Source organism: Streptococcus ovuberis (assembly GCF_012396585.1).
GTDB classification, from domain to species: Bacteria; Bacillota; Bacilli; order Lactobacillales; family Streptococcaceae; genus Streptococcus; species Streptococcus ovuberis.
Genome location: NZ_JAAXPR010000017.1, coordinates 1 through 47,760, shown reverse-complemented (window position 1 = coordinate 47,760; position 47,760 = coordinate 1). Strand labels below are relative to the sequence as shown.

Sequence of the window (47,760 nt, the reverse complement as noted above, 5' to 3'; positions counted from 1 at the left end):
TCGCTCTACAATAGGCTTGAACACCTTTATTGTATCGCGTTTGGAGTTTTTTGGTATAACCTGCGATGCGCACCCGCATAGCGGGTGGTTTATTGGTCACGCACCTTCGGAGCGTGACGGACTTAAAGTCACATAATAAAAAACGAACGATGACCGTTAGCCTAATGAGACTAACAGCCATTCATTCGTTTGACATTGGTTATTGGCTAGTCCAATTTTTCAATCCACTCGCCTTGTTAGCATTTTTGCATCATCAGCGTAGGGATTTTCTCACAGCTAGACCAATTAAGGCTAAGAAGGATAACAGACCTGTGATAAGGACTGCGATTCCTCTGTTATCTCCTGTATGAGGTAATGTTTTCTTGCTTTCTGTTTTAGCGACAGATTGTGTCGCCTTCGGAGTTGTATTCTGATTTGCCACTGGTTTTTTAGCTCTATCAGATTGTGCAGAATGCATCACTTCTTTGTTTTTTGGACTCAGATTCGATGGATTTGGATGTGATATTTTTTCCTTTTCTTTGACAGGAGCTTTTTTCAACGTATCTGGCTTTTTAGGAGTTGGTTTAGACTCTTGTTTTTTGACGGAAGGTTTTACGATTTGATCCCCGGATAGAGCTACGGAGATTTCTTGTCCTGGAAATGCATTAGCCAGAGCTTTGCCATTGACAAAAACATCATAGAAGAGACCGTCTATTAAACCGCTATTGAAGGTGGCACGCCCCTCTTTATCCGTTCTTGTTTCAGCAACCAAGCGACCATTTTTATCTTTTAGGGTAACTGTCTGATCAGCCAACCCTACTGCTTCTTCATCACGCACCTGAACAGTCAAGACTTGCTTGCTGTCGACTGGCTTACTTGTTCCTACCCCATCAACGATGAAAGCTCCGAAGCGTTCATCGCCATCTTGACCAGTTCGAACGGTATGCCCTTGAGACTTCCCGTCCACCAGCACGCTTAGACTTCTGAGCAAAGGCAAACCGGTTAAAACAGCGCGACCATTCTCATCTGTTTTGGCTGTAGCGACCTCATTGCCTTCGCCAGTCGTAATATCAATCAATTTCACAACACGGTTAGGCAGGGCGTTACCTAATTGGTCAACAACAGTCGCTACAAAGGTGAATTGACCAGATACAGGTGATGCATCATGCTCATGTTCATGATGGTCATGACCATCGTTAAAAGGTTTAGTCACATCAATATCCGCTACTAAAATAACGTGGTGATGATTATCATGCGGGTACATCAGAGCCTTGCCCTTAGGTGTATCCAGTACCGTAACCTTATCCAAGTCAACTCCTGCGCCTTTAGCCACATAAGCGCGTTTAGCTTCTAATTCATCAACTGGTGTAGGCGCTACAGTAGTCGGCTTAACAATCTCACTACTTTCTAAAAAGGCGACACCATCTTGTCCAGGTCGAAGTTTAGTTTTCGCTTTGCCATTAACGAAAATATCATAGAAGGTACCGTCAATGAGGGAATCAGCAAACGCCACCTGACCATTTGCTTGTGTTACCGCATGTCCGACAACTTGCCCGGTAGGATCTTTCAGCTCAACGGTTTGCCCAGCTAAACCTTCTGCTTCCTCATCTACTACCTTTATCATAATTTTTTGTGTACTGTAGTTTGGAGTGTCTATACCATCCTCAGGTAACGTAAAACGAGCCACCATCGCTTCACCAGCTACCCCACTTCTAATAGTGTAACCTTTTTCTACGCCATTCACACTAACGCTGTAGTTAGTATTGAGAGGTAGACTAGAAAATACGGCCATGCCTTTATCATCTGTTTGTGCTGAGAGGCTTTGCCCATTTCCAGTAGTTGGGGTCAGACTGACTGTCTTGTTAGCCAAAGTCTTACCATTTTCACCTAAAACGATAGCTGTAAAGCTGAAATTTCCCTGCTCAGCAGTAACTGCTGTATGTGTGTGGGCAAAAACCCTAGGCTCTGTATCAGCCCCTACTAAAGTCACTGTTGCTAAGGCTGCAACTGTCAATAATCTAATTCTGTTAGAGGTTGTCATTCTAAAAAAATCCTTTCTGAATTTAGTTAACTAGTTAAGCTATTTTACCACTAATTAATTAACTGGTCAAGTATTTTTTTGAAAAATTTTCTTGAAACCATTTGTCTAGACGATTTGATCTAATCACAAAACACAAAAAGAGTAGACTAAAAATCACTCATCAGCATCCGATTTTATAGTCCCACTCCGCCCCTAACAATGACCGAAGGGGCTGTTGAAGAATGAAAATTGAAGTGAGTCTTTGACACTAAAATACCTAATGCCCTTGTTCAGTGGAAGCTCTAGAACGGGTTAAACCAATAAGAATTGACGCCAACCACTGCATCTTGGGTAACTGACAATTATAAAACGAAGAGACTAGGATGTTTGTCCCAGCCTCCTGATTTACACGAAAATGATTTCTTTATTGATTGACAGCTCTAACCCCTTCAGCATTCACTTCCTCTAGCAGCTCTGCTATGCTTTTAAGAAAAATAGGATGTTGAATAGTTGGAGCGATATCCGCCAAGGGAACAAGGACAAAGGCACGCTCCTGCATCAGAGGATGTGGGAGCGTCAAATTTTCCTCCTGCACCACGTCTTGACCATAGAGCAAGATATCAATATCAACCGTTCGAGGTCCCCAATGTTCATGGCGTTCCCGGCCCAGCGATAATTCCAAAGCCTGGGTATGATGCAACAAGTCCTGCGGTGAAAGATCTGTGTCAATGGCTAGGCAAAGATTGAGAAAGTCTGCCTGATCTGTTTTCCCCCAAGCGTTGGTTTCATATATAGGCGAAATGGCTAGCAATTGAGTGGCTGGTAACTGTTTGAGCCCTTGAACTGCCTGGTCTAAATAACTGGCTCGGTTGCCCATATTGCTACCTAAACTTAAGAATACCTGACTCATCTGTGACGCTCCAAGGTGATTCCGACATGTGCATAGTGACCAGAGATCGGCGGATTTTCCTTTTTAATTGTTAGAGTGATTCCCATCACTGTTGGGTAATGGTCAAAGATATCCTTACAAATAGCACCAGCCAAGCGCTCTATTAATTGGTATTTTTCGTTTTCCACCCGTTCTTTTATGGTTTCAAAGACCATGCCATAGTGAACCGTATCAGATAACTGATCCGATAGACTAGCAGTCAGTAAGTCAACTTCTAGCTCGCAATCCACTACAAAAATCTGTCCCAGCACTTGCTCCTCGGCAAGGGCACCATGATAACCATAAAATCGACAGTCTTTTAAAAAAATCTTATCCATCTTCACCTCAACTGTTCTAAGATATTGGCCACATCACGATTGGCTGCAACATTGTGAACTCGGACCATCTGACACCCTTTAGCCATAGCATAAGCGGATAGGGTTGCCGTTGCCTGATCACGGTCTAAAGGACTACTTCCTCCACCTAGTAAATGGTCAACCACCCGCTTCCTAGAAATCCCAAATAACACAGGATACCCTAGCTTGCAAACTTGATCCAATCCTTTAAGGAGATCAATGTTGTGCTGAGGATTCTTAGCAAAGCCAAAGCCTGGGTCCAACCAAATCTTATCCGCCTTAACTCCCGCATCTAAAGCGGCCTGAGCACGCGCTGATAGAAAATCACACACTTCTACTGTAATATCTTCATAGATTTCTTCCGTCTGATTATGCATGAGGATAATGGGGACATCGTATGTTGCTGCTAAATGCAACATTTGTCCATCGTAGAGTCCTGCCCAGACATCGTTGATGATATCTGCTCCCGCCTCTAGAGCAGCCCGCACCGTTTCTGTCTTGTAGCTATCGATTGACACTAAGCAGTCAAAACGTTCCTTGATAGCCTTAATAATAGGTACGACACGAGCAATCTCTTCCTCAACGGAGACAAAGGTAGCACCAGGTCTTGTAGATTCTCCGCCAACATCAATGACAAGTGCCCCCTCTGTCAGCATTTGCTCAACCTGCGCCAGGGCCTTATCCAGTTCGACATAGTTTCCTCCGTCTGAGAAAGAATCTGGTGTCACATTCAGGATTCCCATAATACTTACCCGATTTGCTAGTTCGTGAATTCGAATGCCCATACTACCCCCTTTGAATCATGTCTAAAATTTCCCGTCTTTGGTTGACATCTTCCTTAAAAATGCCTTTGGCCACAGTAGTGACCGTCTTTGCTCCAGGTTTTTTGATACCTCGCATGGTCATGCACAGGTGCTCTGCTTCTACCATCACAAAGACCCCTTCAGGAGCCAAGGCTTCTTCCAAGGCTGTCGCAACTTGAGCTGTTAAACGTTCCTGTAGCTGAGGGCGTTTGCTAGCAACTTCAACAGCTCTGGCTAATTTGCTAAGCCCAGTCACCCGCCCCTTGCTTGGCAGATAAGCAACATGGGCTACGCCATAAAAGGGAACCAGATGATGTTCGCACATGGAATAAAACGGGATATCTTTAACCAAGACCACTTCTTCATGGCCTTCTGAAAAAACAGCGGTGAATTCATCCTTAGGGTCCTTATCCAGACCAGTCCACATCTCTTGATACATTTTGGCAACCCGTTTAGGAGTATCTAGGAGTCCCTCGCGATCAGGATTTTCACCTAAAGCTTGTAAAAGCTGGCGGACTGCAGCTTCAACTTGTTCTGTCTTTGTCATATTTTCCTCAAATTTTTTCTGAATAGTGTTTTTTCATTAAATCTCTACGGACCTGCGAGATAAAGTATAAAGAGCCTGTCACCACATAAAAGATACCTGACGATGCGGGCTCAATCTGCGCCAGCCATTGCCTAAAATCACCTACTCTTGGCAGCTGCGAAGGGTAATCTGACAGATCAAGCGCTGTCGGATAATCAAAAGTCGTTACCGTTACTTTCCCGACTTCTTGTAGCTGGTCTAGCATAGACTCAATCGGTTTTCCAGCAATGGCAGCCACCAAAATAGAAATCTGCTTATCGCCATAGTGGTCTCTGAGTAAGTCACAAAGCGCTTTGACAGACTCATTATTGTGGGCTCCATCTAACATCAGATTGTCCGTTATACGTTCGGTTCGCCCGACCCAGGAACTTGTTGCCAAACCTGTCTTGATCGTTTCCGTTGTGAGTTTTGAAAAATTCTTCATCAGTAAGAGACAGGCTTTAATCGCGAGGCTAGCATTGACGATTTGATGGCGCCCAGGAAGACCAGGAACAATTCCTGACAAATGATTGCCTTCCTTATCTTTGTAATCCCCGGCCTCAAGAGAAAAATCTACACCTTCCTGATAAAGGGGGGCTCCAACAGACTGACAAACCTCTTCAAAAACAGCAGTCACATCCTGACGGTCACTGGCAAACAAAAAGGGAACAGCTGATTTGATGACTCCTGCTTTTTCACGAGCGATTGCCACATGCGTATCGCCAAGAATCGGTTGATGATCCAACCCGATAGACGGACAAATGCTCAACAGTGGCCTAAAAACGTTGGTCGAATCCAATCGCCCACCGAGACCCGCTTCAACTAAAACGACATCAACAGGTTCAAACTCCGCAAAATACAAGAACATCATGACCGTAATCACTTCAAACTCTGTCGCAGGTTCAAAACCTGTCGCCTTCGGCAGAGCTTCTACAATTGGATAGACCCGATCCACCAACTCCATCAAAGCAGACTGACTAATCATCTGGCCGTCAACAGAGATCCTCTCTCTAAACTCAACGATGTAAGGCGATGTAAAAGAGCCGACCTTATAGCCACTAGCTGTTAAGATATGCTGGAGATTAGCCACTGTAGACCCTTTGCCATTAGTCCCTACAATATGGATGCCCTTGATTTTATCTTGGGGATTGTCCAATTGTTCCAATAGCCATTCGACACGTCTGAGTCCTGGTTTGATACCAAACTTTAATTTTCCGTGGATCCAATCTAAACTCTCTTCATAACTCACAGTTTTTTTCTGTTCACTGTGTCCCATCAAACCCTCCTTATCTTATCCAGATGTTTCCCTCGTGCTAGTTCATCGATTATTTTATCCAGATAGCGGATTTTTTGCATCAAGGGATCTTCGATTGCTTCAACACGTACACCACAGATAGTTCCCTTGATCAGATTGGCCTTAGGATTAAAAGCTGGTGCCTGCTCGAAAAAATCAGCCATTGAGAGTTGTTTCTCTAATACCGTTGCTAAACTGGTTTCATCATAGCCGGTCAACCAAAAAATCAGGGCATCTACTTCTTCCTTAGACCGCCCTTTACGCTCAACCTTTTTGAGATACAAGGGATACACCCTTGCAAATGGCATCTTAAAAATCTTCATAGGGCTATTATACCATAGAGTTAAGCAAGACCCTCACTCTAAGTCACCTTCCGAGGTTACTTTTTCGGTTGAAGCGCATCCTAGTTTATTACTCCTTTTCTTGCTTCTGAATCGCTTTTACGCTAAAATAGGCTTATGATTACCAAAGAATTTGATACCATTACTGCTATTGCAACCCCTTTGGGAGAAGGGGCTATCGGCATTGTCCGTTTATCTGGAACGGAGGCTCTGGCCATTGCCAACCGTGTCTTCCAAGGAAAAAATTTAGAAGCAGTTGCCAGCCATACTCTCACCTATGGGCATATCATTGACCCTCAGACTCAAAAGATCCTAGATGAAGTCATGGTCTCGGTCATGTTGGCTCCTCGCACCTTTACTCGAGAAAATGTCGTGGAAATCAATACTCACGGCGGTATTGCTGTGACGAATGAAATCCTGCAACTCCTCCTTCGCCAAGGCGCACGCATGGCTGAACCAGGGGAGTTTACCAAACGTGCTTTCCTCAATGGCCGTGTTGACTTGACCCAAGCAGAGGCTGTTATGGACATTATCCGAGCTAAAACCGATAAAGCCATGAATGTCGCCATTAAGCAACTGGATGGTTCCCTCAAGTCTCTCATCACCAACACACGACAGGAAATCTTAAATACCTTGGCCCAGGTCGAAGTCAATATTGACTACCCCGAATACGACGATGTAGAAGAGATGACTACCCAACTCCTGAGGGAAAAGACGCAAGATTTTGCCAATCTCCTGTCCAACCTTTTGCGCACAGCCAAACGTGGCAAAATTCTCCGTGAGGGTCTGTCTACAGCCATTATAGGTCGTCCAAACGTTGGCAAGTCGAGCTTGCTCAATAATCTCCTCAGAGAAGATAAGGCCATTGTAACAGACATCGCAGGAACAACTAGAGATGTGATTGAAGAGTACGTCAATATCAAAGGTGTCCCTCTTAAGCTGATTGATACTGCGGGTATTCGAGAAACGGATGATATTGTGGAAAAAATCGGTGTTGAGCGCTCAAAAAAAGCCCTTGAGGAAGCTGATTTAGTCCTTCTGGTCCTCAACAGTGCCGAAAAACTGACCGATCAAGACCGCCAGCTCCTAAGCATCAGCCAAGACAGCAACCGCATCATCCTGCTCAACAAGACCGACCTTCCACAAGCTATTGAAATCCAAGAACTGCCAGAGAATTTCATCCCTATCTCAGTTCTCAAGAATCAAAATATTGACCAAATCGAAGATCGCATTAACCAGCTCTTCTTTGACAATGCAGGCTTAGTCGAGCAAGATGCAACCTATTTATCCAACAGTCGCCACATCTCCTTGATTGAAAAAGCCCTCGAAGCCCTCGAAGCAGTCAATACAGGGCTTGCTCTTGGCATGCCGGTCGATCTCCTTCAGGTGGATATGACCCGGTGCTGGGAAATCCTCGGTGAAATCACTGGCGAAGCTGCACCAGACGAGCTCATCACCCAACTCTTTAGCCAATTTTGTTTGGGGAAATAGAAAAAACCATTTATCTCACAAAACTAAAAACCACCTGCTTCTTTTCATCCAATAAGATCAGGTGGTTTTATTATATCAATCAAAATTTCCCATTTTTTATATTCTTTCAAAATCAAAATTAGATTGAATAAGTAATAGATGGGTCTGGCCGTTACTTACCTTGTGTATCAGCAGTATGTTTTCAGCTCACTATGACAGGTGAAAAGATAGTTTTTGCATATTTATTCGAGCCAAAGTCAGGTATCAGCTTAAATCATCTAATTTTGATTTTAATTCAGTATTACTGACACGGCATTCCCTAAATGAATCGAGCCACTACTACTTATAAACTATTGGGAATAATAATATCCCTTAAAAGCTTCTCTTCTTCCTTAATCCTGATGAACAAAACAATCGCATATAAAGGTAAAATAAGGATACAAGTCCATCTGGCATGGCATAATAGTCCCAAGCCAATCAATTCTGGGACAATATTCAAAAAATAATTAGGATGTTTGACTACTCTGAATAACCAGTGATCAACAAATCGATGATTTTTTAGAAGCATCAATTTGACTGTCCAGATATCCCCTAATAATTGCGTTACAAGATAGAGCATAAGCATAGAGAAAATGAGGAGAGCAATTCCTAACACTCCTAGAGAATCCAAATGAACGCGATAAATAATTGATTCAATCAGACATAGCACATAAAATAAGATATGTAATACAGTCAGACGCTTTGTATTTTCTACACCATATTCACACCCACCGTCAGCCAAGATGGCTCGTTCATTGCGGATAGATTTTTTGAGAAATACTAACCTAACTAGAAAAACAATCAAAAGAATTGAAACAACCATATAAACTCCTTTTTAGTTACTACTGACAGTTTACCAAAAAGGACTACGGGCTATATGAGCATCAACTAGATTTTATCTATTTTTTCCTTTGGCTAATCAAATGATTCACGCAAACCACTAGTAACGACTAGCTTGCCATCCACTGTGACGAGAATCCCTTCGATATGAGGGGCCTGTTCGATTTGTTGAAAGCCCTCCAAGCAGGATTTGCCAAAAAGCTTGGTCGTCCAAATTTCACACTCCAAGGATGAATTGGCCACAATGGTCAAACTAGCCATATCAGAAGTAATTGGATAACCTGTCTGCTTGTCAAAAATATGATGATAGCTCTTGCCTTCAATCTCCAGTTTTCGCTCATAAATTCCTGACGTCACAACTGATTGCTCTGAGATAGCAAGAATTCCTAGGTGCTTACCTCGTGACCTTTTAGGGTCTTGAATCCCGATGTACCACAATCCATTGTCTCGCCTTGGATTCTGACCTGTCACTAGAACATTGCCACCAAGGTTGATCATGGCAGAGCAGGCACCTTTTTCCACCAATTCAGCTAGAATCAAGTCTGCAAAATACCCCTTGGCCAGGGCTCCCAAATCAATTTTCATCCCAGCCTTGGCTAAAAAAACAGTCTGCTCAGCATCGTTCAAGACGATTCCTTCTGGATCTGTCAAGGCCAGCGCCCTTGCAATAGCATCTGCCTCCGGAATATTGGCATCTGAAAAGCCAATTCGCCAAGTCTGAACAACAGGTCCCAAGGCAATATTAAGGTTAGAATCAGGCAAGAGACTTTCGACCTTCCCTTTCTGAATCAAATCGTATAGAAGTTTTGGAACAGGAACAGCTCTTTGACCAGCTGCTTGATTGACCATTCCCAAATAAGAATCCGATCGATTGGCACTGAACATGAGCTCAAATGCTTCCAGCCTCTCCTGAGCGAGATCAAGCAAGGCTTCTGCTCCTTCGGCTTCAATCTGCAAATCAATCACCGTCCCCATCATCTTCCATCGTCTACTCGCTTGCATGAACTCATCCTTCTTCTCTTTAATCTATGTCTAAAAACGTTTATAGCAACATCACTCGCATAGTTAGCTTATCGGGCCTGCTCTCAGTCGTCTGGCTACTAAAGTTTTAGAAAGGGTTACAACAACCTAAGATTTTGCCATTTTATGGTGCCACCTTCGCTAAATCAAAAGCAACAACATTCACCAGAAATAACACCCAAAACACATTATCTTGCCACTCTGGGTCCTGATGGTAGTTTTGAACTACTGGAACATTTCTTTTTACCATCAAGATCACTCTTGTAACATCACTGCTTTGACCACTCTCTACCTTTTCATGGTATTATTGAACAATTAAAGTAAGCAAAACCAGACTCATGAAGCCTTGATTTTGCCTACTGTTCTTTATTTAAGAGGGGGAGAGGATTTCTAGTCCATTTGCCACTGACCAACTAAGTTTCTCCCATCTGCATTCGGTAATAAAAACCTCGTTGCATCATTAACTGGTCATGAGTCCCCCACTCGATGATTTGACCTGCCACCATGACAAGGATTATATCCGCTGTTTCAATGGTTGATAGGCGGTGGGCAATGATGAAACTCGTCCTTCCCTTCATGAGGCGTTCGAAAGCTTCTTGAACCAATAGTTCGGTTCGTGTATCAATTGATGAAGTCGCTTCGTCAAGGATCAATAGCTTAGGTGCCTTCAAGAAAACTCGGGAGATGGCTAAGAGTTGGGCCTGTCCTTGCGATAGGCTACTGCCGCCATCTGTCAGGTAAGTATCATAGCCGTTTGGAAGCTGTTGAATAAAGAAATCTGCATTCGCTTCTCGTGCAGCTTTCTCCACTTCTTTACGACTTGCCTGGGGCTTGCCATAAGCAATGTTATCATGTACGGTTGCAGCCTTAAGCCAAGTTTCTTGCAAAACCATCCCAATCTGGTCTCTAAAACTCTCCTTGCTGTAGCGATTGATAGGAATGCCATCAAGAACAATCTGACCACGGTCAAGCTCGTAAAAGCGCATCAAAAGATTAATCAAAGTAGATTTTCCAGCCCCTGTTGGACCGACGATAGCCACTTTACTGCCAGCAGGAATTTCCAGAGTGAGGTCCTTGAGTAAGATCTTATCTGGAGCATAGCCAAAGGACACTTGATCAAAGGAAAGCTGACCAGATACCTGATCTGCTCTCAGAACCTCCTGTCCGTAATCGACCGCTCTAGGACTATCAGTAATCTCAAATAAGCGTTCTGCACAAGCTAAAGCGCTCTGCCATTCTGCAAACCCCGATGAAATATCATTGAAAGGCTTACTGTACTGGTTAGCGTAGTTAAGGAAGGTTGTCAACTGCCCAACGGTAAATTGCCCTCGCATGATTCTAATAGCTCCTACAGCTGCTAAGAGAGCATAAATCAAAGCATTGATAAACCGGGTTACAGGATTGACCGTTGAAGCATAGAAAATCGCCTGCTGGCTGTTTTGGCTATAAGCCCTGTTCAGTCCTTTGAAAGCCATTATCTGCTGTTCTTGAGCACTCAGGGTCTGGATAAGGCTATGCTGAGCAATACTTTCTTCCAAAAGTTGCATCACCTCTCCCCGCGATTGGGTCTGAGCTTGGTACAGCTTATAGCTCCGCTGAGCAATAAACTTAGCGATTAACAAAGAAATCGGTGTTAAAACTATGACTAAAAGAACCATTAAAAGGTCTAGCCTTGCCATACTGACTACCGTCAATAAGATGGTTAATAGACCGATAAATAGCTGGTTGAAGACCATCAGAAGACCATTAGTCAACTGTTCGCTGTCTGACGTTACGCGACTGACCAAATCGCCCACCGATTGCTTGTCCAGGTAAGAAAAGGGGAGCTGATGCAAGCGACTAAGCACTTTTTGCCTCAGATCAGCAACTGCTCCATAAACCAGACGATTATAAGCTAAGGGGAGCAACCACTGAAGCAAGGTATTCGCACCGATGACCAGGGCCATTTGAGCCAGCAATCTAGCAGTCACACTCAGTGTATCTTGTAAGAGAACACTGTCTAAGAAGCGACCGATCAAGACAGGTAAATAAACCGTCAACCCAACTTGCACGAGGGTACCTATGAGGACAAGTCCCAAGATTACCTTATTCCTAATCAGCAAGTTCAGCAGACGCGGCAAAACGGGCAAAGATTTTTGATTCGGACTCATCGGCTACCTCCTTGCTCTTTATGCTGAGACAGATGGATGCTCCGGTAAATCGTAGCGTCAGCCATCAAATGCTCATGATCCCCCAAAGCGACCTGTCGTCCTTTTTCCAAAACCAAGATAGCATCCGCGGCCTGAAGACTTCGCGTCCGTTGCGATACTAGAATTAGGGTTTGTAAACCGGTGCTTTGCTTCAAGGCAGCAAGCAATCTTGCCTCCGTCAAGTAATCTAAGGCAGACGTCGCATCATCTAAAATCAGAAAAGGCGCTTGCCTTAATAAAGCTCTAGCGATAGTCAAGCGTTGACGCTGGCCTCCTGAAAAATTTCGCCCAAAAGCTGAAACTTCTGCCTCTAAACCACCCTCTTTTTCATGAACAAAATCACTTGCCTGCGCGATCTCTAAGGCCTGCCACAAGTCGCTATCGGAATACTTCTCTGGTGATAGACCCATTAAAAGGTTTTCACGGATGGTCCCTTTAAACAATTGAGCTTTTTGAGGAACCACAGCTACCCAATTACGCCAAGTCTGTAAATCTGGAACAGGCTGCCCCTTATAAGTCAGACTGAATTTTCCCTGACTAGGACTTCTTAAGCCAGACAACAGCTGCACAAGCGTCGTCTTACCCGATCCTGTCCCACCGATAATCCCTAAGAATCCCCCTTGTTCTAAATCAACGGAGATACCTTCAAGGGCTGGTGCTGCTGCTCCTGGATAGGTAAACCCAACTTCCTTGAGCATCAATGCCTGGTGCTCAGGTAAGCTTTCTAAAGCTAAAGGAGCTGATAGATCCTCCTCTTCAGCCTCAAAAACAGCTTTAACACGCCTAGCAGAAATGTAAGATTGATTAAGATTGGTGACTAAGGTGGCTGCCTTTAGCAATTCGGTGAGGATTTGTAAAAGATAATTGACCAGAGCAATTAGCATCCCTTGGCTAAGAAGACTATGACGAACCAACTGATTGCCCTGCCACATAAGCCCTAAAAGGCTGAGATTGACGATCAGATAGGTCAAGGGAGCCAAAGCCGCTGACCACGCGCCTAAAGTTAATTGGCGATTCGTATAAAGCTGGTTTTCCTTGGTAAAAGCTTCTTCTTCCCTCTGCCTTTGCCCAAAGGCACGTACCACTCTCATCCCTGACACTTGCTCCCTGGTCAAGAAGACTAAACTTTCCATGGTCTGTCGTGTCCTTTGGTAAAGAGGAGCGGTTACACGACTAATGGCAAAAACAATACCAATCAGCAGTATAACCATTCCTAAAAACCATCCTGACACTTTGGGACTAATACGAACAGCCATCAGGATGGCTCCAACAACAATAATCGGAGCCCTCAAAAAAAGACGCAAGAAAAGATTGATCCCTGTCTGAATTTGAAAGGTATCAGCAGATAGACGTGTCAGAAGAGATGATTCTCCCAGCCGATCCTTTTCCGACTGTGGTAAGCGTAAGACTTTAGCAAAAAGAGCATCTGTCAAAGCATTGGTATAGCCGACAGCTGCTTTAGCTGAGACATATTGAGCCACGATGGCTATAAGCGCTCCGATACCAGCCAATAGAAACAGGTAAAAAACAAGAAGAACCAAGCCACTTTGGTCCTCCTTGGGGATGATCTGGTCTATTAGACTGGCCATGATCAAAGGCACAACTAACTCAAAACCTGCTTCAAGTAATTTGAAGAGTGGTCCCAAAAATGCCTCTTTCACATACCCTTTAAAATAGATTCCCAGTTCTTTCATCTATTCAGCATCCAAAGCTTGAGTTGCTGTGATGATAGTCAATTTATAGACATCATCAGCATTACAGCCACGCGAAAGGTCGTTAACAGGCTTATTGAGCCCTTGAAGGATCGGACCAACAGCTGAGTAGCCACCCAACCGTTCCGCAATCTTGTAACCGATATTACCAGATTGAATTTCTGGGAAAATAAAGACAGTTGCCTTACCGGCCACATTGCTGTTAGGTGCCTTGATTTCAGCAACAGCTGGATCAATCGCAGAGTCAAATTGCAACTCACCATCTAAGGCAATATCCGGACGTAAAGTTTTGGCGATAGTCGTCGCTTCTGCCACACGATCTACGTCTGGACTGCTACCACTTCCCTTAGTTGAGAAACTCAGCATCGCCACACGCGGATCAATGCCAAACAACTTGGCCGTATTGGCTGTTTCGATGGCAATTTCTGCCAAAGTCTGAGCATCTGGATCGATATTAATCGCGCAGTCACCGAACATTAAACGCGAGTGATCGGATTCCCTTACCATCAAGAAAGCACCTGATGTGCGTGAAACGCCTGGTTTTGTTTTAATAATTTGAAGAGCTGGACGTACAGTATCTGCTGTAGAATGAATGGCACCAGAAACCATCCCTTGAGCATAGCCCATATAGACTAGCATTACCCCAAAATAGTTAACATCTTTGAGTAACTCACGCGCCTGTGCTTCGTCAACCTTACCTTGACGACGAGCGACCAAGGCAGCTACCATTTCTTCCATGTCATACTCTTTGGGATCAATGATTTCAAACCCTGAAGTAACACCTTCGATTTCTAGGTAGGCTGAAATTTTGTTAACATTCCCTAGAATAACTGGGACAACTAATTTTTCCTTAACCAAGTTCTTGACCGCTTGAAGAATACGGGGCTCTTCCCCTTCTGGAAAGACAATTTTGACCTCTTTATTCACCAAACGGGACTTCATATTGTTAAAGATTTGCATGAGAAACTCCTTTTCATTTTCTTAGAACCTCTATTCAGAGACCAACTAGTGGGTGAGTGACAAAAAAGACAACTCAAAAACTAGAATAGAGCTTGAGTACAGGCTCTTAATATATCTATTATACTCCATTTTCTTCCAAATGTGTTAAAACAGCTCGAAAATCTTGTGGGAGTGAGCTCTTTAAACTGATTTGCTCACCAGTGAACGGATGAAAAAAACGCAAGTAATGACAGTGGAGCGCTTGACGATAGATCCCATCCTCTAAACTACCACCGTAGAGGTCATCTCCTAAAAGTGGCAATCCCAAGTGGCTAAAATGAACTCGGATCTGGTGCGTACGTCCTGTCAGCAGACGAATATCCACCAGATGAATTCCTCCTTCATAGGAAGTTAAGCGCTCATATGCAGTGTGGGCGTATTTTCCAGTTGGGTGGACACATCGGGTGATAATAGAAGCCTCATCACGGGCGATTGGCGCAATGATATCTCCCTTATCCTCCAAGTTGGTCTCGCCTTTTACTAAGGCTAGGTAACGCTTTTCAATCTGCTTTTTTTGGAGTTGTTTATCGAGTCGTGCATGTGCATAGCCATGTTTGGCAAAGAGCATCAAGCCACTCGTGTCCTTATCTAGGCGCGTGACGATATGGACCTGTTTATTTTCATAATTTTGTTTCACATAATAGGCTTTAACAAAGTTAGCGATAGTGTTAGAGTGTAGAATACTCGGTATAGAAGCCACGCCAGCTGGCTTATCAATAACCATAAAATGCTCATCCTCATAAACAATCTGCAGGGGTTTTTCTACCGCCTGCAGATTTTCAAAAGCCTCTTCTGCCGGAATATCAATGGTCACTCTGTCTCCAATATCAAGGAGATAAATGGCGTTTTGAGGGAGATCATTGACCAGAATATTCCCACCAGCAAACTTAATTTTAGCAAGCAGCGCCTTAGAAATCTCTTGTTTTTTGAGAAAAGTCTTCACTTTCACCTGTTCATCTGCTATAAATTCAAATCTCATGATTCCACATCTCCAATAAAGGCATCTTTGACACGCTCCCAGAAGCTGGTATGCTTTGGTGTTGCCAGAAAATGAATCTTGGCCTGATCGATTTGAAATCCAACCGCCTCAATATTGTCAAAAACATAGGTTTTATTGTCTACAGATAGGCTGTAGCGGTCATTATGTTTTGGCAAAATGGCGATTTTGTCCTTTTTGGGAACCACAACAGAGGAGCCCAGAGTGCGATAAACTCGATTATTGAGACTGGCAATTTCTGCGAGCTGCATGGCTTCAATGGTCGGGTGAAGGACTGCTCCTCCTAAAGATTTGTTGTAAGCTGTTGAACCAGTCGGTGTAGAAATAGATAAACCGTCTCCACGGAATTGTTCAAAATGAACTTGGTTGATCATAACATCGGCCACCATTGTCTTGGAAAAACGTTTAAGAGTGGCTTCATTTAGAGCACGATAGACTAGCTTCTCTCCATTTTTTAACTGTAAAATTACCCGTAAAACAGGGTAAGAAATTTTAGCACCAGTATCCATTTTGAGGTTTTCAATCAACTCTTCAACGTCATAGTCCCGATAATCCGTATAAAACCCCAAGTGGCCTGTGTGAACACCGACAAATCGAACGGTATTCAAGAGGTGTTCGTACTTGTGAAAAGCGGAAAGGAGCATCCCATCGCCACCAATTGAGATCACAATATCAGGTTGCTTACTTGTCAGGATAAAGCCTGCCTCTTTCAAACCTTTAAATAATTGCTCATAAACGGCCTCACTTTTAGGATTACGGCTGGCCATCATGGCAATGCGTTTTCTACCTGTATACTTCGTCTGTATCATCACTATTTCCTACACCATCATGTAACGTGGGATAGACAGGATCAAAGAGCAATTGTGCTTCCTGAATATCATCACGAATTTTTCCCATTTCCTCATCCAACTGATTGGCTATACGGGCCGTTAACTCTAAGCGCTCCTTGATTTCTTGAGGAAATTCTCCACGATACTTATAATTCAAGGAATGTTCAATCGTCGCCCAAAAATTCATGGCCAAGGTCCTGATTTGAATCTCAGCTAGGATTACCTTTCTTCCAGAGATGGTCTCCACAGGATACTCCACAATGACATGGTAGCTGCGATAACCACTGGGCTTTTTGTAGTTGATATAATCACGTTCTTGGACAACGGTCATGTCCTTACGCTGACGGATCAGCTCGATCACCTCGTGCACATCATCAACAAACTGAACCATGACCCGAACGCCGGCGATATCAGGAACCTCCTTTTCCATGTCTTCCATGGCAATTCCGCGAAGTTCCATTTTTTCTAAAATACTCTCCACAGATTTGACACGACCTGTGACAAATTCAATAGGCGAGTGCTTATTTTGCTTACGGTATTGCTTACGGATACCCCGCAATTTGATTTTCAGTTCTCCGACTGCTTGAATATAAGGATCCAAAAATTCTTCCCAGTTCATCATTGTTTCCAGCCTTGTCTTTTCTTGCCTTTTAAGATAAAATATCTTCAATGTGCCTATTATAACATAAAATAAAAGGAAACGGACATGAAACAAATAGAAATAGAATACAAGACCCTTCTCAACCGTACCGAGTTTGATCAACTCACAGCTCACTTTTCTTATGTGCCTATATTTAAGCAAACGAATTACTATTTTGACACTCCCAATCGTGCCTTGCGTCAAGCAAAACTTTCTCTCAGGATTCGAACTCTAGCAGACCGAGCAGAATTGACGCTTAAGATTCCACAAGACATCGGTAATCTGGAGCACAATCTAGACCTCAGCCTTGAAGAAGCACAGGCCATGATTGCAAAGAACCGCCTAGAAATTAATCCCTTAACCCAACTGTTGATTGATCGTGGTTTTGACCTAGATGAGATAGGCTGTCTTGGCTTCCTTACAACCTACCGTAGAGAGGTTAAACTTCCTATTGGTCTTTTGGCACTTGATGAGAACCATTATGCAGAACAGATTGATTACGAGCTAGAGCTCGAGGTTACGGACCCTGAAGCAGGTCAACAAGCTTTTCAAAAATTTTTAAAAGACCAAAAAATTGCTTTTAAATACGCTCAATCTAAGGTTGTCCGTTTTCTTAAAACCTTACCATAATTTCTAAGCATTATCGTCCTCTAGATAACCAGTGAAACGGCTTTATCAGTATGCAGTTACCCTTCTTGTGAAGGTTCTCCCGACAGAACGCACACTGCCTATATGCATCAGAGTACTTAACCTATGACACTACTTCTAAATTGTTGGTTTTAAAAGCAGTTTGAGACCTGAAATTTAATCCTTTTTTTGGTAAAATGAAAGTAACTAAGTTTTAAAGGAGTCCTATTCAATGGTCAAAACCTACCATGACAAACAGGTGAAGCTTTTTGCCCTCAATTCCAATCGTGAATTGGCGGAAAAAATTTCCCAAGATACCGGTATTCCCTTGGGATCTTTAGCATCCCGTCAATTTTCAGACGGAGAAATCCAAATCAATATCGAAGAATCTGTCCGCGGAATTGATGTCTATATCATCCAGTCAACTAGTTTTCCAGTCAATAACCACTTGATGGAATTGCTGATTATGATTGATGCTTGCCGTAGAGCTTCTGCCAATTCGATTAACATTGTCATGCCTTATTTCGGCTATGCACGTCAAGACCGCATCGCCAAACAACGTGAACCCATTACAGCTAAGTTAGTCGCTAATATGCTTGTAAAGGCTGGTGTCAACAGGGTTCTGACTCTCGATCTTCACGCTTCGCAAATTCAAGGTTTCTTTGACATCCCCGTTGATAACCTCTACACCATCCCTCTCTTTGCAGAGTATTGCTTTAACTTAGGGTTGAAAGGAACTGATGTGGTGGTTGTTAGCCCCAAAAATTCTGGCATTAAGCGCGCTCGTTCGTTAGCAGAATATCTGGACTCACCTATTGCTATTATCGATCATGAAGAAGATGATTCTGGTCGTCAAAAAGGGTACATCATCGGTGATGTGGAAGGAAAAACAGCGCTTCTCATCGATGATATCCTAAACACTGGCGTTACCTTTAGTGAGGCTTCTGCTACCCTTAAGCGTGAAGGAGCTACCGATATTTATGCGTTTGCCAGTCATGGCCTTTTTGCCAGCCATGCTGCTGAAAAGCTCAATAAAGCCCCTATCAAAGAAATAATTGTAACAGACTCTGTTGCTACTAAGGAAGAAATTCCTAAAAACACCAAATACGTCACTGCTAGCCACCTGATTGCGGATGCCTTGATCCGTATCCACGAGCGCAAACCAGTCAGCCCACTTTTTGCTTTTCAAAAGTCAAAAAAAGCTAGCCACAAGGAATCCTAATGATTTATTTAGACAACGCTGCGACAACACCTCTATCACAGCTAGCCTTGGACAAACTTTACCAGGTTAGTAGAGATTATTATGGCAATCCTTCCAGTTTACACGGCCATGGACGAAAGGCAGCACAAATCCTACGTCAGGCTAGACAAGCGATTGCAAACGCCCTAAAAACAAACCCAAACCGACTTATTTTTACTTCAGGTGGAACAGAAGCGATCACTCTCGCCATCAAGGGCTATGCTCTAGCCCAACAAAAAATGGGCAAACACCTAATCACCACTACCATCGAACACCATGCCGTTCTCCATACAGTAGAGGCACTGGTCAGAGATTACGGCTTTGAGGTGACCTACCTCTCGCCTAAAAATGGACAAATTTCAGCTCAGGATGTTGAAACTGCGCTACGGCCAGATACTATCCTAGTCTCTGTTATGCATACCAATAACGAGACAGGTTATCAATTGCCCATTAAAGAGATTGCTGAATTGCTCAGGTCCCATCCTGCTCGCCTTCATGTCGATGCTGTGCAGGCAATCGGTAAAGTTCCGATCTATCCAGAAGAGGAAGGCATTGATTTTCTTTCTGCATCTGGCCACAAGTTTCATGGACCAAAAGGCGTTGGCTTTCTTTATACCAACACCAATCAGCTCAAGCCCGTATTAGTCGGTGGGAATCAAGAAGATAAACGCAGAGCCAGTACTGAAAATCTAGCCAGTATTGCTGCTATGGCGGAAGCTCTAGGAGAGAGTTTGATAGCTTGGCAGGAAAGCTTCGCCCATGTCAATCAACGAAAGCAAGATCTGCTGGCAGGCTTAGAAGCTTCCAATCTCCCCTACTACCTCAATCAACAAGAGCCTGCTTCTCCTTATATCGTCAATATCGGCTTTCCAAATCAACTCAATGAGCGTTTGCTCATGCAACTGGATTTAGCAGGTATCTCTGTTTCTAGCGGTTCTGCCTGCACAGCAGGCAATATCGAACCCAGCCATGTTCTTGAAGCTTTTTATGGAAGCTCTAGTCTTAGACTCAAAGAAAGCATTCGAGTCAGCTTCTCTTCGCATACATCTTTTGAGGATGTCCAAACATTTATCAAAACATTAACCAACCTATTAGGAGGATAATCTATGGCTTTTACAGCATCTGTTCAACTTAAAAACTGCCCCTTTAGCTACGAAATTGATCCAAAGATCAAAAAATATACCTTGCTTGATAATACCTTCCTGCAAAATAAGCTAGGCCATTTTGAACTCACCCGCTTGCTTGAAGAAATCCCTAATTCTGGTGAAGGGTTTCTCTTAAAAATCATCATCAATAAGGACTTAAACGGTTTTAAAATCAATATTACCGACAAATCTGGTTTACGGATCATTGATATTTTCAAACCTGATGCCAATCCAGTTATCCAACAGAAATTCTTTTTCCTCATGGATAGCTTAGTCGAACGTGACGTCTTCAATAAAATTGAAAGAAAGTAGGTAGAAAACATGATTACCATTACTTATCAAGATAGTTACCAACAAGAACGGACATTAGTCTACGATGACATGAATGCCTTTAGCCGTGCCTTTATGGGTTGTATTACAGTTCCTGATTACCTCCCTGTCCAAGATGTGACCATCAATGGCCAATCAATTGGTTACAAAGGAACAATCGGTGACCTTTACCGAGACATTTCTGCTATGGATTTAAAAGATTACCTATAAGTGAACTCCCCTTTCTCAGTAGCCTGTCCCAGCTTCATTTAACTCTGTATCCATTCGTTTTAAAAAGCTATAAGCAAATTTTATAGCTTTTTCAGTTTATTAAAATTGCATTTTTCACAAACATTAACTACAATAGAATCTAAGAGACTAAAGGAGAGACTAGAATGAAACTGGAAAAAGATCAAACAATCCCTCGCGCTACTGCTAAGCGCCTATCCCTTTACTATCGAATTTTTAAACGATTTAATGCAGAACAAATTGAAAAAGCATCGTCAAAACAAATTGCAGATGCTATCGGCATTGACTCCGCAACTGTTCGACGGGATTTTTCCTATTTCGGAGAACTCGGTCGACGTGGTTTCGGCTACGATGTCAAAAAATTAATGAATTTCTTTGCAGACATTCTCAATGATAATTCGATTACCAATGTCGTTTTGGTCGGAATTGGTAACATGGGCCGAGCTCTTCTCAACTACCGATTCCACGAGCGTAACAAGATGAAAATTGTACTGGCTTTCGACATTGACCAGCATCCCCTTGTAGGAACCGTATCTGAAGATGGTATACCGATCTTGCCCATTTCCCAATTAGCAGAAAAAGTTGATGAAGTGAAAGCACAAACAGCTATCTTATCTGTTCCTAGCGTTAAGGCTCAAGAAGTTGCTGACCAATTGGTTGAAGCTGGTATTAAGGGAATTCTCTCTTTCTCACCAGTGAATCTTTCTGTTCCCAAAGACGTGGTTGTTCAGTATGTTGACTTGACCAGTGAACTTCAAACCCTACTTTATTTTATGCGAGAAAATTAAGGAATAAGATATGCCTCAACCTATTATCGGGATTACAAGTAATATTGAATACAATCCAGAAGACCGCAATTTCTTTCAAGTCTATGTAGCCAAAGGCTATGTTGAAGGTGTCCAAAAGGCTGGCGGTCTCCCTTTAGTGTTGCCTATCGGTCAACCAGAGTTGGCTGCTGGCTATGCAGATACGATCGACAAATTGATTTTGACTGGCGGTCAAAATGTGATGCCTCACTTCTACGGAGAAGAAAAAATGATTGTGAGCGATGATTACAGTCTTGCTCGTGATGAATTTGAGTTAGCGCTCATCCGAGAGATGGTCAAGCGACGCAAACCTATTTTTTCCGTCTGTCGTGGCACACAACTCTTTAACGTCGCCATGGGCGGTACCCTTCATCAAGAAATCAAGGAACATTGGCAGGATTTGTCAGCTATGCACCCCACCCACAATATTTCCTTGGAGACAGAAAGTATTTTGGGAAAGATTTTTGGTCCTAAACCGGCTATCAACTCCTTCCACCGTCAAGCCATTAAGGACCTAGCTCCTAATCTAGAAGTGATTGGCTACTCTGATAAAGACGATATCATTGAAGCTGTCCAGTCTAAGGATGGCTACCCCTATTTAGGCGTTCAATGGCACCCTGAATTTATGATCGATCACCGCGAGGAAGATCTCAAACTCTTTGACTATATCGTCAACCAGCTCTAAAGCAGGTCCGTTTCCTCCCGATAGGAATAATAATTATTGGCTCCAATGATCAAATGATCCAACAAAACAAGCCCCAGCAGTTCGCTGGCTTTTTTGATATTTTTGGTAAAATGATCGTCATTGCGACTAGGCTTAGCCTTACCTGAAGGATGATTGTGAACCACAATGATGGAAGTTGCCATATACTTGATAGCATAGTGGAGGATTTCTCTTGGTTCAGCGATGGAACGCATCACTGATCCTATAAAAATCGTTTCCTGCTTGATGATTTGGTTTTGCGTATCCAGATAAATAGCAATCAGGTGCTCTTGTTTTTTGTCACAAAGCTCTGTCATCATCTTTTTAGCTAGTTTTTCACTGCTCAGGACCTGTTCCATCTGCCGATACTCTGCCTGATTAATCCGTTTCCCTAGTTCAATCATAGCCTTTATTTCAATCGCCTTCACCTTTCCGATACCGGTCAACGTTTGCAATTCCTGAACAGACAGATGACGTAATTCTGTCAAACTGCCAATGCTCCTTAATAGGTTGTTAGCGAGATGAAAAACCGAGTTACCTTTGGTTCCTGTCCTTAATAAAATGGCCAAAAGTTCTTGGTGACTCAATTGCTCAGCGCCATATTCTAACAAACGCTCCCTTGGCAGTAACGATTCTGTATCAAACGAAATACTGTACATGATATTCCTCCTACTCTTTTTAATTCGTAAGGTAGACGAAAATTAACTTGAAATTCTCCTATTACATAGACCTGATGATTGAAAAAAGCTCAAATCCAAATCCTTAGGGAAGTTGGGTTTGAGCTTTCGTTTATAGCTGAATTTGATTATAGGATTTACTAAAGGCATCAAGAATTGTCTGGTCAGCTTGTTCAAACGGCTGAGAGCTTTCAAGCGTTCCCTTAACAATCGTCCGAAACTCTGCGCCAGCATCCTCACAGGTGACTAGGGTAATTTCTGTTACACCTGGTACATCGTCAACAACATCTACGCGGTCCGGCGTCACTGTTTCAACAGTTGTTAGAACATAGGTATAAACAGTCGTCTTATCGGTTACATAAATTTTCATGCCTGGTTTGCCATTTTCCAAAGGGGAAAACAGCATCTTGCTTCCGCCTGTAATCCCAAACACATGGTGACTGGCCAAAGCGTAGTTACCTTGTCCCATCACTTGGTCTTCTTTCATGGTACCTGCCCCATAGTGGAGCACTTCATTGCTAAGTCCCTTAAAAATAGGGAGGTTCATCTCAAGTTCTGGGATAGCAATACCTCCGATAACCGGTAATTGCTGGGCAGCCCATTGGTTAGCCAAAACAGACTCCGTAGAGAGAGACTCTACCTCCTCAAAAGAGAAAGTGGTCTCAACCTTTTTATTAGTCTCAATTTGCTCTGCTGTTACTTTTTCCACCTGATATTGATTAGTCCGCCAAGCGATGATAGTATTTCGGATTGGCGTATTAAAAATCAAGGCTAATGAAACAAGGAGTAATAGAAATGTTAACAGACTATAAAGCCTATTTTTCCAGCTTTTTTTCTTTTTCTTTAAACGGTTTGAACGCATATTTTTCTCCCTATTCTTCCGACCTTACTTCCTCTACAGACTCTTCTTCAGCCACTTCTACCAAGGCAAAGGTCATAATTTTCGCTTCAGAATCTAAGCGCATGACTTTAACCCCTTGAGTAGCTCTGCCAGTTTGTGAAATATTGGCCACATTGGTCCGGATAATGACGCCTGTATCGGTAATAACCATAATGTCTTCAGTTCCGTCTACGGTCAAAAGTCCGGCTAAAGCACCATTTTTATCGGTAATATTGGCTGTTTTAATCCCTAGACCACCACGCCCTTTGGTTGGGTACTCGCTAGCTAGTGTTCGCTTACCGTAACCTTTCTCCGTCAAAATCAAGACTTCTTGAGAGTCAGTCACTGTCGTTGCTCCAACAACGATGTCCCCTGAGCGCAGTTTAACGCCGCGAACACCCGTTGCGGTACGTCCCATATTGCGGACATCTGCTGCCTTGAAACGAACAGAGTAACCCAATTTCGTACCGATAATCACATCACTCTTATCTGTTGTCAAGAAGACATTGATCAACTCATCATCTTCCTTCAGATTCAGCGCTCTGAGACCATTTTGACGAATATTGCTAAATTCAGAGACACTCGTCCGTTTAACCAGACCTTGACGTGTCGTAAAGAAAAGGTAGGCATCTGACATATCTTCCGCCTTGACATTAATCATGGTCTGGATGCTCTCGTCTTCATCAAGTTTCAGGAGATTAACAACTGGCAGTCCTTTAGCTGTCCTACCATATTCTGGAATCTCATAGCCTTTTAAGCGATACACCCGTCCTTGATTGGTAAAGAAGAAAAGCTGGTCATGCGTACTGGTCGAAACCATCTCACGCACAAAATCATCCTCTTTGACACCCGTTCCTTGAACGCCTCGTCCACCACGTTTTTGGGCCGTAAATTCATCTTGGGCCAAGCGTTTGATATAACCGCGGTTTGAGAGGGTGATAAGAACATCTGTCTCTTCAATCAAATCTTCGTCTTCCAAAGACAGGACTTCTCCGACCATCAATTCAGTGCGACGATCATCGTCATACTTGCGCTTGATCTCGTCTAGCTCATCCTTAATGATTTGAACAATCCGCTCTGGTTTAGCCAAGATATCTGCCAAATCAGCAATCAAAGCCAATAGCTCATCATATTCCGATTGAATTTTGTCGCGCTCCAAACCAGTCAAACGACGCAGACGCATGTCCAAAATGGCTTGGCTTTGGCGTTCGGAAAGACTAAAACGGCTCATCAACTCTGCCTGTGCCTGCGCATCTGTTTCCGAATTTCGGATGATGCGAATCACTTCATCAATGTGATCCAAGGCAATCAGAAGTCCTTCTAAAATATGGGCACGCGCCTCAGCTTTTTCCTTGTCAAAGCGGGTACGGCGCTCCACGACTTCCTTTTGATGGCTAATGTAAGCACTGAGAATCTGACGAATAGAAAGAATCTTAGGCACGCCATTTTCAATAGCAAGCATGTTAAAGCCGAAGTTAGTCTGCAAACTAGTCATCTTAAACAGATTGTTTAGGATGACATTAGCTGAAGCGTCACGACGGACTTCTACGACAAACCGAACGCCTTCACGGCTGGATTCATCCCGCACAGCGGTGATGCCATCAATCCGCTTCTCCTGAGCCAAACGCACAATATGCTCATGAACTTTGGTCTTATTGACCATATAAGGAAATTCTGTCACAACAATCCGCTCACGGCCGTTAGATAGTTCTTCAATCTCTGTCCGAGCTCTCAGAACAATCGAACCCTTCCCTGTCTCATAGGCTCTATGAATACCGGATTTCCCCATGACCAGAGCACCAGTGGGAAAGTCAGGACCAGGCAGCACTTCCATAATCTCACGGGTTGATGCCTCAGGACGGTCCATCAGAAGCTTGACTGCCTCGATCGTTTCCCCTAAATTGTGTGGCGGGATATTGGTAGCCATACCAACCGCAATTCCCGTTGCGCCATTGACCAAAAGGTTAGGAAAACGTGCCGGTAAAACTAGTGGCTCACGCTCGCTGGCATCGTAGTTATCTTGGAAATCAACGGTATTTTTATTAATATCACGAAGCATTTCCAGAGCAATCTTGCTCATCCGTGCTTCGGTATACCGCTGAGCAGCGGCTCCGTCACCGTCCATGGAACCAAAATTTCCATGCCCATCCACTAGCAAGTGACGATAACTCCACCACTGAGCCATCCGTACCATAGCCTCATAAATCGAGCTATCCCCATGCGGATGGTATTTACCCATAACATCACCTGTGATACGCGCCGACTTTTTATGCGGTTTGTCAGGTGTCACACCTAATTCATTCATTCCATAAAGGATGCGGCGATGAACGGGCTTCAGCCCATCACGTACATCCGGGAGAGCACGTGCAACGATAACAGACATAGCATAATCAATAAAGCTCGTCTTCATCTCACTGGTCAGGTTAACATCAACTAAATTTTTATCCTGCATCTTATTATCTCTTTTCTAGATTACACTTACCTCTTATTATACCATATTTTATGGTAAAACTCCTGCTAATCCCTTGATTTTATAAACGTTTTCATTGTTTCAAAGACATGACAAAGTAAGTGAATCATGTTACAATAGATAACAAAGGGATTTTCCCCTAATAAAATTAAGGAGATGTTTTTAACATGACAACTGTAAAACAACATAAAAAAGTCATCCTTGTTGGTGATGGTGCTGTCGGGTCATCTTATGCCTTTGCACTGGTTACTCAAGGAATCGCACAGGAGCTTGGAATCATCGATATCGCTAAAGAAAAAACTCAAGGTGATGCGGAAGATTTAAGCCATGCTCTTGCCTTCACATCGCCGAAAAAAATCTATGCCGCAGAGTATTCGGATGCCCATGATGCTGATCTTGTTGTTTTGACAGCTGGTGCACCTCAAAAACCAGGTGAAACACGTCTTGATCTTGTAGAAAAAAATCTCCGTATTAATAAAACCATTGTTGAATCAATTGTCGCTTCTGGCTTTAATGGTATTTTCCTCGTAGCTGCTAACCCAGTAGATGTACTGACCTACTCTACCTGGAAATTCTCTGGTTTCCCTAAAGAACGCGTCATCGGTTCAGGGACTTCTCTTGATTCAGCGCGCTTCCGTCAAGCCTTGGCTGAAAAAATCGGTATTGATGCACGCTCTGTCCACGCTTATATTATGGGTGAACACGGAGATTCTGAGTTTGCGGTGTGGTCACACGCTAACGTTGCAGGTGTAAAACTGTATGATTGGCTCCAGGATAACCGTGACATTGATGAGCAAGGGCTCGTTGATCTCTTCATCTCTGTCCGTGATGCTGCTTATTCAATCATTAACAAAAAAGGGGCAACCTACTATGGTATCGCAGTTGCTCTAGCTCGTATCACAAAAGCTATTTTTGAGGATGAAAACTCTGTTTTACCACTGTCAGTTTTCCAAGCTGGCCAATACGAAGGGGTAGAAGATGTCTTTATCGGTCAACCTGCTATTATCGGTGCTCACGGTATTGTTCGTCCAGTCAACATCCCACTCAGTGATGCAGAACTTCAAAAAATGCAGGCCTCTGCTAATCAGCTTAAAGCAATTATTGACGAAGCTTTTGCCAAGGAAGAATTTGCTTCTGCTTCTAAAAATTAACCTTAAAACAGCTGAGGGTACCCTCGGCTGTTTTAACATTACCCAGACTAAAATTTTGTCCTTTTTCTAAAATTATGGCATACTAGAGTTATCAAGTAAAGGAGAATCGTTATGACTACTTTTCAAACAGACATTAAAGACTTAATCGAAGTTACGATTGATCACGCTGAGAAAACAATTGTTAGCCAAGGAACAGCAACTTACTTTATTGGTCGCGAAACCTGCCCTTACTGTCGTCGTTTCGCTTCCAAACTGGCTAATGTCGTTTCTGAAACAGGAGCTACCGTTCATTTTATCAACTCTGAGAAACCGGATCAACTGACTCAATTATCAGTCTTTCGCCAGCAATATCAGATTCCAACAGTACCTGGCTTTGTCCAAATCACTCAAGGCAAAGTTTCTGTTCGTTGTGATTCAGGCATGACCGAAGAAGAGATTAAAGCTTTTATGACCGTTTAATCCCCATCCATTCGAACAACTATTTGCAAAAATCTAGAAATTTCATAAAACCGCTTAAAACCACGACTTCACAGTTTGATTTTAAGCGGTTTTTGATGTCAAATACTGCCCCAGTTTCTCACAGGCAAAAAAAGTAATCACACTTGTAAAGCCTCTTTTCTAGTCTTTGTCAAACACTATGTAAGGATTTTTAGCTCAAAATTGGATGGAATATGTTTGAAAATAACTGATTTTATTGTACTACTGGTATCTACTATGTCTGATTCAGCAAATAGTAGGTCCTGATTCACAATAAGCATGACGCGTTCACTTATGATATAACAAAAATCCCAGCCGAATGAGCTGGGATTGTTTTATTATTTTGCCAAAGCGTCTTTGGCAGCATCTGCAAGAGCTGTGAAAGCTGCTGCATCATTAACAGCTAAGTCAGCAAGCATTTTACGGTTAACTTCGATTTCAGCTTTTTTCAAGCCGTTCATCAATTTAGAGTATGACAAACCGTTAAGACGAGCTGCCGCATTGATACGAGTGATCCACAATTTGCGGAAGTCACGTTTCTTTTGACGACGGTCGCGGTAAGCATAGTAGTAAGAGTTCATTACCTGCTCTTTAGCAGTACGGAACAAGATATGCTTAGCACCATAGTAACCTTTAGCGAGTTTTAAAATACGTTTACGACGTTTACGTGATACAACGCCACCTTTAACACGAGCCATTTATAATTCCTCCGAATAATTCTTAATTTAGTCTAGCAAGATCTAGCTTATTTCAAGCCAGTCAACATTGCTTTGATACGTGAGAAGTCACCAGAATGTACCATAGAAGCTTTGCGAAGGTGACGACGTTGTTTCTTAGTCTTACCGTGGAAACGGTGAGAAGTATAAGCACGGAAGCGTTTAAGACCGCCTGAACCTGTACGTTTAAAACGTTTTGCAGATGCGCGGTGAGTTTTTTGTTTTGGCATGGTATTCTCCTTTTTCTGTCTAATAGACTTTATTTTTTATCAGCTGGGGCAAGTTGCATGAACATTTGACGTCCATCCATTTTTGGCTTTTGCTCGATGATAGCAACATCCTGTGTTGCTTCTGCAAAGTCAGCCAAAACCTTGGCACCAACTTCTTTGTGAGTAATCATCCGCCCCTTGAAACGAATCGATACTTTCACTTTATTTCCTTTTTCAAGGAATTTAACAGCATTGCGAAGTTTAGTGTCAAAGTCTCCCTTATCAATAGTTGGACTGAGACGAACTTCTTTGACTGTTACAACGCTTTGTTTTTTACGTTGCTCTTTTTGTTTTTTCTGATACTCAAATTTGAACTTGCCATAGTCCATAATTTTTGCAACAGGCGGTGTAGCTTGGGGCTGAATTAGCACCAAATCAACATTAGCTTCATCAGCGATGGCCTGTGCTTCGCTACGTGGTTTAATACCTAGCTGCTCACCTTCAAGGCCGATGAGACGAACTTCACGGACACGGATTTCATCATTGATGAATAAGTCTTGCTTTGCTATGGTTGTCACCTCTTTATTTTTTTGAGAAAACCAAAAACGAACTTGCTAACACAAGCCCGTTCTACATAATATTCCCATAGGAAACTTAACATGTAGAGCCAGACAACGTTAGTCGCAAGGCGAGAAGCTCTCACTTCTGCTTTTCTCATTACATGTTATTTTAACACAGGCAATGTCCATTGTCAAGGATTTCTGACACTTTTTCTGAAATAAATTCTACGACACCCGAAATAGCTACTCCTGTCGTGTCGAAAACAACCGCATCTTCAGCAGCCTTTAGCGGGGAAGCCTCTCGTGTACTATCTTTATAATCCCTATCTGCGATCTCTTGCTTGAGTGTTTCTAAATCTACAGGAATGCCTTTGGCCATATTTTCCTTGTAACGCCGATCTGCTCGCTCCTCAACAGAGGCGACTAGGAAAATCTTTAATTCTGCATTAGGCAGAACTACTGTTCCAATGTCACGGCCATCCATGATGATACCCCCTTCAGCAGCAATTTCTTGCTGTTGTTCCACTAACTTTTGACGAACTTCAGCAAAAGCCGATACCCAAGAGACATTATTGGTCACATCATTTTCACGGATACGGTGGGTCACATCGCGATCTTCTAGGAAAACCAGCTGGCCGCCATCCTCACTTGTTTCAAAGCGAATCTTATGTCGATCAATGCCTTCTAAAATCAGGGCAAGGTCGTTATCTGACCAGTTATTTTCCAAAGCTAATAACGTCACACAACGATACATGGCTCCTGTATCTAAATAAGTGTAGCCCAATTCTTTTGCGACTAATTTAGCAACTGTCGATTTGCCACTCGAAGCAGGGCCATCGATGGCAATTTGAATTTTTCTCATCATTTCTCCTAGTCAATCCTCACAATATCGCCTGGATTAGCATACCAAGCACCTGTCTGTAAATGCTCTGGATTCAATTCATATAGGCGTTCAATGGTAATGCCCGCACGCGCTGCAATCTGACCAGCACCTTCACCAGGCAACACTTCAAGTGTGGCACCCGTTGAGGACGATGAAGGCTCAGTTGACTCAGCAGGGATCTCTTCTGCTGGTGGTGGTGTTGCTTCTTCTGCTGCTGGTGCACTGGCTGGTGCTCCAGCTTGGTAAAAGGCTTCCTTAGCCTGTTCACTCTTACTCCCACCGATTGATAGATAAATAGAAAAACCAATGATGAAGGTTACAATAATAGCGAATGCTATCGCTAATATGGAAAAAATTAAACCAGTTCTATCCTTAGCGCGGTTTCTGCTCGAACGTTTACCTGCACCATCAAATAATTTTCTCTCCCAAGGCTTTTTACTTGCCATCTCTTCTCCTTGTAATATCTCGTAACTCGTATTAAAATAGTCTTATGAAAGTTAATATTATCCCTGAACGTTGTATTGCTTGTGGACTCTGCCAAACTTATTCACCTGTCTTTGATTACGATGACGAAGGCATCGTGCGTTTCAGTGAAACGGACGAACAATCTCAGACGTTTGCTGACGATCAAGCTGTCCTAACCGCCGTTAAAGAATGTCCTACCAAGGCCTTAGTCATTGACTAGGAACGCTTAGTTCTCTCGCTATAGTATACCTCAAAGTAATCCATTTTGATCAAATGATCCGTCAAGACCACCTCTCCTTGGAAATCTTCTACCAAGGCTAAAGCGTTGATAAAATATTTTTTAGGCCATTTACGCATATAAAAAACACGACCAGTTGGGTATTTTTCTGAAAAAAGTGTTATTGAACTGTAAGTGACCTCAATTTTAGTGATACTTGCAATAGCAATGCGACAAGATTCCAGAGGATTAGCAGAAGTAATCTTCAAATGACCGTCGGGTTCAATGACGAAATAGCGCTGCAGACCTAAAACAACGAAAACAAAAGCTAAGACTAGAATCACTAGCATTGCAATAGGAATCCTAGACCGTTCATAGAGTAGAATCAGATAAAGCAAAAAAGGCATCAATACTAAAGACCAATAGCTAATGGACCAAGCTAAATCCGGTTGCCAATGATAACGCACCTTGCCAAAAATCTTTATCATGCTTCCACCTCCGACATTTCTATTCTACCATTTTTTTGACGCATTCGGTAGATTAAGTCTGTAAAATTTTAAAGTATTTTTGTCTCTATCTCGATCAAACCGGTTTAAACCAGAAAGTGCGCCTTATGGTAAAACTAATTCTTAGACGAGGAAAATTCTCTAGGAAAAGCTTGCGACAAAGCCTATAGTGACTTTTCTTAGATAATTTACAGCAACCATTTCCTGACCTACCAATATGGACTAGATATGCGCCTGACGCTAGCCATCTTGGTAGTCGCAAAAAAACGACGAAGCATTTCTTTTTGAATGTATTTTGCACGCATATCGGTACATCTCTTCATGGCAGACCCTCAACCTAATACCATTTATCGCTTGAAGAGTCACTTATAGGCTATCAGAATCAGAAATAGACACCAACTTTCAGAGCTGCCCAAATGAACGGTTGCTTTATCCTACAAAATCCTCTCTAGGACATACAAACACTTTTAAACCCTCTTTACTCACTCGTAGAAACGAAAGCTATTCTTTTAGATGCTAGACCAAATCATTCATCAACCAAGGGATTGATTGAAAAAGTCGCGTTCGCCAAATCGAAACCGTTTTTCCAAAAAGCGACTGCATGGCTAGAAAAACGGGCTAATGCTGAGCCAAATAGCCCTTGCAACGGAGTGATGGAAAACCGTTACCTGTCCAGAGATCGGCTCAACGATTTGTTTCGCACCTATAGAGCGAAACGGACTAAAAGTTACACAATCAAACATTCCGCTAATGACCTATCAGCGGAATGTTTTTAGTTTCAGGTAAGTGAACAGAAATAACCCTTCGTAAATGATAAAAAACAAAATAAAGCAATGAAGGAAATAGGTTTCAGGTAAAATCTTGATCACGGGATCTAAGTCTGGGTGAAAGAGCCAGGTCGTATCACCAGGGAAAAGCACCTGGTGAAAAAGCACGAAAAAGCGCGAAAAACCAATCCCGCTAGCAAAAATAGCCAAAAAAATTGGGGCCAGAGCCATAACTAAAAAACCTTTGGCAAAAGCTCTTCCTGAACAGTTCTTCTTAATCACCTTTAAAAAAGGAATTGAGATAACTAGGGCTACCAAAGTCACTCCTTGTGCTAAATGAAAAAGTTTTTTCACAGCTTCAAAGTGGTATAAGCCATCCGCAGAGGATGCAAAGTCCGGCATCCTCAAGGTCCAGTTGAACGGATTGGTCAGATATGTCATCAAAATCGAAAAGTTTTTGACGATGGTCTGCGCTGATAGAGAAACAAGCTCCGTCAGCCCCAACCACTGGATCTCTAATGGATAAATCAGCCAAGCCACATAAATGGTCAAAAGGATCGACAAGCCAAGGAGAAACACTAAACCGGCAAAGAAACTTACTCTAATTTTCATCAAGAGACCACTCCGCTAAACTCTCTCTAATATGGGTCGGTTTCGGTGTCAAATGCGCAAGATCTTCCCTGTTTGTAAATCCTGTCAGAACCAATAAGCTATCAATCCCATTGTCAAGACCTGCCCGAATATCGGTCAGGTAATTATCTCCAACCACAAGAGCTTCTGATTTATCAATTCCTAAACGTTCTAACGCCTTGTCCATAATGATGGCCTGGGGCTTTCCTATAATAATCGGCTCTACACGTGTCGCTGCTTCTAAAAGCGCTATAAGAGAACCCGCACCGGGCAACAATCCTCTTTCTGTGGGAATATTGAGGTCAGGATTAGTTCCGATAAAGGTCGCACCCTTTTGAATGGCTAAGGTCGCCGTCACCAGCTTCTCATAGGTCACTTGCCAGTCTAGTCCAACTACTACATAGGCTGGGTTTTCTGTATTTTCAACATAGCCTGCTTCAGCAACTGCCGATTTCAATCCTTCTTCACCAATAACATAGACTGTCTTAGCCTTACCTAGTTCATTCATGTAGTCCACTGTTGCTAGGCTTGCCGTGTAGATTTGTGCCACATCTACCTCCAGCTCACACTGGTCGCGCAGTAGCGCCTGTACAGTCTCAGGTGTTCGAGTGGTGTTGTTGGTCACAAAGAGATGAGGAATCTCTCGCTCCTGCAACTGGCGGACAAAAGCCTCACCAGCAGGAATGCGTTCCTTCCCTCGGTAAATCGTTCCATCCAAATCAATTAAATAGCCTTTGTAGGTCATCTGCTTCTCCTTATAAGTGCTGACTAGCCCATTGATGATTTTTATAGTCAAAATAAAGCTCCGACAGCTGGTCATCCTCAAAAATCGGTAACATCTCTGCAAAACCATCTGCCAGCGAATGCTGCATCAGCTCTGAACGCTCTAGCCAGAAAACCTCTCCCTCATCAGACGAGCACAAGTCGCCTGAAAAGGTACTGGTCTTGTAAAGAAAGACAATATAGCGATACAGCCCCTCGTTATGGGTAAACTGCTTGATCCCACAAAGTTGCAAATCCGAAACCGTCAATCCCGTTTCTTCAAAGACTTCACGGATAGCGGACGACACAAAAGGCTCATTAGGCTCGATTTTTCCACCTGGAAAGACAAGACCAGGCCAATCAGGGTCTTTACGGTTTTGCACCAAGACCTTGGTACCATCTGTCACCATGCACATGTTAGTCAATACAACATTTTCCGTTTTTGGCATACAATCCTCCTCAATCAAACACTGTTTCCCAGTGTTCCGCTTGATAAGCTTCATAACAGAGGGCGATCTGCGCTGCTGTGGTCTTATTGACCGACAGATTTGGCAGGTCATCTAGGGCAAAGTAGCCGCTGGCTAGGGTCTCGCTGTTCGGCTCAAAAGCTCCTCCCAATACTCGGCAGAGGAAAAAGAGCTTGGTGACATGATGAGCTGATCGGCTGGGTTGGTGCTTGTGCTTGTCAAGCACTGCGACCAATCGGTAGGCTACCACATCTAGCCCCGCCTCTTCCTTGGCTTCCTTGACCGTGTTGTCCATGGGCGACCGATTCACATCGCACCAGCCTCCCGGCAAGCTCCATAGCCCATCTGATTCCTGCACCAGCAAGATTTTCCCCTCTTGGAAAATAGCTGCGCGGGTATCAAGCTTGGGGGTCTGGTAGCCTGTCTCGCTGGCAAAAAGATCTGTCACCACTTCCAAAGGTTGACCTGACGGTTCCACCAGCATCTCGGCTGCTATCTGACGGATTTCCTCAAACCGTTCCTTGTCAAAAGCATTAGTTGTATAAGCCAGACCGTTTTGCGCGAGCGACTGCAAACGCGTTGCCCATTCCAACCACTTATCATCCTTATGCATCACGTTTCTCCCAAGTCAAGATGGCTTGGGCATGGATTTGCCCATCTGACCAGATTTCATGTTGACTCCTTAGCCCATCTTGCTTAACACTTGACGTGATCATACCACCTGGCGAGACTTCCTTGACATATTTTAACTGAAGATGGCTGGGTCTATGTTCCAATAAAAAGGTGTAATCCAGAGCATCATACATCCACTCTAAATACTTGCTGTTGTTGACATGTCCATTCATATCAATGTCAAAATAACGAATCCGGTAATCCTTGCTGTCAGGATCTTCCAAGGTTTGGTAGCGTGGTGCCCGCTGCATCTTTTTCACTTTTTCAGACTGATATGGAGCAATCAAATCATCTGGAACAGGGCTTAACTGCCGCGTTTGAAAATCAATCAAAACAAAATAGCACAAGAGATCCATCAATAATTCACCCTTGTCATCGTAAATATAAAATTTCCGATAGCAGAAAAATTTATTATAGGACACCGCTTCTGTCACAATACAAATCGTATCATTGTACCGTGGCAGGCGGTTAATGGTCATATCGTAGTCCGTCACCACCCAAACCAAGCCATATTGTTTAAAAACATCTAAGTCACTTCGACCAATGGCCTCCGATTGTCGACCAGAAACCCCCAAGCAATAGGAAATAAACTGTGACAAGATAATCTCTTGTTTGACATCTGTCATGGCAAAAGGTACGGTAAAATTTTCTTTGTATTGCAATCCCATCTTATTCTTCCTCGTCTATGATAAAGCGTTCGGCAACGGTATCTCCTAAAAACAAACCACGTTTGGTCATGCGAATGGTATCCCCCTCTTGTTGGAGTAAACCTTCTTTGATCAAGTCAGCAACAATCTCTCCATAGCGTTTTTCAAACGAAACACCAAATTTCTCATCAAACCGCTGTATCGAGATCCCAGCTTTCTTTCGCAATCCCAAGAACATCTCTTCTTCCATCTGTTCTTTTGGTGTCAGAATTTCTTCATGCAAACGAGCATGTTGCTTCTCACGAATCGATTTGAGGTAGTGCTGAATTGGACCACGGTTGCGGTAACGCATCCCGTTGAGGTAGCCAGAAGCCCCTGCCCCCAAGCCGTAATATTCACTATTGTCCCAATACATGAGATTGTGTCGGCTTTCAAATCCAGGTTTGGTAAAATTGGAGATTTCATAATGCTCAAAGCCATTTTGTTCCAACTCTTGTAAAATATATTCAAACATTTCCGATTCGACATCTTCATTGGGCAAATGCAAGCGCCCCCGACGCTGACGATTCATGAAAACGGTGTGATTCTCTAAAATCAGACTATAAAGGCTCATATGAGGAATATCAAGTGCCAGAGCCTTGGCGACATTGTCCACTACTTGCTCCATGGTTTGTCCTGGCAAGGCATAAATCAAATCAATGGAAATATTGTAAAAACCAGCAGCCTTTAAGGCAGCAATCGTTTCATAAATTTGGCTCTCGTTATGGCTACGGCCAATTCGTTTAAGCATTTTATTATCAAAAGTCTGAACACCTAATGACACACGATTGCACTTTGATTTTTGAAGTACCGCAATCTTGTCTTCCGTCAAATCTCCCGGATTGGCTTCTATCGTAAATTCTTCCAATTGAGATAAATCAAGTTCTTTCTCCAAATTTGTCAACAGATAATCCAGTTGTTCTGCCGATAAAGCAGATGGTGTTCCTCCCCCAATGTAGAGTGTCCGAAGAGCGGGTAAATCATACCATTTCACTTCGGAGATGAGGGCTTCCAGATACTCATCGACCGGTTGGTTTTTGATAAAGACCTTGGAAAAGTCACAATAGTAACAAATCTGGGTACAAAATGGAATGTGAATATAGGCAGAAGTCGGTTTTTTTTGCATAATCTTAGTATATCACAACTTGACTATAACAATCACTAAAAGAGCCGTTCAACAGCTCTTTTCTAGTAGATATTATTTATTTCCTTAGAAAATACTCATTTTTGTCCCACATAGACCAAATACTTCATCCAAAAATAAATTGTGAATCATAATGTTAATCCAGTATAATGTTAAAAAGTCAATTCAAATCAATATTTAACCATTACACTAAAACTGCAAGCACAAGACTACTTCCCGATTTCTTAACTTTCAGAAGCTCCGGTAATGGCATCTGTTGTTTCTGATACTTGAACATCTGTTTTGCTAGAAAAAGTTTCATAATTGTCTAAAAGGTCCGCAACTAGTAGCTGTCTAGTTGTTTTCAAATACCAATCTAATTTACCATATATTCGATAGGATCTATTTGCCCCGCTCTGCAAATAACAGGGGCTAATCCTAGGATGTCTTGGGGTTGATTGAGATTTTTAAAGTTACAGCTATTCCCGATCTCGGCTAATTTCGGCGTCTTGAAACTATCTCCGATTTCTGTACTGGAGGTAATAGGAAAGTTAAGTTCACTCCTGACTGGATTTCTTTTTTCCGGAACTTGTTGCTTTGCGGTTGTCTTAGTTCTGGTAGACTATCTAAGTCAAAATAACCACTGGCTAAGATCAAGGTCTCGCTATTGACACCCCCTGTACTCATCAAGAAATAAGAGCTTGGTTACATGCTGGGCTGAATAGATGGTTAGTACCTGTGCTTGTCCAGCGTACCACTAAACGGTAGCCTCCCCTATTTAGCCCCGCCTCTTCTTTGATCTCTTTGGTGGTATTATTTATAGCAGAGTAGCCTATCCTATACCCGTCTCTTGGGTTTTCAGTCCTTTTCTTTATCCCTAAACCTTCTGTCCAACAGGTCAAACTGGTGCAATAGCATATTTTATGCTAGAATGGAGAGTATCCGAGGAGGACTTGATATGACAAACCATTTAGACGACGTTAGAAAAAACATTGACCAAATCGACCGCGACTTAGTCTCGCTACTAGAACAACGAATGACTTTTGTGCGGCAAGTCATTGCCTATAAACAACAAGAACGGTTACCGATTTTAGATCAAGAAAGAGAGCTAGCTGTTCTTGATAAGGTCGAACAATTAGTCCAGCAAGATGACTACCGAGAGACTATCATCAAGACTTTCAGTGATATCATGCGTCATTCGCGTGACTACCAAGCTCAACAATTAAGAGCCAAAGACCTTTAGCCCCTGTTAAAGTTATCTGAGTACACTCCTTCTCATTCTGAAACTACAAATTCCATCTGAATGAGTCGCTAATCTCAGACAAAAGACAAGTCCATTGAGCTAGCTTGTCTTTTTTAGCATTTACGGTCGAATCTCTATCACAACTTTTTAAAAGGGAAATCTGATTATATAACGAGATTCACTTTTTGCTTGCAATTCTTTCAAGATATGTTATAATCTCTATAGTTAACTAGTTAAGTTTTTTTAGACAAGGAGACTTCATGGCAAAGAAATCTAAAATAGCAAGATACCAAAGGCAATTACGCCTCATCGAACAGTATGCAGATTTGAGACGCGAGCTCAAGGAAAAAGGGGATTATGAAGCCCTGCGTAAACTTCCTAGAGACTCCAATCCCATTCGATTAAAAAATCGCGATCGGATTGATGGTCGGCCACATGCTTACATGCGTCAATTTGGTGTCAGCCGGATTAATTTCCGTGAATTGGCCCATAAAGGGCAATTACCTGGTGTCAAAAAAGCCAGCTGGTAAACTGCTTTCATTTTCACTCCTTAAGATAAGAGTCATTTTCAACTCTTATCTTTTTTATTTGGGCAATGGCGGTCAAAATTTAGTAGAGCAATGAGAATAGTAAAATTGTCTTCTATTTTCATCCTACTATGAGAAACTCTCGGCTACGCAACGTAGCAAGTTCTTTTACCTAGTGATAACAAACACGCATCCTATCATTTAGCGGTTTAGGTTTATGGTGATTCTATGGAAGCAGGCTGTCTTGGTGATGACGTTGCACACATCAAAGGAAATATCGTCAATCTTATTAGTTTATTTGAGCCGTGCGATAGACTAGATAGACTTACATCTCTCAAAGGAGACCGCCTAGTTTCCTTCTATTTCGTTAAACTCGCGCCAGCCTTTTGCTTGCATTGTGAGAGTAACGCCAAAAAATTCAGGTCCGCTTAAGTCATTCCATTTTTGCGATGACTAAGCCCGCCTATGCTTTTGTCAAGAGAACGGTTAAACACTACTGCTAACCTCTATTCCTCAAGTTTAGAACGCGTAAAAATAGAGGTAGTAAAAAGGGTAGTATATTTCTGAGAGAAGAAAAAAGCCCCCTTGAAAAGCCTTTAAAATCAACGTTTACGAGATGTTCTTCGGACCTGTGCTATAACCATTCGAAACAACACAACTCCTTTTGGATATCAAACAAGGTAGCGTGTTTTTAAGTCATTCAATCCAATGATTTGCACACGCCGAAAAAACTACGACGCTTTAGCAGGTTGAGTGACATTTCATAGCAATAGAAATCGAACCATACCAGTACGTCTCCCTCAAGATGAAGTGGCTATTTGAAAATTCTAACCTTATTTAAAAAATAACAAACCTTTTCCAAGGTTTGTTGCAATATCAATCTCCCCTGCCGGAATCGAACCAGCGACTAATTCTTAGGAGGAACTTGTTATATCCACTTAACTAAGGGGAGGAATACACACTCTTAGCATACTGAAATTCCTGCATTCTGTCAAGTCTGAGATAGAAAAACGACTTGAGAGAAACAAGAAAAGATTTTCCATTGTAAAATGAGTTACATGGAAAACCTTTCTGCCAGTTCCAGTTCCGACTTATTTCTATTCATCCATCATCTTAACAAAGGTTATGTCTCGTTCACTCGAGAGACTTTCGCAATACTCAAAGCCTTCAAAACATAGCTCTTTTAAGGCTTCTATATCTTGAATTTCTGCTTTGACAAGAGCGTTGAGGCACTGTCCTCTTCCTTTTTTAGAAATAGTAGAATGGGTTTTATGTTGACCATCTGTTTCTTCGACAAATTTTAGACGGACCATCCGATCCTGGATTGACCGTGAAAAGACCGTTTCAAACTCGCTAGACAAGAGTGAGATAATCAGCTCATCCTCTTGAACAGCTCGGTCAAAATGCTTACGCCAAAAAGCTTTTAGGCTAGAATCATTAACCTTAAACCCCATCAAAAAATCGAGGCGATGCGGGGCAATAGCATCAAAAACATTGATAACACCGTAAAGCGCTGAAGTGATGAAGACATGCTCCTTGAGGTAGCGCTCCTGAGCTTCAGTCAGTTTATCACGTGTCATTTGCCGATACATGAGCCCATCAAAGAGATTCCAAGCAGGATATGTTACCGCTTCTTCCTTTAACAGAGCCTGCCAGCGCTCAGCTTCCTTCTGGGCTGGCTCTAACTTAATCTTGTAATGCTTAGCCAAATCAGCAGCACTAATTTGCGCTAGCTCCTGCACAATTTTCTGAGTTTCTTGTGACCTATCGGCTGGTCTATTGCTAATTGCTTTGAGATTCATTTCTTTAGCTGTTGGAAGTAAAATTTTCATAGTCTTATTTTACCAAAATTTCAACCGTCTGTCCTGACGGATGCGCTAAGAGACGTAGGCCGTTTAGAACCACTAAAATCGTTGAACACTCGTGAAAAAGGACTCCCTGTGTCAGATCTAACAGTCCCATGAGATTTAAACTGACTAAGACGACCATTACGCCTACCGCAAAAATAATATTTTGGGTAATAATCTGCTGTAGTCTTCGACTGATTCGGTAAACCTCTAACAATTTCCCCAGATGGTTTTTTACCATAACCATATCCGCAGTTTCCATGGCTACTGGTGCACCCGACCCCATCGCCACTCCAATTGTCGCATGTGCGAGGGCTGGCGCATCATTGATTCCATCACCAATCATAGCTACGACTTGTGTCTGACTAGCATTTCGAACCTGGGTGACCTTGTCTTGGGGGAGGCAATTTGAGCGATAATGCTTGATCCCTAAATCCTTAGCAACAGTTGCTGCAACCTTGTCCTGATCACCTGTAAGCATCTGCAATTCAATCCCTTCTTGTTGAAAACCTCTCACAGCACTAATCGCTTCAGGACGCAACTGATCCGCTAAGGAAAAATAACCCAGAACCTGATGTTGATTGGCTAAGAAAACACTAGTTGTTTTTTCAGCTGCTTTCTTGAGATACTGCTTTGGATCTGCCAAATCTTCGAGCAAACTCGCCTTGACCAAGCTCAAGTTATTGTAACGTAGTCCTTGGCCAGCTAATTCTTCAACACCCTTTAAGGGGCTACTAAGAAACACACCGTCTTGATCTAGTTGTTTGGCAATCGCTTGGGAAATAGGGTGTTGAGATTGGCTCGCCATTCCCCAAACAAGCGGCAATACGTCTGAAGGGATCTGATAGTCGATGACCTCAAAATGGCCCTGCGTCAATGTGCCTGTCTTATCTGTAAAGATCACCTCTAAGTCAGCTAACAGGCTCATGACCCTCCCTCCTTTGACCAGAACCCCTAACCGCGCAGCATGGCTAATGGCGCTCAAGCTAGCTGGTGTAACAGATGCCACCAAAGCACAGGGACTAGCCACTGTCAGTAAAATCATGCCGCGATAGAAAGCTTCCTGCAAGGCCAAGCCCTGGATTCCAATCAGCCCGGCAATAAAAAGAGGGACACTCAGTAAAACAGCTGGCACAAAGTAAATTTCAAAGCGCTCCACACCTGTTTCCAAAGAAGACGGTTGGTCTTTAGCTTCTTCCACTAGTTGGATAATTTTCGAAAAGACTGTCTGGTCACTGGTCTTTGTGACCTGAATTTGGACAGGATGCCCTAAATTGATGGTTCCTGCAAAGACTTCATCTCCGACGGCTTTATCAACAGGAATAGCTTCCCCTGTCAAAGCCGTCTCACTAACGCTAGTCTCTTGCAGGCAACGCCCATCTAAAGAGAACTGCTCTCCCTTAGCAACTAAAATGCGCTCTCCAATCGCAATCTGGCTGGTAGGAACTTCTTCCAGTTGTCCATCTTCTCTAAAGCGTTTGGCCGTTATTGGCACTAGGGTTAAGAGTTGTGTCAGATTATCAGTAGATTTCGCTGTCACATAATTTTCCAAAACTTCCGCACTTGAAAAGATTAGAAGCAAGAGAGCTGCTTCTACCATTTCTCCAATGACCACCGCACCTAGAGCCGATAAAATCATGAGTAAGTCCACATTGAGTTTCTTTTCGCTCAGGGTCAATTGACAAGCCTTCAGGGTTGCAAAATAGCTCAAGAAAAAGAGAGACAAGCATAAGAAAATCAATGCTACTGCCTCAGCCATCTTCTGAACGACTAATCCTACAATTAGGAAAAGTGTTCCTAACATCAAAAACTGAGCTTGACGGTTCTTTTTGAAATAGTGTTGCATATTGCCTCCTTTCAAGCGGTAACCAAAAAGTGCGCACCTACAGACAGTTTTCTACTGTCTCACAGGTACGCACTCCGTGCTATATTCTGCTGTCTTCAGACTCGAAGACCCGGCTGCATGATCATTTATCACCGCTTGTTCATCTTTTATTTGTCTTCATTTTACCACTTTCCTTATGCTTTATCAAGGCTTATTGCTAAACTGAGAAAAGTTGCACAATTTCATTTTTCTTGCTAATGTGAGATATTTAAGCTAAAATAAAGAAAATCTGTAGAGGGACACTTAATGACCAGTAAATATAAACAGATTGTTGAAGATATCAGAGATCAGATTGCCAGCGGACAATTAGCGACCAGCGACAAACTGCCTTCCATTCGACAACTCAGTAAGCAATACGCCTGCAATACAGACACGGTTCAAAAAGCACTGATGGAATTGCGCCATCTTCATCTCATATACCCTATCGCAAAATCAGGCTACTACGTGCTGGAAACACCTGAAAAAAAGATCGAGCTTCCGCTTCCAGAATCCGACATTGCTAATCTCGCCTACGAGGATTTTAAGCTCTGTCTAAACGAAAGCCTAATTGGACGAGAAAGTTACTTGTTTAACTATTACCATCAGCAAGAGGGACTAGAAGAACTCCTTCATGAAGTCCAAAAACTGTTAATAGCTTCTGATGTCTACAGCAAAATAGACCAACTCGTTATAACGACTGGAACCCAACAAGCACTCTACATTCTCAGTCAGATGACTTTCCCAAATGGCAGAGCTGAAATCTTGTTGGAAGAACCCACCTATCCTCGGATGATTGAATTGGTCAAGCATCTCAAGCTCCCTTATCAAACCATCAAACGCGATTGGGAAGGAATAAATCTGAAAAAACTCGAACAGCTCTTTCAATCCGGTAATATCAAATGGTTTTACACCATGCCACGTCTGCATAATCCCTTGGGGCACTCCTACTCCTCATCAGAGAAAAAAGCCATTGTTTCCTTAGCGCAGCGCTATGATGTCTATCTGATAGAGGATGATTATTTAGTTGATTTTGACAGCAAGCACCAGGCACCGTTACATTATTTTGACACTAGCCAGCATGTGATCTATATCAAATCTTTTTCAGCAGCTATTTTTCCAGGTCTACGCTTAGCCACTGTTGTCCTACCACCACTGCTGCTCAAGGATTTCCTAGCACACAAGCAGGTCATGGACTACGACACAAACCTTATTTTGCAAAAGGCACTAGCACTTTACATTAAGAACGGCATGTTCTCCAAAAATGTAGCTAGCCTTAAACGGCAATTTTTAGCCAATCAAGCACAAAATCAGAAAATCCTGAATGCTAATCATTTCCAGCTTCCCTATCAACTGCTTAACCAACAGGTGATCGTAAAACTTCCTCAAACACTCTTAACCAAGCCTTTTACCAAGCAATTAGAGGGGATGGATCGCCTCGTTGCTAACCAGTTATCTCACAGAGCTAATCTGGATGTTATCCGTCTTAAAGATAAGAAGGAACTTCACCATTTTCTTACTTTGCTAGAATCCATGACCCCGTCACCCCTGAACGCTAAAGATTTTGCAGATTAAGCCTTCAACCGAATCCTTCTCTCAAAAACACAAGCTAACTCAAAAGAAAATGCTGAAAACCTGATCCAAACTGAATCAAATTTTCAGCATCTAGCTGGAACTTCTTCGTTCCAGTGTTTTAATGTGTTATCATACCAGCCTGCAATTGATACATCTTATAATAGGTCCCTTGCTTAGCCAGCAATTCTTCGTGTGTTCCACGTTCAATAATCCGTCCCTTGTCTAAGACATAGATGCAATTCGCATCTTGAATGGTAGATAGACGATGGGCAATGGCAATAGTTGTCCGCCCAAGACGCATCTTACGTAGCGAACTTTGAATAATCTCCTCTGTCTCAGAATCAATATTAGCTGTTGCCTCATCCAAAATGAGGATCTTAGGCTGGGTTGCCATAGTCCTTGCAAAGGCAATCAGCTGACGCTGACCAGATGAGTAAGTCGTTCCACGCTCGGTGACGGGATTTTCATAGCCGAGTGGCAACTGGCTGATGAAGTCATGGGCATCAACAAAACGCGCTGCGTTTTCGACCTCACTATCTTGAATATCCTGATACATCCGGATATTGGAGGCAATGGTCCCGTGATACAAGAAAGGATCTTGCAAAACTAGCCCTGTCTGTTGCCTCAATTCTTCTTCGCTATAGTGTTTGATGTTTTTTCCATCTATCCTTATCTCTCCTCGATCAAAATCATAAAAGCGCATGAAAAGATTGATGATGGAAGACTTGCCAGATCCTGTTGACCCAACGAAGGCAATGGTCTCTCCCTCTTTGACCTCAAAGGAAATATCCTTTAAAACATCCTTCTTACCGTCGTATGAAAAACTCACATGATCAAAGACAATATCCCCACGCTGAATTTGCAAGGACTGATTAGCTTGGCTCGGTTCAAACTGCTCTAAATCAATCATTTCAAACACGCGCCGTGCTGAAATCACAGAAGTCTGCAAGGTAGCATAGTTCTGAGTCACCTCAATCAACGGATCAAAGAGCTGAGATACATACTGGATAAAGGCATAAATCAAACCGGCTGAGAAGGCCGAAGTTTCCCACTTGAGGCCAAAATAAGTTAAAATAAGCGCATAAGCCAAGATTTTCAAAAGCGACATAGCTGGTCTTAGAAAGAGAGAGTTGAGATTGATTGAACGATTGGCGTAGGCCATATGTTCTTCATTGATCTCCTCAAATTCCTTAATCAAGCGACTTTCCTGACGAAAAGCTTGGATAATTCGCATGCCTTCAATTGATTCAGACAGCTTCACATTGATTTCGGATAATTTTTGCCGTGTCATGGTCACTAACTCTTCTGAGTAATGGCGATAGAGGGCTACTGATCCCCAAATAACTGGAAGAAAGAGAAGCATAAAGCAAGTTAATTGCCAAGACAGGCTAAACATCGCTGCCAAAGTTGCGACAAAGATAAAGCCAGATTTCAAAAAGCTCGAAAAGACGGTTGCGAACATATCCGCCACTGCTTGTGTGTCATTGGTCAAACGTGACACGATGGCACCGGCTGGGGTCTGGTCAAAATAAGCCATTCCCTGGCGTTGGACATTGCTAAAGGCTTCTTGACGCAGGTCACGCACCGTTGCATAGGCTACCTTGGCAAAGAGGTATTCGCCCAGGTAAGAGCTAATCGCTCGAATCAGAACCAGGCCAAACTTAGCAATCAAGACTACAATGGCAATACTCGTAAACCCATCGTGAATATGATGATCAATATAGTAACGGATCAAGAGGGTATCTGCTGTTGCTACTGCTGTCGCCAAAACAACAAAGAATAAGCCCGACATTAACCCCCACTTGTAGGTAATCGCATAAGTGAGCAGACGAGTCAAGACACCTTTGGGTTTTTGATTAGTTTTCATCAGCACCTCCTTCCAAACTCTGGGCAATTTGTTGCGACTGGTAGGTTTCATAATACCAACCTTGCTGAGCCATCAAACTTTCATGGTTCCCACGTTCTTTGATTGTCCCATTTTCCATCACAATAATCACGTCTGCATGAACCACAGCAGATAAACGATGAGCTGTAATAATAGTTGTTTTATCTGCACGCTCAGCTTTCAAATTTTCTAAAATCAAATGTTCTGTTTTAGCATCGACAGCTGACAGCGAATCGTCTAAAATCAAAATGTCTGGGTTCATGATCAAGGCCCGACTCATTGCTAGACGTTGCTTTTGACCACCCGATAAAGACACACCACGTTCGCCAATCACTGTGTCAAAGCCCTCTGGCATATCCTGAATATCCTCATAAACGCCACAGAGCTTTGTCACTCGCTCAACCTGGTCTTCCGATAAGTTCGGATCAGCAAACCTGATATTGTCCCGAATACTCATCGCAAAAAGCATTTGATCCTGAGGCACATACCCAATCAAACTCCGTAAATCCCTGAGACTATAATCACGGATATCATGACCATTGAGGAAAATCGCGCCATCTTGAACATCACGTTCCCTCAAAAGCAGTTTGATCAAGGTTGTTTTTCCAGATCCCGTAACACCAACGATTCCCAAAGTTTGTCCTTTCTCTAGACTAAACTGGACATCCCTAAGCGTTGTCAACTCCTCATAAGCAAAAGCCTCAATCGCATAAGTTAATGGACCGTTTTCAATCTGCGCTACAGACTGTTGACTATCATGAATATCGCTTTCTTGAGACAGGAGAGACTCGATCCGCTCATAGGAGACAGTCCCCCTTTGAATAACATTGAACAGGAAGCCCATGGCCATCAAGGGCCAAACCAGCATATCCAAATAGGTAATAAAGGTCACTAATTCTCCGATAGTCAAATCCCCTTGGCGAATTAACACCGATCCCACAATCAAAGTAAGCAGATATGAAATGCCAACAAAGAAGAGGACAAAGGGGCTAAAGAGAGAGTTGTAACGAGCAGAGAGAATATTTTTCTCGTAAACCGTTTGGTTAATCTTCGCAAAGCTATTTGTCTCCTCATTTTGATAACCAAATGACTTGGTCACTTTAACCCCAGACACTGATTCTTGAACCTTATTATTTAAATCGGAGAAAGCTTCTTGGGCTGCTTTGAAGCTGGCATGATTTTTCCGTCCCAATCGACTAGTCGCAAACGCCATTAAAGGAAGAGGCAAAATAGCAATGGCAGTCAAGCGCCAGTCAATACCCAAAATCATGGTCATTAAGGTCACTAAGGCTGTAATCGATGCATCAACCGCTGACATGACACCACCACCAGCAGTATTGGTGACCGCATTGATATCATTTGTCGCATGAGCCATTAAATCTCCCGTCCGATACTTTTGGTAAAAGGAGGGAGACATGTTAGTAAATTGCTCAAATAAGCGCAGACGCAAGATACGTGCTAAACGATTGGCTGTCCCAAAAATATAGAGCCGCCAAATATAACGCAAGCCATACATGATCAATCCAGACATGATTAAGCCGAAAATATTGCTCCACAACTGCCCTGACGTCAAATCTTTCTGCGTGATACGATCCACGATATTCCCTATCACCCGAGGCGGAAGTAAATTAAAGACCGCTACAAGGCTCAAGGATAAGATGCCAATCAAGTAACGGCGCTTTTCTAACTTAAAAAACCACCCTAATTTCCTCAAAAGTGTCATCCTTCCCCCTTTTCTCATTTACATATAATTAGAAGTCTTACGTACAATCATCTATTATACGCCTTTTTCAAGGGAATTTCAATGGACATTTTTCAAAAAAATATTTACCGACTTATTCAGTCACAACAGTTACTTCTTAGCCGCCTTTGAAGGTCCTAGACTCTATGAAGTCACTCAAAACATTGTTTTTGAGATTGGAGGATGTGGTTACCAGATTTCACGGCTATCAAGGTGCCGTCAAAGAATAACAGAGCTTTAGACCTCTCCTCAACCGCTTTCCCCTAATAGCAGGCCTTAATCACAAAAACTCTGTGGCTAACTCTCAAGCAGCAATGACTTGTATCTTCGGCAATCTTCCATTTCTCTTACATTTCTAAAACACTTAATAAAAATCAAAAAATAACTTAACTCACCCGAGATGAATCGGAATGAGTAAGTTTGGGCTAAAACGCGTAAGAGAAGATTTCAGAACACGGCCTTTAAGACACTTGGCGACGTCATTGACAAGCTGCAAGAGGTGATACAAGGATTAGATTGATCCGTTAAAAAAACCGGCTCTATAATTTCTGTAGTGGGTAAATCCACCTCGGAGATTATGGAGCCTTTTTGAGTATGAAAAAAGCCCCATATGACCTATAATGAAAAGCAATCAAACCACTCATTAGAAAGAATCATATGGA

The 47,760-nt window shown here is 42.7% G+C and carries 49 protein-coding genes, 1 tRNA gene, 1 riboswitch and 1 other annotated feature; of the genes, 14 read left to right on the top strand and 36 right to left on the bottom strand.

Annotation, left to right across the window (positions count from 1 at the left end; genetic code table 11):
* Positions 1-253: 253 nt before the first annotated feature.
* The 7 genes from HF992_RS08860 to HF992_RS08830 form a co-directional block, all read right to left on the bottom strand.
* On the bottom strand, positions 254-2,020 hold the full coding sequence (locus HF992_RS08860; protein ID WP_168549677.1) for an LPXTG cell wall anchor domain-containing protein: 1,767 nt from the start codon (positions 2,018-2,020) through the stop codon (positions 254-256).
* Between the two features lie 403 nt (positions 2,021-2,423).
* The gene (folK, locus tag HF992_RS08855; RefSeq protein WP_168549676.1) at positions 2,424-2,909 is read right to left on the bottom strand and encodes a 2-amino-4-hydroxy-6-hydroxymethyldihydropteridine diphosphokinase; all 486 of its coding nucleotides are present in this window, start codon (positions 2,907-2,909) and stop codon (positions 2,424-2,426) included.
* Positions 2,906-3,265, bottom strand: coding sequence for a dihydroneopterin aldolase (gene folB, locus HF992_RS08850; RefSeq protein WP_168549675.1), 360 nt, complete (start codon positions 3,263-3,265; stop codon positions 2,906-2,908). Before folB ends, folK begins: the two co-directional genes overlap by 4 nt.
* 2 nt (positions 3,266-3,267) lie before the next feature.
* On the bottom strand, positions 3,268-4,068 hold the full coding sequence (folP, locus tag HF992_RS08845) for a dihydropteroate synthase (protein ID WP_168549674.1): 801 nt from the start codon (positions 4,066-4,068) through the stop codon (positions 3,268-3,270).
* Position 4,069: 1 nt separating this feature from the next.
* Positions 4,070-4,633: a GTP cyclohydrolase I FolE gene (gene folE / locus HF992_RS08840; protein WP_018378265.1), complete on the bottom strand. Its 564-nt coding sequence runs from the start codon at positions 4,631-4,633 to the stop codon at positions 4,070-4,072.
* 7 nt (positions 4,634-4,640) lie between these two features.
* A complete protein-coding gene (locus HF992_RS08835) occupies positions 4,641-5,900 on the bottom strand; it encodes a folylpolyglutamate synthase/dihydrofolate synthase family protein (protein ID WP_168549679.1) in 1,260 nt (419 codons plus the stop codon).
* Positions 5,901-5,926: 26 nt separating this feature from the next.
* Positions 5,927-6,268 (bottom strand): DUF2200 domain-containing protein, encoded by a 342-nt coding sequence (locus HF992_RS08830; protein WP_168549673.1) that lies wholly within the window; start codon positions 6,266-6,268, stop codon positions 5,927-5,929.
* Positions 6,269-6,403: 135 nt separating this feature from the next.
* Here HF992_RS08830 and mnmE point away from each other — a divergent pair, with 135 nt between their 5' ends.
* Positions 6,404-7,777 carry a tRNA uridine-5-carboxymethylaminomethyl(34) synthesis GTPase MnmE gene (mnmE, locus tag HF992_RS08825; protein WP_168549672.1) on the top strand — a complete coding sequence of 458 codons (1,374 nt, stop codon included), beginning with the start codon at positions 6,404-6,406 and terminating at the stop codon, positions 7,775-7,777.
* Positions 7,778-8,099: 322 nt separating this feature from the next.
* Here the strand turns inward: mnmE and HF992_RS08820 are convergent, their stop codons facing one another.
* The 9 genes from HF992_RS08820 to yjbM all read right to left on the bottom strand — a co-directional run bounded on the left by HF992_RS08820 (position 8,100) and on the right by yjbM (position 17,001).
* Positions 8,100-8,618 (bottom strand): isoprenylcysteine carboxyl methyltransferase family protein, encoded by a 519-nt coding sequence (locus tag HF992_RS08820; RefSeq protein WP_168549671.1) that lies wholly within the window; start codon positions 8,616-8,618, stop codon positions 8,100-8,102.
* A 92-nt stretch (positions 8,619-8,710) separates the two neighbouring features.
* Entirely contained in the window at positions 8,711-9,637 is a 927-nt protein-coding gene (locus tag HF992_RS08815) for an FAD:protein FMN transferase (RefSeq protein ID WP_168549670.1), read from the bottom strand.
* 142 nt (positions 9,638-9,779) lie between these two features.
* Positions 9,780-9,905, bottom strand: coding sequence for a hypothetical protein (locus HF992_RS12240; protein ID WP_281346976.1), 126 nt, complete (start codon positions 9,903-9,905; stop codon positions 9,780-9,782).
* A gap of 163 nt (positions 9,906-10,068) precedes the next feature.
* Entirely contained in the window at positions 10,069-11,805 is a 1,737-nt protein-coding gene (locus tag HF992_RS08810; RefSeq protein ID WP_168549669.1) for an ABC transporter ATP-binding protein, read from the bottom strand.
* Positions 11,802-13,538, bottom strand: coding sequence for an ABC transporter ATP-binding protein (locus tag HF992_RS08805; protein WP_168549668.1), 1,737 nt, complete (start codon positions 13,536-13,538; stop codon positions 11,802-11,804). The genes HF992_RS08810 and HF992_RS08805 overlap by 4 nt, the downstream gene beginning before the upstream one ends.
* Entirely contained in the window at positions 13,539-14,516 is a 978-nt protein-coding gene (pta, locus tag HF992_RS08800) for a phosphate acetyltransferase (protein ID WP_168549667.1), read from the bottom strand.
* A gap of 118 nt (positions 14,517-14,634) precedes the next feature.
* Entirely contained in the window at positions 14,635-15,534 is a 900-nt protein-coding gene (locus tag HF992_RS08795) for an RluA family pseudouridine synthase (RefSeq protein WP_168549666.1), read from the bottom strand.
* Positions 15,531-16,361, bottom strand: coding sequence for an NAD kinase (locus HF992_RS08790; protein ID WP_168549665.1), 831 nt, complete (start codon positions 16,359-16,361; stop codon positions 15,531-15,533). The genes HF992_RS08795 and HF992_RS08790 overlap by 4 nt, the downstream gene beginning before the upstream one ends.
* A complete protein-coding gene (yjbM, locus tag HF992_RS08785; protein WP_168549678.1) occupies positions 16,336-17,001 on the bottom strand; it encodes a GTP diphosphokinase in 666 nt (221 codons plus the stop codon). The genes HF992_RS08790 and yjbM overlap by 26 nt, the downstream gene beginning before the upstream one ends.
* A gap of 87 nt (positions 17,002-17,088) precedes the next feature.
* Between yjbM and HF992_RS08780 the strand changes: the two genes are divergently transcribed.
* The 7 genes from HF992_RS08780 to HF992_RS08750 all read left to right on the top strand — a co-directional run bounded on the left by HF992_RS08780 (position 17,089) and on the right by HF992_RS08750 (position 22,083).
* On the top strand, positions 17,089-17,652 hold the full coding sequence (locus HF992_RS08780) for a CYTH domain-containing protein (RefSeq protein WP_168549664.1): 564 nt from the start codon (positions 17,089-17,091) through the stop codon (positions 17,650-17,652).
* A gap of 229 nt (positions 17,653-17,881) precedes the next feature.
* Positions 17,882-18,871 carry a ribose-phosphate diphosphokinase gene (locus tag HF992_RS08775; protein WP_168549663.1) on the top strand — a complete coding sequence of 330 codons (990 nt, stop codon included), beginning with the start codon at positions 17,882-17,884 and terminating at the stop codon, positions 18,869-18,871.
* Complete coding sequence (locus HF992_RS08770; protein WP_168549662.1) at positions 18,871-19,992, top strand: cysteine desulfurase family protein; 1,122 nt, start codon at positions 18,871-18,873, stop codon at positions 19,990-19,992. Before HF992_RS08775 ends, HF992_RS08770 begins: the two co-directional genes overlap by 1 nt.
* A 3-nt stretch (positions 19,993-19,995) precedes the next feature.
* Positions 19,996-20,346, top strand: coding sequence for a DUF1831 domain-containing protein (locus HF992_RS08765; RefSeq protein ID WP_168549661.1), 351 nt, complete (start codon positions 19,996-19,998; stop codon positions 20,344-20,346).
* 9 nt (positions 20,347-20,355) lie between these two features.
* Complete coding sequence (locus HF992_RS08760) at positions 20,356-20,574, top strand: DUF4649 family protein (RefSeq protein ID WP_168549660.1); 219 nt, start codon at positions 20,356-20,358, stop codon at positions 20,572-20,574.
* Between the two features lie 164 nt (positions 20,575-20,738).
* The gene (locus HF992_RS08755) at positions 20,739-21,380 is read left to right on the top strand and encodes a redox-sensing transcriptional repressor Rex (RefSeq protein ID WP_168549659.1); all 642 of its coding nucleotides are present in this window, start codon (positions 20,739-20,741) and stop codon (positions 21,378-21,380) included.
* 10 nt (positions 21,381-21,390) lie between these two features.
* Positions 21,391-22,083 carry a gamma-glutamyl-gamma-aminobutyrate hydrolase family protein gene (locus HF992_RS08750; RefSeq protein WP_168549658.1) on the top strand — a complete coding sequence of 231 codons (693 nt, stop codon included), beginning with the start codon at positions 21,391-21,393 and terminating at the stop codon, positions 22,081-22,083.
* Here HF992_RS08750 and radC read toward each other — a convergent pair.
* The 3 genes from radC to gyrA all read right to left on the bottom strand — a co-directional run bounded on the left by radC (position 22,080) and on the right by gyrA (position 26,110).
* On the bottom strand, positions 22,080-22,760 hold the full coding sequence (radC, locus tag HF992_RS08745) for a RadC family protein (RefSeq protein WP_168549657.1): 681 nt from the start codon (positions 22,758-22,760) through the stop codon (positions 22,080-22,082). The genes HF992_RS08750 and radC overlap by 4 nt on opposite strands.
* A 130-nt stretch (positions 22,761-22,890) precedes the next feature.
* A complete protein-coding gene (locus HF992_RS08740; protein ID WP_168549656.1) occupies positions 22,891-23,640 on the bottom strand; it encodes a sortase family protein in 750 nt (249 codons plus the stop codon).
* A 10-nt stretch (positions 23,641-23,650) separates the two neighbouring features.
* Positions 23,651-26,110, bottom strand: a complete 2,460-nt coding sequence (gyrA, locus tag HF992_RS08735; protein WP_168549655.1) for a DNA gyrase subunit A — start codon at positions 26,108-26,110, stop codon at positions 23,651-23,653.
* Between the two features lie 185 nt (positions 26,111-26,295).
* On the opposite strand from gyrA, the gene HF992_RS08730 reads away from it, so the two are divergent.
* On the top strand, positions 26,296-27,279 hold the full coding sequence (locus HF992_RS08730) for an L-lactate dehydrogenase (protein WP_168549654.1): 984 nt from the start codon (positions 26,296-26,298) through the stop codon (positions 27,277-27,279).
* 111 nt (positions 27,280-27,390) lie between these two features.
* Positions 27,391-27,738, top strand: coding sequence for a DUF6568 family protein (locus tag HF992_RS08725; RefSeq protein ID WP_168549653.1), 348 nt, complete (start codon positions 27,391-27,393; stop codon positions 27,736-27,738).
* Positions 27,739-28,094: 356 nt separating this feature from the next.
* On the opposite strand, the gene rplT is transcribed toward HF992_RS08725, so the two are convergent.
* The 5 genes from rplT to HF992_RS08700 form a co-directional block, all read right to left on the bottom strand.
* On the bottom strand, positions 28,095-28,454 hold the full coding sequence (rplT, locus tag HF992_RS08720; RefSeq protein WP_168549652.1) for a 50S ribosomal protein L20: 360 nt from the start codon (positions 28,452-28,454) through the stop codon (positions 28,095-28,097).
* Positions 28,455-28,501: 47 nt separating this feature from the next.
* Positions 28,502-28,702 carry a 50S ribosomal protein L35 gene (rpmI, locus tag HF992_RS08715; protein WP_168549651.1) on the bottom strand — a complete coding sequence of 67 codons (201 nt, stop codon included), beginning with the start codon at positions 28,700-28,702 and terminating at the stop codon, positions 28,502-28,504.
* A 29-nt stretch (positions 28,703-28,731) separates the two neighbouring features.
* Positions 28,732-29,259 (bottom strand): translation initiation factor IF-3, encoded by a 528-nt coding sequence (infC, locus tag HF992_RS08710; RefSeq protein ID WP_168549650.1) that lies wholly within the window; start codon positions 29,257-29,259, stop codon positions 28,732-28,734.
* Between the two features lie 13 nt (positions 29,260-29,272).
* Positions 29,273-29,398: a sequence feature (ribosomal protein L20 leader region), on the bottom strand.
* A gap of 12 nt (positions 29,399-29,410) precedes the next feature.
* Complete coding sequence (gene cmk, locus HF992_RS08705; RefSeq protein ID WP_168549649.1) at positions 29,411-30,103, bottom strand: (d)CMP kinase; 693 nt, start codon at positions 30,101-30,103, stop codon at positions 29,411-29,413.
* An 8-nt stretch (positions 30,104-30,111) separates the two neighbouring features.
* Positions 30,112-30,570 (bottom strand): SAG1386/EF1546 family surface-associated protein, encoded by a 459-nt coding sequence (locus tag HF992_RS08700; protein ID WP_168549648.1) that lies wholly within the window; start codon positions 30,568-30,570, stop codon positions 30,112-30,114.
* Between the two features lie 44 nt (positions 30,571-30,614).
* Here HF992_RS08700 and HF992_RS08695 point away from each other — a divergent pair, with 44 nt between their 5' ends.
* Positions 30,615-30,809 (top strand): ferredoxin, encoded by a 195-nt coding sequence (locus HF992_RS08695; protein WP_168549647.1) that lies wholly within the window; start codon positions 30,615-30,617, stop codon positions 30,807-30,809.
* Here HF992_RS08695 and HF992_RS08690 read toward each other — a convergent pair.
* From HF992_RS08690 to hemW, 7 genes are all read right to left on the bottom strand, one after another.
* Entirely contained in the window at positions 30,806-31,294 is a 489-nt protein-coding gene (locus tag HF992_RS08690) for an EbsA family protein (protein ID WP_168549646.1), read from the bottom strand. The two genes, HF992_RS08695 and HF992_RS08690, sit on opposite strands and share 4 nt — an antisense overlap.
* Before the next feature lie 776 nt (positions 31,295-32,070).
* Entirely contained in the window at positions 32,071-32,691 is a 621-nt protein-coding gene (locus HF992_RS08685) for a TIGR01906 family membrane protein (RefSeq protein WP_168549645.1), read from the bottom strand.
* Entirely contained in the window at positions 32,681-33,454 is a 774-nt protein-coding gene (locus HF992_RS08680) for a TIGR01457 family HAD-type hydrolase (RefSeq protein WP_168549644.1), read from the bottom strand. The genes HF992_RS08685 and HF992_RS08680 overlap by 11 nt, the downstream gene beginning before the upstream one ends.
* A 10-nt stretch (positions 33,455-33,464) precedes the next feature.
* Entirely contained in the window at positions 33,465-33,920 is a 456-nt protein-coding gene (locus tag HF992_RS08675) for an 8-oxo-dGTP diphosphatase (RefSeq protein WP_168549643.1), read from the bottom strand.
* A 10-nt stretch (positions 33,921-33,930) separates the two neighbouring features.
* Positions 33,931-34,551: an NUDIX hydrolase N-terminal domain-containing protein gene (locus HF992_RS08670; protein ID WP_168549642.1), complete on the bottom strand. Its 621-nt coding sequence runs from the start codon at positions 34,549-34,551 to the stop codon at positions 33,931-33,933.
* The gene (locus tag HF992_RS08665) at positions 34,544-35,278 is read right to left on the bottom strand and encodes an acyl-ACP thioesterase domain-containing protein (RefSeq protein ID WP_168549641.1); all 735 of its coding nucleotides are present in this window, start codon (positions 35,276-35,278) and stop codon (positions 34,544-34,546) included. Before HF992_RS08665 ends, HF992_RS08670 begins: the two co-directional genes overlap by 8 nt.
* Position 35,279: 1 nt before the next feature.
* Complete coding sequence (gene hemW / locus HF992_RS08660) at positions 35,280-36,422, bottom strand: radical SAM family heme chaperone HemW (RefSeq protein ID WP_168549640.1); 1,143 nt, start codon at positions 36,420-36,422, stop codon at positions 35,280-35,282.
* Positions 36,423-37,377: 955 nt separating this feature from the next.
* Between hemW and HF992_RS08655 the strand changes: the two genes are divergently transcribed.
* Both HF992_RS08655 and rpsN read left to right on the top strand, forming a co-directional pair.
* On the top strand, positions 37,378-37,662 hold the full coding sequence (locus HF992_RS08655; RefSeq protein WP_168549639.1) for a chorismate mutase: 285 nt from the start codon (positions 37,378-37,380) through the stop codon (positions 37,660-37,662).
* Between the two features lie 260 nt (positions 37,663-37,922).
* On the top strand, positions 37,923-38,192 hold the full coding sequence (gene rpsN, locus HF992_RS08650) for a 30S ribosomal protein S14 (protein WP_168549638.1): 270 nt from the start codon (positions 37,923-37,925) through the stop codon (positions 38,190-38,192).
* An 877-nt stretch (positions 38,193-39,069) separates the two neighbouring features.
* Here the strand turns inward: rpsN and HF992_RS08645 are convergent.
* From HF992_RS08645 to HF992_RS08635, 3 genes are all read right to left on the bottom strand, one after another.
* Positions 39,070-39,141 (bottom strand) — tRNA-Arg (locus HF992_RS08645).
* Between the two features lie 145 nt (positions 39,142-39,286).
* Positions 39,287-40,021, bottom strand: a complete 735-nt coding sequence (gene yaaA, locus HF992_RS08640; RefSeq protein WP_168549637.1) for a peroxide stress protein YaaA — start codon at positions 40,019-40,021, stop codon at positions 39,287-39,289.
* Positions 40,022-40,025: 4 nt separating this feature from the next.
* Positions 40,026-41,882, bottom strand: a complete 1,857-nt coding sequence (locus HF992_RS08635) for a heavy metal translocating P-type ATPase (RefSeq protein WP_168549636.1) — start codon at positions 41,880-41,882, stop codon at positions 40,026-40,028.
* A 52-nt stretch (positions 41,883-41,934) separates the two neighbouring features.
* Positions 41,935-42,035, bottom strand: a riboswitch (NiCo riboswitch).
* A 132-nt stretch (positions 42,036-42,167) separates the two neighbouring features.
* On the opposite strand from HF992_RS08635, the gene HF992_RS08630 reads away from it, so the two are divergent.
* Positions 42,168-43,472: an aminotransferase-like domain-containing protein gene (locus HF992_RS08630; protein WP_168549635.1), complete on the top strand. Its 1,305-nt coding sequence runs from the start codon at positions 42,168-42,170 to the stop codon at positions 43,470-43,472.
* A 118-nt stretch (positions 43,473-43,590) separates the two neighbouring features.
* Here the strand turns inward: HF992_RS08630 and HF992_RS08625 are convergent, their stop codons facing one another.
* Both HF992_RS08625 and HF992_RS08620 read right to left on the bottom strand, forming a co-directional pair.
* Entirely contained in the window at positions 43,591-45,339 is a 1,749-nt protein-coding gene (locus tag HF992_RS08625; protein WP_168549634.1) for an ABC transporter ATP-binding protein, read from the bottom strand.
* The gene (locus HF992_RS08620; protein WP_168549633.1) at positions 45,329-47,080 is read right to left on the bottom strand and encodes an ABC transporter ATP-binding protein; all 1,752 of its coding nucleotides are present in this window, start codon (positions 47,078-47,080) and stop codon (positions 45,329-45,331) included. Before HF992_RS08620 ends, HF992_RS08625 begins: the two co-directional genes overlap by 11 nt.
* Positions 47,081-47,760: the final 680 nt, after the last annotated feature.

Bases quoted from the DNA above. Each gene is read 5' to 3' on its own strand.
- folK (WP_168549676.1), bottom strand. From the start codon at position 2,909: ATGAGTCAGGTATTCTTAAGTTTAGGTAGCAATATGGGCAACCGAGCC.
- HF992_RS08805 (WP_168549668.1), bottom strand. From the start codon at position 13,538: ATGAAAGAACTGGGAATCTATTTTAAAGGGTATGTGAAAGAGGCATTT.
- HF992_RS12240 (WP_281346976.1), bottom strand. From the start codon at position 9,905: ATGGTAAAAAGAAATGTTCCAGTAGTTCAAAACTACCATCAGGACCCA.
- HF992_RS08795 (WP_168549666.1), bottom strand. From the start codon at position 15,534: ATGAGATTTGAATTTATAGCAGATGAACAGGTGAAAGTGAAGACTTTT.
- HF992_RS08860 (WP_168549677.1), bottom strand. From the start codon at position 2,020: ATGACAACCTCTAACAGAATTAGATTATTGACAGTTGCAGCCTTAGCA.
- HF992_RS08765 (WP_168549661.1), top strand. From the start codon at position 19,996: ATGGCTTTTACAGCATCTGTTCAACTTAAAAACTGCCCCTTTAGCTAC.
- HF992_RS08820 (WP_168549671.1), bottom strand. From the start codon at position 8,618: ATGGTTGTTTCAATTCTTTTGATTGTTTTTCTAGTTAGGTTAGTATTT.
- HF992_RS08810 (WP_168549669.1), bottom strand. From the start codon at position 11,805: ATGAGTCCGAATCAAAAATCTTTGCCCGTTTTGCCGCGTCTGCTGAAC.
- mnmE (WP_168549672.1), top strand. From the start codon at position 6,404: ATGATTACCAAAGAATTTGATACCATTACTGCTATTGCAACCCCTTTG.
- HF992_RS08830 (WP_168549673.1), bottom strand. From the start codon at position 6,268: ATGAAGATTTTTAAGATGCCATTTGCAAGGGTGTATCCCTTGTATCTC.
- HF992_RS08680 (WP_168549644.1), bottom strand. From the start codon at position 33,454: ATGACCTACAAAGGCTATTTAATTGATTTGGATGGAACGATTTACCGA.
- folB (WP_168549675.1), bottom strand. From the start codon at position 3,265: ATGGATAAGATTTTTTTAAAAGACTGTCGATTTTATGGTTATCATGGT.
- yaaA (WP_168549637.1), bottom strand. From the start codon at position 40,021: ATGAAAATTTTACTTCCAACAGCTAAAGAAATGAATCTCAAAGCAATT.
- HF992_RS08730 (WP_168549654.1), top strand. From the start codon at position 26,296: ATGACAACTGTAAAACAACATAAAAAAGTCATCCTTGTTGGTGATGGT.
- HF992_RS08740 (WP_168549656.1), bottom strand. From the start codon at position 23,640: ATGCGTTCAAACCGTTTAAAGAAAAAGAAAAAAAGCTGGAAAAATAGG.
- HF992_RS08655 (WP_168549639.1), top strand. From the start codon at position 37,378: ATGACAAACCATTTAGACGACGTTAGAAAAAACATTGACCAAATCGAC.
- HF992_RS08790 (WP_168549665.1), bottom strand. From the start codon at position 16,361: ATGATACAGACGAAGTATACAGGTAGAAAACGCATTGCCATGATGGCC.
- rpsN (WP_168549638.1), top strand. From the start codon at position 37,923: ATGGCAAAGAAATCTAAAATAGCAAGATACCAAAGGCAATTACGCCTC.
- HF992_RS08675 (WP_168549643.1), bottom strand. From the start codon at position 33,920: ATGCCAAAAACGGAAAATGTTGTATTGACTAACATGTGCATGGTGACA.
- HF992_RS08750 (WP_168549658.1), top strand. From the start codon at position 21,391: ATGCCTCAACCTATTATCGGGATTACAAGTAATATTGAATACAATCCA.
- HF992_RS08685 (WP_168549645.1), bottom strand. From the start codon at position 32,691: ATGAAAATTAGAGTAAGTTTCTTTGCCGGTTTAGTGTTTCTCCTTGGC.
- HF992_RS08755 (WP_168549659.1), top strand. From the start codon at position 20,739: ATGAAACTGGAAAAAGATCAAACAATCCCTCGCGCTACTGCTAAGCGC.
- HF992_RS08725 (WP_168549653.1), top strand. From the start codon at position 27,391: ATGACTACTTTTCAAACAGACATTAAAGACTTAATCGAAGTTACGATT.
- HF992_RS08625 (WP_168549634.1), bottom strand. From the start codon at position 45,339: ATGAAAACTAATCAAAAACCCAAAGGTGTCTTGACTCGTCTGCTCACT.
- HF992_RS08700 (WP_168549648.1), bottom strand. From the start codon at position 30,570: ATGGCAAGTAAAAAGCCTTGGGAGAGAAAATTATTTGATGGTGCAGGT.
- HF992_RS08635 (WP_168549636.1), bottom strand. From the start codon at position 41,882: ATGCAACACTATTTCAAAAAGAACCGTCAAGCTCAGTTTTTGATGTTA.
- HF992_RS08695 (WP_168549647.1), top strand. From the start codon at position 30,615: ATGAAAGTTAATATTATCCCTGAACGTTGTATTGCTTGTGGACTCTGC.
- gyrA (WP_168549655.1), bottom strand. From the start codon at position 26,110: ATGCAGGATAAAAATTTAGTTGATGTTAACCTGACCAGTGAGATGAAG.
- folE (WP_018378265.1), bottom strand. From the start codon at position 4,633: ATGACAAAGACAGAACAAGTTGAAGCTGCAGTCCGCCAGCTTTTACAA.
- rplT (WP_168549652.1), bottom strand. From the start codon at position 28,454: ATGGCTCGTGTTAAAGGTGGCGTTGTATCACGTAAACGTCGTAAACGT.
- folP (WP_168549674.1), bottom strand. From the start codon at position 4,068: ATGGGCATTCGAATTCACGAACTAGCAAATCGGGTAAGTATTATGGGA.
- rpmI (WP_168549651.1), bottom strand. From the start codon at position 28,702: ATGCCAAAACAAAAAACTCACCGCGCATCTGCAAAACGTTTTAAACGT.
- HF992_RS08630 (WP_168549635.1), top strand. From the start codon at position 42,168: ATGACCAGTAAATATAAACAGATTGTTGAAGATATCAGAGATCAGATT.
- HF992_RS08780 (WP_168549664.1), top strand. From the start codon at position 17,089: ATGAAACAAATAGAAATAGAATACAAGACCCTTCTCAACCGTACCGAG.
- HF992_RS08670 (WP_168549642.1), bottom strand. From the start codon at position 34,551: ATGCATAAGGATGATAAGTGGTTGGAATGGGCAACGCGTTTGCAGTCG.
- HF992_RS08760 (WP_168549660.1), top strand. From the start codon at position 20,356: ATGATTACCATTACTTATCAAGATAGTTACCAACAAGAACGGACATTA.
- yjbM (WP_168549678.1), bottom strand. From the start codon at position 17,001: ATGAACTGGGAAGAATTTTTGGATCCTTATATTCAAGCAGTCGGAGAA.
- pta (WP_168549667.1), bottom strand. From the start codon at position 14,516: ATGCAAATCTTTAACAATATGAAGTCCCGTTTGGTGAATAAAGAGGTC.
- radC (WP_168549657.1), bottom strand. From the start codon at position 22,760: ATGTACAGTATTTCGTTTGATACAGAATCGTTACTGCCAAGGGAGCGT.
- HF992_RS08690 (WP_168549646.1), bottom strand. From the start codon at position 31,294: ATGATAAAGATTTTTGGCAAGGTGCGTTATCATTGGCAACCGGATTTA.
- hemW (WP_168549640.1), bottom strand. From the start codon at position 36,422: ATGCAAAAAAAACCGACTTCTGCCTATATTCACATTCCATTTTGTACC.
- HF992_RS08770 (WP_168549662.1), top strand. From the start codon at position 18,871: ATGATTTATTTAGACAACGCTGCGACAACACCTCTATCACAGCTAGCC.
- HF992_RS08665 (WP_168549641.1), bottom strand. From the start codon at position 35,278: ATGGGATTGCAATACAAAGAAAATTTTACCGTACCTTTTGCCATGACA.
- HF992_RS08620 (WP_168549633.1), bottom strand. From the start codon at position 47,080: ATGACACTTTTGAGGAAATTAGGGTGGTTTTTTAAGTTAGAAAAGCGC.
- HF992_RS08775 (WP_168549663.1), top strand. From the start codon at position 17,882: ATGGTCAAAACCTACCATGACAAACAGGTGAAGCTTTTTGCCCTCAAT.
- cmk (WP_168549649.1), bottom strand. From the start codon at position 30,103: ATGAGAAAAATTCAAATTGCCATCGATGGCCCTGCTTCGAGTGGCAAA.
- HF992_RS08815 (WP_168549670.1), bottom strand. From the start codon at position 9,637: ATGCAAGCGAGTAGACGATGGAAGATGATGGGGACGGTGATTGATTTG.